Genomic DNA, 55,182 nt, shown 5'->3' on the forward strand with positions numbered 1-55,182 from the left:
AAAGTACCTAGGCGGTCACGACCAGTTTCTAACTCAAATGAGCCAGCACTTAGACTACGCACGGTCTTCTTCGTTTTACCGTTCTTACGGTTAATTTGCTCGTTAAGTTTATCCTGAGCAAGGTGGTGTTCAAGCTCACCGGACATCATAGATTCCAGAAAGTGCTTCACCATGGGAGCCAGAACCCCATCGGTGCCAGTCATTTTTTTTCCAGAATAAAGGCCGGCAATAGCCTCATTCTTAAAAAACTCAAAGTCAAATTCTTCTTGTGCCATAAGATATTATATTTAAAGATAATGTGTATGACACAGTTCACGATACACCCTCATATCATTCCGGAATCAGGTATTATTTATTAAGGTTTAGGCGCAAAACAAAGTCGCAGGGTATAGGATAGAAATCTCCCTGAAATTACTCTTTTTAAAACTAAATAAACAATTACCTCTACTAACTAGCAATGTCCTCATAATCTCAGTGTAGATCATTTTTATCTTTGCTTTTTCATATCTCAACACTGAGATTATGGAATGTTATCAAGTGAATATAGTTTAAGGTTGAAGAGGTAGTACTGTGTTTCTGTTTTGTTTACATTTGTAAAACAGGTATTATATGTAATTTTAATTAATATATTATAAATAATTATATATTATGTTTCATAAACCAAATTATAACAAATTTAAATTATGAAAAAAACTATGATTTCGTTGATGCTATTAGGCTCTATAGCAACAACACTAACTATTTCTTGTAGTAGAGATGAAGACAATAAGTCTTTGCTAGCTACTGCTTCTAATTCTGAGAATTCTCTTGTTCTTTCAAATTCGGAAGTGTTGTGCAGTTATATCTCTAAGCCTTATGTAGATTGGAGCTGGAGTTATTCCGCCATCCTAAAGTCTGAATTGGAAACTCCTGAGGATACGGAATTTATGAAAAATGAATTAAAGAAGAATGCAGCACTTTGGAAGCTTAACCCTCCAAAGTTAGGATTTGTATACGATCCCGAGAAACCTTCTTCTACTTATAATGCAACTTCTTATACGACAGGAAAAATTTACTATGGCTATGCCATTTATGAAGATGCTAAATCAAAAAGCCCAGATAATATAGTCAATGCAATGATACTCGCCCATGAATATGGACATCAATTGCAGTTTAAATACAATCTTCCCTCTGTAAAGGAATCCACCTATCGTTCATCAGAGTTGGAGGCAGATGGTTTTGCAGGTTATTATCTTAGAAAGCCTGAAGGATTTAATAAAAAAGAATTTTCTGAAATAGCAGCTGCGTATAATTTCGCTGCTGAGATAGGCGATTATGCTGAGAAGGATAGAAATCACCACGGAACACCTCCTCAAAGAAAAACGGCCGTACGTTTAGGCTTTTTATTGGGTGAATTTTCTCTTAGCGTAAATGAATTTGATTCCCAATTCTATTATTATTATTCAAGCGTTTTAGAGGGTGATGACCCTTCTGTTCAACCCAGATCCAGTAGATTTAGGGTAAATCCTGAAATCGATCAAAAAATCCAGGCGCATATGGGTGAATTGAAGAAGATCGCCAGCGGCGAAATGGCGGATAGTGAATTTAGAAACTTAGATTAAGTATAAAAATATTTATAATAACAAAGAAAGGCTGTTTATAAAATATAAACAGCCTTTCTTAATTTATATTCTATGATTTATTAGAGTTATAGCCTCTATAGAATTAGGACTGATTCCTTTGATGCAAGTCTCAAAAAGTTAATGTACATGGAAGGGGTATGCCGTTGTTTGGATCAAAAAAAAATATTTTTTTCTATAATGATCTTAAAATAAAAATAAATTTATAGATTAGAATAAAATAACGATAAATTACACACGATGAAAAAAACAACGATTACGTGGTTGCTGTTAGGATCTATAGTAACTACATTCACACTTTCGTGCCACAGAAGCGAGCAATATTTTTCTTCAAGGCCATCAGAACAGGTTTCAGGGGACCCATTGTTAATTTCGAATTTGGAGGTGTTGTGCAATTATAGGGGGACGCATCAAGGCTATGTAGATCAGAGTTGGGAAGATTCTGCCATCCTAAAGTCTGAATTGGCAACTCCTGAGGATACAGAATTTATGAAAAATGAATTAAAGAAAAATGCAGCGCTTTGGGGCATGGAAGTTCCAATCTTAGGTTTTGTAGAGGATCTGTCTGATCCTTCTTCCACGTATAATGCTATTTCTTATTCGAGTGGAAAAATTTACTATGGCTACTACATGTATGATAAAGCCAAAAGCAAAAGTCCCGATAATATTGTTAATGCTATGATTTTGGCTCATGAATATGGGCATCAATTGCAATATGAATACTATCTTCCATCAGTTTTTGAAGTTACCAACCGTGCAGCAGAGCTGGAAGCAGATGGTTTTGCAGGTTATTATCTTAGAAAACCTCAAGGATTTAATAAAAGAGAGTTTTCCGATATAGCGGCAGCTTATCATTTTGCGGCTAAGATAGGTGATTATGACATAGAAGATGAAGATCATCACGGGACCCCCCCCTCAAAGGAAAACGGCTGTTCGCTTAGGTTTTTTATTAGGTGAGTTTTCTCTTACAGCAAAAGAGTTTGATTCCCAGTTCTTTCACTATTATTCAAGCGTTTTAGAGGGTAAAGACCCTTCTGTTCAGCCGAAAGCAGGTAGATTTAGGGTAAATCCTGAAATCGATCGAAAAATCCAGGCGCATATGGGGGAGTTGAAGAAGATTTCCAGTGGCGAAATGTCGGATAGTGAATTTAAAAACTTAAATTAATATCAATATTTAATTAAAAGCAAAGACGATCTATTATAGATCGTCTCTTTATTATCTGTATAAAAACTAAAGTTTAATAATATGTGATTATTTTTAATCTTATATGCGTTTTTGTATTGATTTTATGATATATTTACACTGTAAATAAGTGTTTACTGGTGATAATAATTTAAACTATGAAAAAAAATACTAATATTGGGCTAATGTTAGTTTTGACGGTCAGTATGTTAATGGTTTCGTGTAAAAGAGATCAAGAAAGCTTTTTCCCTACGATGTCGACGTTGGAGTCAACCAGTCCTTCCTTGCGTGCAAATTACAGGAGCCTCTGTCATTATAATGAAGGTTATGTAGATCAGAGTTGGTCTCCTTTGGCTGTTTTAAAATCTGAATTGTCTACTTCGCAAGACACCGAATTTATGAAACAAGAATTAAAGAAAAATGCTGAGCTTTGGGACCTAGAAGTTCCGATCTTAGGTTTTATAGAAGATACAGCTAAGCCGTCTTCTACCTATAATGCAGCCTCTTATTCGGATGGTAAAATTTACTATGGCTATGCGATTTATGAAGCCGCTAAATCAAAAAGCCCAGATAATATAGTCAATGCAATGATCCTGGCCCATGAATATGGGCATCAATTGCAATTTAAATACGATCTCCGTCGGTAAGGGAATTTACCTACCGTTCAGAAGAGTTGGAGGCAGATGGTTTTGCAGGCTATTATCTGAGAAAGCCCCAAGGATTTAATAAAAAACAATTTTCCGAAATAGCCGCTGCTTATGAATTTGCAGCCAGTATTGGAGATTTTTTTGTGATCTTTCCAAATCACCATGGAACGCCTTGGCAAAGAAGAGCAGCTGTGCGTTTAGGTTTTTTATTGGGGGAATTTTCTTTTACAGCAAAAGAGTTTGATTCTCAATTCTTTCACTATTATTCAGATGTTTTAAGGGGTAAAGATGCCTCTGTTCAGCCTAGATCCTCTAATATTAGAATATAATCTGAAATCGAAAGAAAGATGCAAGTACATATGGCTGAATTGCAGAAAATTGCCGAAGGTAAAATGTCTATTGAAGAATTTAAAAACTTAGACTAAAAAGAGAGCTTAGATTAAAACAAAATATACAGTATCACAATTAAATGCTGTATATTTTGTTTTATAGCTTCTTACTTGCAGGTGTCAGCTCTAATCTGCTATAGCAGAACCGATTCTTTAAGATGTACAGGGGTATACAAATCTTAGGGGACAATAACCGTGAAGATATAGGCGGCTAAACTTACCAATAATACGATTCCATAATGTACGTTGGTTTTTCCCTGGTTGAGAGAAAGCATTACAATAAAAAAAGATAATGCTAATAAAACCATGAATTTTATATCAATACCCAAAACCAGATCAATATTGTAGATTAAACAAACAATAACTACAGAAGGAATGGTTAATCCTATACTGGCAAGCGCAGAGCCTAGGGCGAGATTAAGACTCGTTTGCAGCTGATTTTTCTGCGCAGCTTTAATAGCGGCTATACTTTCCGGTAAAAGGACTACAGCCGCAATAATTACACCTACTAAAGACTTAGGAGCTCCCACTTCTTTAACCATATTTTCAATACTTGGAGAAAGTGTTTTGGCTAATAAAACTACAATCCCCAGACACAGGACTAAAAAAGTAAGCGCCATAATCAGTTTTGAGGTCGTCACATCTTCATGGGCTTGGGTTTCCTCTTCGTCTGCTACAAAATAATCTTTATGCCTTACAGTTTGAACCATGATAAAGGATCCGTATAAAATCAACGATATAATGGCTACAAATATAAGCTGTGAGCTGTTGTAATATGGCCCTCGTACACTGGTGGTGTAATTGGGTAATACTAAAGTGAGGACCAATATCGAGATCAGCGTAATTAAAGCGGTATTAGCCGATTTTTTACCAAAATATTGCTCGTGGAATTTGGCACCCCCAAGCAGGAGGCAAAGTCCTATTATTCCATTTAGAATGAGCATAATAGCAGCAAATACGGTATCTCTAGGTAATGTTTCGGCTTCGGGTCCGCCAGCTACCATTAAAGAAATAATAAGGGCTACTTCTATAATGGTAATGGCTATGGCTAAAATAATAGTTCCAAAAGGCTCTCCAAGCCTATGGGCGATGGTTTCGGCATGAAGTACAGCGGCCAGCACACAACCCACCAGCAAAAAAGCAGAAAAAATAATCCATAGTATATTATCAACTTCTAGTAAGTAAACCCCCCATGCGAGGAGGGGCAAGAGAAAAGTCCAAACAGGCTGAAAAATCTTAATAGACATGTTCAATTTGTTAACATGCACAATATACAAAAAATCTATAAAAATTCAGGTGTTTTCTTAAAAAAAATATTATGATTAATTTTTTTGGTTTACTTGTCTTGATTACGGAGTCCGATGATAATGATTTTAATTTTCTATTTTACTATAGAAAGCTCCTGAATAATATTTTGCGCTCCTGCAAATTTATCAATTACCCATAGCACATAACGGATGTCCACATTAATGCTTCTTTGCAACTGAGGCTCGAAAACAATGTCACCGCTTAAAGCTTCACTATTTCCATCAAAGGCAATACCTATCAATCTGCCATGGCCATCAATAACCGGTGAGCCCGAGTTACCACCCGTAATATCGTTATTGGATAAAAAGTTGAGGTGTAGCTTTCCGTTTTTATCTTTATATATCCCATAATCCTTATCTTTATAGAGTTTCATGATAGATGCTGGTAAATCAAATTCGGCATCCCCTTTTTTATATTTTTTGATCATACCTTCCATGGTGGTATAGTAATTATTTTGTATACCACTATAGTCTCTGTCTGATCTTTTGGGTAAGCTTGTCACTTGTCCATAGGTTAATCTAATGGTTGAGTTGGCATCCGGATAGAATTTTTTATGGGGCAGGGCTTTTCTCAGTCCATCTAAAAACAAACGACTATGCTTTTTGAAGATTTCCTCGCCTTTAGCATATTTTTCTGCTAACTCTTGATTGTTTTTAATATAAGCCAAGGCCAATAGGTAAAGTTTATCTTGAGATAAACTCTTGGGATCGGGTTTTTCGAGGAAATTGAGGACAGAGGTCTCATTTGCAAAAATAGAAGACTGGATAAGCTCTGGAAGTTGTTGTAGGTTATCGGCCTTTATTGAAGCTACATCTTTGGCTACCTTAGACTGGTATAGAGTAATCATTCGGACGAGCATTTCGCTTTCGAGCTGAGGATTAAATCCAGCATAAAGCTGCTTAATAGCATGTTGTAGCTCAGGTTTCATCAGGGCTTTAGAGTGGTCATTTTGTGCCAGGTACACCTCTAAGATGTCTCCTATTTGGAATGCGTTTTTGATGTAGCGCGCATTTTTTTGCAATAATCTGCTGTAATTCTTTTCAATATTTCTGTCGGAACTTTCTGTATAATAAGCTTGTATTTTATTTAATAAATCGCCATATACTGAGTGGTTTTCTGTTTTTTCTGCCCACTTCTGGAATTGTTTTTCCAGTTCTTTTTTATCTCTAATCGTATTATTTTTATGAACCGCCTCAATGGTGCCTGCTCTATTTTTCCAATAATTAGCCACTTGAGCATAATTAGTGGCATAATTCAATTGGGTGGCATGATCCTTATCCATGTATTTTTTCATTACCTCCATTGCGGTTTTGGAGGCTTCTACCCATGCCGGATAATCTTTTTCCACCATTTGTTGAATACCGAAAGATGTTAGGTATCGATTGGTGGTACCGGGATAGCCTAAAACCATACTAAAATCGCCCTCTTTTGTTCCCTTTACAGAGATGGGAAGAAAATGTTTAGGCTTTAAAGGGATATTCTCTGTCGAAAAAGAAGCTGGAAAGCCCTCTTTATCGCTGTAAACACGAAATACACTAAAATCTCCCGTATGTCTTGGCCACTCCCAGTTATCGGTATTACCTCCAAATTTACCAATAGCATAAGGAGGGGCGCCTACCAGTCTTATATCTTTGAAGTCTTGATATACAAAGTAGTAGAATTCATTACCTTCAAAAAAATCTTTAACGACCACCGTATATTTTCCGTTTTCCGAATTCTCTTTCTGAATGGCTTTAATTTGTTCCTCTATAATTATTTTTCTCTGCTCTTCGGACAGGTCTTTGTTTAGCTTAGAAAGAATTCGGTCTGTCACATCACCCATTCTTACAAAGAATCGAACATATAAGCCTTTAGCATTAAACTCTTCCGATTTTTTCTTTGCCCAGAATCCATTCTTAAGATAATCTTTTTCAGGAGTAGAGGCCTCTGCTATGGCACGATATCCACAATGGTGATTGGTAAAGATAAGCCCTTGCGGAGAAACGATCTCGCCTGTACAAAATCCACCAAAATGTACCACTGCATCCTTTATACTGGAGTGATTAACCGAATAAATTTCTTCGGGGGTTAGATGGAGTCCTTCTTTTTGCATGTCTACTCCGTTCAATCTTTCAATGAGCATCATGAGCCACATTCCTTCGTCTGCTTTAATCTGTATAAGACTCGCTATAAAAGAGAGTACAAGTAGAAGTCTTTTCATTTTATATATAAATTTATATGGACTAAAATAATGATAATGATTGGGAAGAAAAAATAAAATTTTATTAGCAAATCGAGAAGAAGTGATTTTAAGGGTAACCAGCATCGAGAGAGTCTTTTTTATACTGAGCTTAGGATATAGAAGAGTATTGTGACTTTTCGTGTGATAGTATTCAAAAAATAATGGAATGAAATATGACAAATTGGCAGAAATAGTGTAACTTTGCACTTTAGTTTTGATCCCAAGTTTGAAAATTTTAAAACTTAAAAACGGTGCAGGAAAAATATATAGATGAAACCAAACAAGGAGAAGCCTTGGTTGTTGCGGAGAGGTCTGAAAATAATAAAAAATTATTTTTAGAGAGTTATGGCTGCCAGATGAATTTTTCCGATTCTGAAATCGTAGCTTCTATCCTGAGCGATCAGGGATATAATACCACTTTGAAAGCCGAAGAAGCTGACCTTATTTTACTTAACACCTGTTCTATTCGCGAAAAAGCAGAGCAAACAGTTCGGATGCGTCTCTCACAATTTAAAAAACAAAAAGAGTTTAATCCTAAACTAACCATTGGTGTTTTGGGTTGTATGGCCGAACGTTTGAAAACCAAGTTTTTGGAAGAAGAGCAATTGGTAGATCTCGTAGTAGGGCCAGATGCTTATAGAGATTTACCCAATCTCTTAAAAGAAATAGAGGGGGGGAGAGAGGCTATTAATGTTATTCTTTCCAAAGAAGAAACCTATGCGGATATCAACCCTGTTCGTTTGGGAGGCAATGGAGTGACAGCCTTTGTAACCATTACACGAGGCTGTGATAATATGTGTACTTTTTGTGTAGTTCCCTTTACAAGAGGTCGTGAGCGAAGCCGTGATCCCCATTCCATTATCAATGAATGTTTGAGTCTTTATGAAAAGGGCTATAAAGAAATCACCCTACTTGGACAGAATGTAGACAGCTATCTCTGGTATGGAGGAGGAGCTAAAAAAGATTTTGGCAAAGCTTCGGAGATGCAAAAAGCCACTGCAATTCATTTTTCACATCTTTTGGAGATGGTAGCCAAGGCTGTTCCCGGAATGAGGATTCGCTTTTCAACTTCCAATCCGCAGGATATGAGTTTAGAGGTTTTTCATGTGATGGCCAGGTATGATAATATTTGTAAATATGTGCATCTTCCCGTACAAAGTGGAAGTGATAACATGTTAAAAGCCATGAACCGCCAGCACAGCCGAGAAGCGTATCTTCAGTTGATAAAAGAAGCCAGACGCATTGTTCCAGAGATCGCTTTTTCGCAAGATATGATTGTTGGATTTTGTGGAGAAAGTGAAGAGGATCATCAGGCAACGCTTTCACTGATGCGCGAAGTGGAGTACGATTATGGATATATGTTTGCATATTCAGAAAGGCCCGGGACTTTAGCCCATAAAAAAATGCAAGACGATGTACCTGCCGATATAAAACAACGGCGTTTAGCCGAAGTGATAGCCTTGCAAGGAGTGCTCTCCACCAAAAGAATGAAATCTTATGTAGGGAAAACCCACGAAATATTGATAGAAGGAACCTCTAAAAAAAATGAACACCAGTGGAAAGGGCGTAATTCTCAAAATGCGGTTTGTGTTTTTGATAAACTGAAGGGACAAAAAGTAGGAGATAAAGTTTCTGTATATGTGTACGATAACACTCAGGGTACACTTTTAGGAAAAACGATAGAACATCAATAAAAAGTTAAAAACTCAATTTTAAATATGAGTGAACTTCAAAATATAAAAGCCCGTTTTGGGATTATTGGAAACTATTCTGCACTCAACAGAGCGCTTGAAAAATCCATACAAGTGGCTCCTACAGACATCTCGGTATTGGTAATGGGAGAAAGTGGTGTGGGAAAAGAATTTATCCCTAAAATTATACATAGCCTTTCCCACCGTAAGCATATGCCTTATATCGTAGTAAACTGCGGTGCTATTCCAGAAGGAACTATAGACTCTGAGCTCTTCGGGCACGAAAAAGGTGCGTTTACAGGAGCGACCTCTACTAGGAAAGGTTATTTTGAAGTAGCCGATGGGGGGAGTATTTTTCTCGATGAGGTAGGCGAGCTGCCATTACAAACACAGGTACGCTTACTTCGGGTGTTGGAGAGTGGTGAGTTTATGAAGGTGGGATCATCAGTTGTCCAGAAAACCAATGTGAGAATTGTCGCTGCCACCAATGTTAATATGTTGAAAGCTATTCAGGATGGGCGTTTTAGGGAAGATTTGTATTATCGCCTCAACACGGTACAGATTGATATGCCTCCTCTGAGGGAAAGAAAAGGGGATATTCATTTATTATTTAGGAAGTTTGCCATTGACTTTGCTGAAAAGTATAGAATGCCTGAAGTTTACTTAACTCAGGATGCGGTGCATTATATAGAGAAATATCCGTTTCCAGGCAATGTACGGCAATTGAGAAATCTCGTGGAACAAATTACGGTAGTGGAGCAGCGAAGAGAAATCACCTCTGAAATTCTAGGTCAATATATCTCGACGGTCTCTACTGCTCCGATGTTAATCAATTCTTCTCATAAAGGGCAAACGGATTTTAAGAACGAAAGGGAAATTATGTATAAAATTCTTTTCGATATGCGAAATGATATTAACGATTTGAAAAATTTAACCTCCGAGTTGATTAAGAATAAGGAAACTTCGGGTTTGAGCCATCAGGAAAAAATATTAATTAATAGAATTTATCCTCCCGCATCTCAATCCAGTACTTCCAATCAAAATTCTCTTTTATATTTTGACAATAAGACGGATACAGCCAACGAATCTACTATTTTATCCAATAATACGCCTCATAATAGCTATGAGGATGTAGAAGAAATAGAAGTAGAAGAAACCAAAGCCAAGTCTCTATCTTTACAGAATAACGAGAGAGATTTGATTATTAAAGCATTGGAAAAACATAAAGGAAGAAGAAATAAAGCTGCTGAGGAACTGGGTATTTCACAAAGAACCCTTTATCGGAAAATAAAACAATATAAACTCGAAGATTAAGCAAAAAAATATTATAGCTTACACGTGTATACAAGAGAATAGCAACAGGAGGGAGCTTTTTATTCGTTGAGGTTTTCTCAATCTAAAAAAGGAGAGAACTATTCTTGTGATATTAAGAAGATATATGATGTAAGCTGTAAATATTATAGTTAGATTTGAAGATTCAAAAATAAAATTTAGGACCATGTCTTTTAAAAATAGTTACAAAATATTATATTTCGGGGGTCTGATGTTGCTGTCTCAGCTTTTCATCTCGTGCTACTCCTTTACAGGGTCTTCTTTAAAACCAGATGTAAAAACCCTTAGCATCAAAACATTTCCGAATAATGCACCCTATAACAATCCTAATCTCAGTCAACAGTTTACGGTAGACCTTCAGAATAGGTTTTTGCAGCGGACGAATTTGAAAGGAACCACACAAACACCAGATATTCTGATCGAGGGAGAAATTTCCGATTATCAGATATCGCCCACAACGATTTCCTCTCCTACCATGTCTAATCAGACGGGTAATATTCTACAAGCCGCTGAGAATAAATTAACCATTACGGTAAAAGTGCATTATGAAAATGCAAAATACCCTCAGGAGGGATTTGATAGAACTTATTCAGACGAAGCTGTTTTCAAAAATGATTTAACAATACAGCAAATCGAAACTTCTCAGGTGAAGATTGCAACAGATAGAATTATCAATAGAATTTTTAATGATATTGTAGCCAATTGGTAAAGATGAACGATCGTATTTTACATATAATAGAGCAGCCTGAAAATTTAAAATACTCGGATATTAAAGTATTGAGAAAAGAAATCTCTAATTACCCATATATTCAGCCTATTAGAGCGTTGTACCTGATGGCCTTACACAGGTTTAAGCCACGGGAATATCAGAAAGAACTGGCATTGACTGCAGCCTATACGACTGATAAAAAGATTTTATATAATATGTTAAACCCTCCAGCGCTTGCCGATAATGTTGAGCAAAAAGAGGCACTTGAGACTAAAGGTTATACTGAGGACACTCGTTTTGAAGAAGATTCTTCTTCTGAAGCCTTTATAAGGCAAAGAGTAGATGAGGAGATTTTTGTGGCTCCTGGGGAGGGCGTTCCAGATGTGTCGAATGCAGCAGACGTTGTACAGGAACATCAGGTTGCAAATATTGAGCAAAAAGAAGCGCCTGAGAATGCAGATGCTACAGAGGACAGGTCTGGTGTTGAAGGAGGTTCTTCTTCCGAAGCGTTTATAGGAAAAATAGGGCAAAGATTAGATGAGGGGCTTTCTGTGACTCCTGGGGAGGGCGTTCCAGATGCCGTGAATGCATCGGAAGTTGTAAAGGATCAGGTCATCGATGAAAATTCAGCTCAGTCTATTGTGGAGGGTGGTATTCCTACAGTAGAAAGCAATGATGAAGAAAAGAATAGCCAGCAAGAAGAATACTTGACGCCAACTAACTTTTTGGAGGGAGATCACTTTATTCCGGATGCTAAGATTAACACTCCTGAAGCTCCCCTCACAGAACAAATTTCGGACTCGAGTTTTCCAAAATCACGCTCCTCTTCTCTTATAAATAAGAAGTCAGCTACGACTTCTTCAAATCAGACTTTAGAGGGCGACAAAATTGAAAAATATAGGGAGCAGCCGTTGAGAGGCTTTTCCGATGGAATATCTTTTCCCAATAAACCTGTAGAGGGTCCAAAAACCGAATATTTTGCGGAGGAAGGGGTTAAGGATACCCAAAAAGAGGCGGATATAATCCCAAATGATGAAGTTCTAGAATGGAAACCTATGAGTTTTGAGAACCGCCTTCCCGATGCTTTGATTGGTCAGGCTGCAGCTCTTATAAAAAAAGAAGAAAAGACTTCTGCAGAAGAAGTTTCTCAAAATCCGCCAGAGCTTGATAGTGCTCCTGTGCAGAATGAGGACAGCTCAGAAACTATTTCTGATATGCAGACAAAAGAAGAAGAAAGGCCTGTTATTCAATATTCCTTTTTCGGAAAAGATGTGAACAAGGTAGTGGAAAAAAATGAGGTTGTTGAAGAAAATACGATGGAACAAAAAAGTGAAGAGGTAAAAGAGAAAGATTCTCAAAAAGAAGATGTGGAGACAAGTAATGTTTCTCTATTTATTAATACATGGCAAAATTGGTTACATAAGGAGAAGCCTGCAAATCCTGTGGTTGAAAGGAAAAATCACATTATTGATAAATTTATCGAAACCAACCCCAGAATTAATGCCTTAAAAGAAGATTCTGATTATGTAGTGAGTGAGAAAGGTGATGATATATCGCATTTAATGACAGAAACTCTGGCTAATTTATACCTAGAGCAGCGTCTCTATAATAAAGCGATTAATGCTTTTGAGATTTTACAGCATAAGTACCCGGACAAGCATCATTTCTATCAGGAAAAAATTCAATACGTCAAGGATCTTAGATTTGGTAAAACTCAATCTGAAGATTGAAGGGATTTAATGAGGCTCAGTGTGGGTGATTTTTATTGCAGCACATTTGAGGCAGGTTTGTAATCTATTGAATGAGGAGTTTTTTCTATTTTCAATTTACAACTTGTTACAGAGCTTTTCGTAAAGTTCTTTTATCTCACCCGTATTTTTAGGTAGTTGAGGTGATGTCCAGAATAACATCAGATGGATGTTTTCTCCGAAACGCTGGTGTAAAAGAGGTTTATTTAAGCGATATACTTCCCGCAGTAATCGTTTTACACGGTTTCGGTGGACTGCTTTTTTAAAATATCTTTTGGAGGTGCTAACCCCTATCTTAGTATGACTTTCATGAGAAAGCCATATAATACGCAGGCTGCCTACGCTCATCCATTGTCCCTCTTTGAAGAGGCGGTCAATATCTTTCTTAGCTTTTAGCTTTTCTGTAGAAGGAAATTTGAACATTTTTTAGTCTTTAATTAAATATCTAATTACTTCTGAGGCGGCATAAAGACCAAATATAGCTGGCATATAGCTTATGGTCCCGTAAAAAGATTTTTTGAAATTACTTCCGTCTGTCATTTTGAGGCTACCCTCTCTCTGAAGTTCTGTTGAGAAAACACAGCGAATACCTTTTTGTATACCTTCTTTTTTAAGTCTCTTTCGAATTTGTTTTGCTAAATAGCAATTCCGTGTTTTGCTGATATCTCGTATTATTACCTTACTGGGATCCAGTTTCCCGCCGGCTCCCATACAGCTGATAATTTTTACTTTATTTTTCTTTGCGGCCTTAATTAGGGCAAGCTTTGGGCTTACACTGTCTATGCAGTCTACAATATAGTCATAATTTCCCGTTTGGATAATGTTTTCCATTTTTTCAGGAGTCACAAACTCTCTGATTTGTCTTAAATTGAGCTGAGGATTAATATCCTGTATTCTGGTACCCATAAGCTCTACCTTGTTTTGGTCTATTGAAGAGTGCAGTGCTGGGAGTTGTCGGTTGATATTGGTGATATCCACACTATCGCCGTCCACAATACTGAGGTTACCTACTCCTGCACGGGCTATAAACTCTGCTGCAAAAGATCCGACCCCTCCCATACCTACGATAAGTACGTTGGAATTTTGTAACTTCTTAAGTCCTGCTTTTTTTATCAGTAATTCGGTGCGTTCTAACCACATCTCTACCATCCGAAAATATTTTTTAAATTATTATCTATCATATATTCCAAATCTCCCACGGAAACTCCCCTTAACTGTGCGGCTTTTTCATAAAGAATCTGAATATCGAGATGGGCAGTATCCGTTTCCAGTACAAAAGATTCTTCGGGGAGGTTTTTGAAAATTGTTTGCAAAGATATACTATTCATAAGAGAAGCGCCAAAAGACAAATAAAAACCATGCGATAGTAGCAATTCCGCTATGCGATCTTTTTTATTAAATCCATGAATGATTTTGGGAATGCAGAGATCTTTGCAAATATTCATTACCTCATGATGGCGCCGAACGCAATGTATAATAATGGGTTTTTTTAACGCTTCCGCTTGTGTAATATGTGCTTCAAATACTTTTATTTGTTCTCCATTGGAGGTAGGAGCTAGAGCATCCAATCCACATTCTCCCAAGGCAATACAGGTATTTTGTTTTGATATTTCATACACTTGTTTCATCTGTTTTTTCCAGTTTTGCTTTATATCATGGGGATGTAATCCTATGGAGTAGGGTGAAGACGAAAAAAACTCACCTACTCCTCTGTTGTATATTCCTCTGTAAATAAAGCTTTTATGATGATGGTGAAAGTCGAATATCATGTTGAAAAATTAAAGGTTAAAAATACTTGAAAAAAATTAATTAAATGTTTGTTTAACTATACGGGAGTAACGTATATTTGCACCCGTAATATGAGAGAAGTAAAAAATCTTAATGAGAAGCAACTGCACATTCTGGAAGTTGCGGAAAGTCTTATAGCAGAGAAAGGTTTTAAAGGCACCTCGGTAAGAGAAATATGTGCACAGGCCAACATTAATGTGGCCATGATTTCATATTACTTTGGTTCTAAGGATAAAATGATGTTCCACCTTTACCAATACCGTGTTCAGAAAGCTAAAGAAAACTTTAGCAATTTTGCCCAAACGATTATCTCTGCAAACCCTGCAATGCAGATGAAAGAAATACTGAATTTTATTATTGGGCAGATTATTAAATTTAATTATTTCCATGGGTTTGTAACGAATGAGTGTTACACCCAGACAGCCAACAAGGGATTTCTACATGATTTTTATGCGTTTTGTGTAAATAAGTTTGAAGAGGTGATACAAAAAGGTATTGTAGTTGGAGAGTTTAGAAAAGTAGTGGAGCCGGAAAATATATTATCTACCATCTTAGGGACGATTATCTTTAGTATCAGGAATAGAGAATTTTATCAATTTTATTTACCTGAGCACGATGAAGAAACTTATTACCAAAAATTAGAAGAAAAACTAAAAAACCATTTATATAATACGGTATTTTCTTTATTAGGTTATGACAAAAATGAGGATTAAGATGCTTTCATTAGCATTGCTGGCAGGGGGATTTTTCGGATATGCGCAAACCCAGCGTAAGATGTCTTTATCAGAAGCTGTTTCGCTGAGTATAAAGCATAATTCTAAACTAAAAATTACAGAAGCGAAGCTTAATACCCTAAATTCCAAAGTCCGGGAGGCGAAAGGCAACAGATTGCCCAATCTAAAGTTGAGTGGAAGTATTATGAAGCCTTTTAATTCGATGGAATTAAAATCGGATTTACCTCTTTTTAAGATGGGAAATTCAGCTTCTGCTGTTCCGCAATATATTGCTGTACAGCAGATTAATATGGAGGTTCCTATCTTCTCAGGCTTTAAGATTAAAAGCGGAATAGAAATAGCCGAATATCAGAAGCTGCTTCAGCAATATCAGTTAGAAAATGATAAACAAGATGTAGCCTTAGCGGTAACACAAGTTTTCATAGATCTGTATAAGGCCAAACAAGCCATTAATGTGATTAACGAAAATCTATCTCGGGCACATCAAAGAAGTGTTGATTTTGAAAAGCTGGAACGGAATGGTGTGGTGGCACGAAATGATCTGATGAGGGTAAAGCTTCAGGAGAGTAACGTTAAACTTTCTTTAGCCGACGCTAAGAAGAATGTCAATGTGCTTAATTACAATCTTAGCATTCTTCTGGGAGAAGAAGAGATAAACATAGATCCGGATATGAGGATTGATGAAGCTTCTTCTTTAGTAAACGAAGAAAGTTTACAGGAAAAAGCCTTACAGCAAAGGCAGGAATATCATATGCTTGCTGAACAGGATAAAATAGGCAAAGCGAATATTGATATTGCACAATCAGCATACTATCCTACTGTGGCTTTTACTGCAGGCTATATGAATGCGTGGATATCAGATCTTTTGCAGGTAAATCATATGACCACCATGGGGCTATCCCTTTCTTATGACCTCGCAAGTTTATATAAAAATAAAGCAGCAACAGAAACCGCTCGTCTGCAATATATAGAGACGCAAGAGTATAGAAAAGAACTGGATGAGAATATAAAAACAGATATCCATAATGCTTATCAAGATTACCTGTTGCAGAATGAAAAAATTAAAGTTTATAAAGAGTCTGTTGATCAGGCTAATGAGAACTACAAAGTGGTCAAAAATAAGTTTGATAATGGATTGGCCACTACTACCGATCTACTTACAGCAGATGTAGAACAACTTCAGGCGCATATTAATTTGGTATATGGAAAAGCAGATGAGAAATGGGCTTATTTCAATTTATTGAGAAAAGCTGGGGAGATAAAATACTAACATTAACAGGAGAAATTAATAAAATACAACATGTCTGGACAAATTTCAAGTAAAAAGAAAATTAATTCAAAATTTATTGCTATTCTAGCCATTCTTATCATCGGTGGAGGGATTTTTGGTTTTTATAAATATCAGCACGCACAAAGCCATCAAACTACAGATGATGCTCAGATAGAGACCAATATAACGGCTATAACCCCTAGAGTTCAAGCCTTTGTAAAAGAGGTGAGAGTGCAGGATAACCAATATGTGAAGAAGGGCGATACTTTGTTGATCCTCGATAATACGGATATTAAAACAAAAGTTGAGGAAGCGATAGCGGGGGTATATCAAGCGAAAAGCAATATTTCGGCAGCATTGGCCCAAACCAAGGCTTCGACATCCACCTTACCCATTACCAATAGCCAGGTAGCGGTAATGAATGCCAATATTGATGCAGCAAAGGCCAAATTATGGCAAGCTGTGCAGGATTACAATCGTTATAGTAATCTTTATCAGGATCATAGTATTACTAAACAACAGTTTGAACAGGCCCGTACCTCAATGTTAGAGGCACAAGCAAGTGTGAAGGGATTAGAAAGTCAGAAATTAGCGACTCAAAATCAAAAACAAGCCACTCTTTCTCAAAGTCATGCGGTTAGTTCTCAGGTAGCAGTAGCAGAAGCAGATTTAAAAAAGAGTGAGGCGGCTTTAGCATTGGCTAAAATCAATCTTTCTTATACTGTTATTACCGCTCCTGTTTCAGGTTATGCTTCTAGAGTAAACCTTCAGCAAGGTCAATTGCTCAATCCGGGACAACAGCTTTTTAACATTGTGGATGAGCATATTTGGGTGGTGGCCAACTTTAAGGAAACACAACTCCAAAAAATCAAAAAGGGGCAGCCTGTAAAGATAACAGCCGATGCTTACCCTCAACATAAATTTGAGGCCAAAATACATTCCTTTTCACCCGCTACGGGGGCTCAATTTTCACTTTTGCCTCCCGATAATGCTTCTGGAAACTTTGTTAAAGTCGTCCAGAGATTACCGGTGTCCATTGAGTTTATAAACCCCAAGGATCCCATGTTGAAATCTCTTCGCCCAGGGATGAATTTGGAAGTAGATGTCATTACGAACTAAACTTATAAACGCTAAATAACAGAAAATACATTTCTGTTAGATAAATACTTTATTTATTGATGAAAAATTCCGATTCTCTTGTAGAATATGGTGCCAGGAGGGTAATTATTGTGGTGATGGCTATTTTATGTGCTCTTCTCGAAATAGTGGATACCACCATCGTAAACGTAGCCTTAGACTCAATGAAGGGAAGCTTAGGTGTAACATTAGAAGATGTTGCCTGGGTGGTTACGGCCTATGCCATTGCCAATGTGATAATGGTTCCTATGACTGCCTGGCTCTCCCAACAGTTTGGAAGAAGAAATTATTTTGTAGCTTCTATTATGGTCTTTACTGTCACCTCATTTCTTTGTGGAAATGCCACCAGTATGGAAGAATTAATTGTTTTCAGGTTTATACAAGGCTTAGGAGGGGGCGCGTTATTGGTTACTTCACAAACCATTATTACCGAGATTTTTCCTTTGGAAAAAAGAGGCATGGCTCAGGCTATTTACGGTATGGGGGTTATTGTAGGGCCTACTTTAGGACCGCCTCTCGGAGGTTATATTGTGGATAACTTTTCTTGGCCCTATATTTTTTATATTAACCTTCCGGTAGGAATAGTGGCGACTTTATTAGCAATAAACTTCGTGAAAAGTCCACGCTATAGCGAAAAGCGAAAAGTAAGTGAGGTCGACTGGTGGGGCATAATTTTACTGTCAACATGTGTAGGCTCTCTACAGTATGTATTGGAGCATGGGCAGCAGGATGATTGGTTTCATAATCAAGTTATTCTCTTTTTGAGTATAATTACGGTACTATCGGCTATTTTCTTTTTTTGGAGAGAATTAATTGCAAAATACCCCATTGTGAACATTAGGATATTAAAAAATACAAACTTGGCGGTAGGAACAGTGTTGACTTTCGTGCTGGGCTTTGGTCTATATGGATCCACTTTTATTATTCCGATCTACACACAATCAATTTTAGGATGGACAGCTACCGATGCTGGAATGCTGTTGGTGCCTTCCTCTGTTATGACAGGACTGATGATGCCTATTATTGGAAAACTCCTGCAAAGAGGAGTCCCTCAAAAATATCTTGTCAGTATGGGGTTTGCTATCTTTTTCATTTATAGCCTAAGCGTTTATTATATGATGACGCCCTATACTTCCAGTGCCAATTTCTTCTGGCCTTTAATTATTAGAGGAGTGGGATTGGGCTTGCTCTTTGTACCCATTACAACCCTATCTCTGTCGACTTTAAGAGGAAGTGAGATTGCAGAAGGTGCTGCTTTTACAGGTATGATGCGCCAGCTAGGAGGATCTTTTGGGATCGCGCTTATTACCACTTTTATTTATAGAGATTCCCAGAAACATAGGATAAATCTCATGTCGCATATGGATATCACCCGGGATGTTGTGGCCCAAAGACTGCAGGTCTACCAGCAGATGATGATAGCTAAAGGTGCTACTGCGCAGGAAGCTTTAGCTCGGGCCTACAAAATGTTAGAGGGACAGTTAATCAAGCAGGTCATGGTGCTTACTTATGCAGATGCTTTTCTCTATCTGGGTGTTTTATTTGTCGTGTGTATCCCATTTGTCTTATCTATAAAACAGGGAAAAGCTGCCATAAACCCTGCAGATGCTATGCATTGAGATGAAATATTTTTGTTAACAGTGTAAGCGTTTTTTTAGAAAATATGCTTACACTGTTAAACTATCATAAAAAGAGCGCTATTGTAAAAAAAACCTTATTTTTGCACATTAAATAGGTAAACTAAAAGAGGAATAACCTCTTGGTCCAAAGCCTGGAAATTTTTATGAAAAAGATACTAACTTATATTATCCTTAGCTTAGTGGTGGTGTCGTGTAACAAAGAGTTCGATACGGCACTCAAAAGCGCTAATAAAGATGTTATACTAAAAGCCGCCAACAATTTTTATGAAAAAAAGAAATGGAAACAGGCATTAGAGCTTTACGACAGATTACCTAATTTATTAGCCGGTACCAATGAGTTGGCCGATATGAGCTACAAACAAGCTTTTGCGAATTATTACGATCGCAGTTATAAATTAGCAGGTCACCAGTTTAAGAGCTTTACCAATCACAACCCGCGAGATCCACGCAGGGAAGAAGCTGCTTATATGGCTGCTCTTTGTTATTATCAAGACTCTAGAGATTATAATCTTGATCAGGAGAGTACGGCATCAGCCGTTAATGAGCTTCAGGACTTCCTCAATACTTACCCGAATTCTGAACGATCAAAAAATATTGCTAAGTTGGTAGATGAATTGTCCTATAAACTCGAATTTAAAGCTTATGAAAATGCACGGCAATACTATAATATGGCTCAATATAAGGCTGCCGATATCGCATTTGAAAACGTTTTGGAGGACTATCCTTCTACGAAGTTGCGTCCCCAGATCTACAACTATATCATGAAATCCAAAGAGCAGTTGGCTTATAAATCAACTTTTGATTTAAAGGCTGATAGGATAGAGAATGCTATTGCTTTTACCAGACAGGTGGAGCACGATTTTCCGAACTCTGCCAACAGTAAGGAAGCGACTAAGATTAGAGAAGGTTTAGAACATGAACGCGAACGTTTCTCAATCTTTAAGGCGGAGTACGATAAAAAGAAAGCAGAGCGAGAGGCCAAACTGAAGAAGATTTATGGAGATTCTAGAGAATTCTCAACAAAATCCGAAGAAGTTGCTGATAAAGTGGTAAAATCGAAAAAGAAGAAAGAGAAAAAAGCACAGGAAGGATCAGCATCCGTGGAGACATCGTCTTCTGGAGCCTCTTTTAGAATACCGAGAAACTACAACTAAAATTTTAAATTAAAGAAACCAGATATGAGCGTTAAAGATTCTAAAGCACCAGTAAACACCATCACTTACGATAGAAATAAAATTGAAGAAAAAGTAGGGAGTATCTATGAAGCTATCGTGATTATGGGAAAAAGAGCGGAGCAGATTAATGCTGAAATCAGAACTGAACTTCATCAGAAACTAGATGAATTCGCTGTTCATAATTCGACATTGGAAGAAGTTTTTGAAAATAGAGAACAAATAGAAATCTCCAAAAATTACGAAAGGTTACCTAAACCTACCTCCATCTCTATTCGTGAATGGATGGATGATGAAATTTATTTCCGTAGAACAGAGGACAACAGAAACTAAGCGTTTCTTATAACGCTTTTATGATAGCGACAAGGAGATGTTTTTATAAGACATCTTTTTGTTGTATTATTACTGTAAATTTTTCAATATGGCGAATCGCTTATTAGGGAAAAAGGTATTATTGGGGGTGACGGGAGGCATTGCTGCTTATAAAATACTCTCCCTGATTAGAAATTTAATCAAGAATGGGGCTGAAGTTCAGGTGATCATGACCCCCGATGCCCACCATTTTGTGACCCCGCTTAGTCTTTCTACCCTTTCAAAAAAGCCCGTATATGCAGATTTTTACAATCAAGAAGGCACATGGAATTCCCATGTGGAGCTAGGCCTTTGGGCAGATATTATGCTTATAGCACCTTGCACTGCTCATACGTTAGCCAAGATGGCTACAGGGCTGTGTGATAATCTTTTAATGGGCGTATACCTATCTGCAAAATGCCCTGTATGGGTGGCACCAGCGATGGATTTAGATATGTATGTTCACCCTACTACCAAAGAGAATTTGAATACATTGCAAAGCTTCGGAAATGTAATCATCCCCGTTGAGGAGGGAGATCTTGCCAGCGGACTTAGCGGACTGGGGAGAATGGCCGAACCTGAAACCCTATTCAGGCATCTTGAGAATTTTTTTCATAAGCCGTCCTCTTCATCTTCTTTACGGAAAAAGAAGGTTCTGATCACTGCCGGACCTACTTTTGAGGCTATAGATCCGGTTCGTTTTATTGGAAACCACGCTTCTGGTAAAATGGGATTTGCTTTGGCTGAGGAGGCTGCTCATAGAGGAGCAGAGGTAATTCTAATCTCCGGACCCAGCAGTATGCAGGCTTTACATCCCAATATTTCATTGCATGCGGTGACCTCTACGTTGGAAATGATGGAGGAAGTATTCCGATATTATGATCGGGTGGATATTGCTATTATGAGCGCTGCAGTATCGGACTATACGCCTAAATATTTTTCTGATCAGAAAATCAAAAAGCATCATGACGACTTTGTGATAGAGCTGGTGAAAAACCCGGATATTCTCAAAAAAATGGGGGAACATAAACAACATCAGTTCCTAGTAGGTTTCGCACTAGAAACTCAAAATGAGGAAGAATATGCAAAGGCTAAACTCGCAAATAAGAATTTGGATATGATTGTTTTAAATTCCTTACAGGATTCCGGGGCAGGATTTAAGAGCAACACCAATAAAATCACTATTTTTACAAAGGAGGGAGAGAGCAGGGTCTTTGATCTAAAAACCAAGAAGGAAGTAGCACAAGATATTCTCGATCTGGTAGAGCAAAAACTCGGTTAATCTCAGGAATATCCAGAAGGGAGAACTAAAAATATAAAACTCAACAATGCTATCTAAAATATTCATTCAGAATTTTGCATTAATTGATCAGTTGGAAGTAGATCTTAATAACGGCTTACAGGTGATTACTGGGGAAACCGGGGCGGGTAAATCCATTATCCTCGGTGCCTTGCGTTTACTGATGGGAGAAAGAGCAGACTTGAAATCCATAGCGGATGCTCAAAAGAAAAGTATTGTTGAAGGAACTTTTACCCTGGAAGAAAATAAATTTAGAAACTTTTTTGCAGAATACGACCTCGACTTTGAAGTTGAAACCATTATCCGGCGAGAACTTACACCCGCGGGGAAATCGCGGGCTTTTATTAACGATGTACCTGTTACTTTAGCTATTTTGCAAGAGCTGTCCCGAAAGCTCGTCGATATTCATTCTCAGTTTGAGACTTCTCATCTTTTTTCTGAATCTTATCAATTTGCTATTATTGATGGTTTAGAGAATAAGTCAGATCTGTTGTTAGAATATCAATCTGAATTCCAAAATCTTATACAAGAGAGAGCTCAGCTTAAACGACTGGAAAAGCGATTGGCAGAGGGGCATAAAGAGTCCGATTATTATCGATATCTTTTACAAGAGCTTGAGCAAGCTCAATTGGAACAGCTTAATTTAGAAGAGTTAAAAAGCGAGTTAAGCGCTCAGGAGAATGCAGAAACCATTATAGAACAATTATCCCAAACCTATCAACTTTTACAACAAGATGAAGCTGGTGTATTGGCAATGTTGAATGAAGTCAAACTTAAGCTTTCTCGCATATCCAATTATTCCGAACGTTTCGACCAGCTTTCCGAGCGTATACAGAGTGTATATTTTGAACTAAAAGATATTGGCGATTCCTGTGAAGGTGAGCTAGAAAAGGTACAGATCAATCCCGATGCCATATTGGAGCTCAATACCAAACTTAATCTGGTGAATACTTTATTGGTAAAACACCAGGTGCAAAGCGTGGAAGAGCTTATTGATATTCGTGAGGAATTGGCTCAGCAACAGGACTTAGCAGGCAATTTGGAGCTTCACATCCAAGACAAGCAGGAGTGGCTTCAGAAACAAGCTGAAAAACTGGAGAAATTAGCCACAGTCTTAACCCGGCAAAGAAAGGTAGGAGGGAAAACTTTTGTGGAGAAAAGCTGTCATATCTTGCAACGTTTAGGTTTGGAAAAAGCTAAAATACAGGTTGATTTACAACCGGATATCGACTTCAATGCATATGGCAAAGATAAAATTCAGTTTTTATTTCAGGCCAACTCAGGCTTTCCCCTAAAGCCTATTCAGAATGCCATTTCAGGTGGTGAAAGATCACGGGTGATGTTGGCAGTCAAAAAAATTATGGCTGAAAATGCAGAATTACCTACTCTGATACTGGATGAAATAGACACCGGTGTTTCCGGTCGTGTAGCAGAGGAGATGGGAAAATTAATGCATGAGATGGGAAAAGATATGCAGCTTATCGTGATCACCCATTTGGCTCAGGTAGCCGCAAAAGGAGATAACAATTATAAAGTCTTGAAATCAGAGGTCAAAGGAAAGACCCAATCCACCATTGTCCCCCTTAACCAGGAGAAAAAGTTACAGGAAATCGCACAGCTGCTCAGCGGGAGTAAAATTACCGATGCTGCTATACAGCAGGCAAAAGAGCTAATGAGATAAAGCTTGTCAATTATCATTTTGGTGTGTCTGTTGCTCTTTCCCAACCCCCTTATAATCACGAATACTATAATCGTTTAGTGTTCTCTCTACCTTTATTTCATAAGAGAAAAGCAAAAAGCAATTTTTTTTATCGTTATACATATTCATATGCACTGATGGTAAACAGAAATGGGCTGAGGGGAGTATAGTTTTAATGGTTATTAATCAATAATTTTATATTCTTTCATTAATCTGATGGCGTTCATGGTCTTTGTAACTCCATGTTTTAATTTAAAATCAGGCTCTAGTTTACCTTGGACTTCATTCAATTCAAAACACCGGTTGATGATATGATGGGGATAATCCTCCACCATATTGGTAAGCTCCAAATCATGTGTGGCAATAATGCAGGAAAAGGCCGTATTAAGTGAGATTATTTTTTCTAGAAATAATTGAGAACCCTCTAATTTATCTTTAGAATTAGTGCCTTTTAGGATTTCATCCAGAATAATATAAAGCGGTATATTATTTTCCAAATATTCAAGCAGATGCTTAAGTCTTTTTATTTCTGCATTGAAATAAGAAGTACCATCGGATAAAGAATCGCTCGAGCTCATACTGGTAAATACTTTCATGGGGCGGAAAATAAATTTTTTCGCTGGCAGAGGACACCCATTCATGGCCAGTATAAGATTGACTCCTATTGTTCTAAGAAAAGTACTTTTTCCGGTCATATTCGCTCCTGTGATAATGGCAATATTATTTGAATTCCCAATTGTGAAATTGTTGCTAATACTATTTTCCGAAGATATTAAAGGATGTGAGATCTTCTCTATTTCTAATAAGGGGGAGTTTTCTGAACAAATGGGATAGTTATAATTTTTATTTTTATAAGCAAAAATACCAAAACAAATTAGCGCTTCAAATTCCGAAAATGTATCAAACCAATCTGGGATATGGCTTTTTAGATCGCTCAGAAGCTTATCTATTTTTATGCTATGGTGTAAATTCCATAAAAAAATGGTGTTGAGGATTACCCCCAATAAAGGGGCATGTCCATTTTCAAGATTTTGAATGAGTTGTGCTATTTTCTTCAGAGATATAGAGGCGGAAGGTTTCCTAAGCTTTTCCTGATATGAGTGATTAATTTTAGCCTGAAAAACTTCTTTTTCAATAAAAGAGAAGAGGTCTTTAAATTCATGATATTGAGCAGCTCTTAAATGAATATTAGAATAAGTATTTTTAATTAGCTTTCCATATTTGAGCTTAACAATAAGCGAACTAACACTGATGAAAAGTACGGTGATTCCTAGTATTATCGGAGAAAATTTTGTAAAGATACAGGCTGTTAAAAGGCTGAGGTTAACAATAGAGATTAAGTATAATATTACTCGGGTAAAAGCTGATATTTTTAGAAAGCTGTTATTCGTTTGTTCAAAAACATCCTTATTGAAATTATCCAGATCAAGTAATTTTGCTTTTGCAAGGAAATAGATACACCAGTCCATTTTGGACGAAAGTTCTTTGATCGCCATTTGCCTTTCGTTAATTTGATCGCATTCTATCAGGTGATGGGATAAATAATAAGATAATCTCTGTTTCCCAAGAAATGTTTCGGTTCTATTGATTTTAGAGAATAAAGACTTTTCACCATAGATATCCAAATCTTTATTATAGGGGTGGTGATCAACGTGCTCCATATTGGGTTGTTGATCACAAAATTCTTTTTTTATGCCTAAACATACTTGAACAATATTCTGATAATAAAGAATTACCTCCTGAAATTTTTTTGAAATAAAAATTAACAATAAAAAAACAATACAAGAGATTAAGAATAAGATGAAATAGACATTTAAAGAGGTAGATAAAAATTTATATAGGCTAACAGCAGAGGCGATAAAACTAAAAATCCTTAAAAAACTGATAATATTTCTCTTTTTATTAGTGTTATCAATTAAATATTGGTGGTTTTGTATAATATTTTCTATTTCTTGCATATTATTCTTGTTTAAATTAACAAGCTTCTTTATATAATTTTATTAAAAGCATTTAGCGTTTAGCATCCCGATACGATCCAAATGTCATCTCAGTTAGTAGAGGGAACGGAGCACATAAATTCCACATAATGTCAAGCCACTACCAATAGTTTCTTTCATTTCCTGAGCGTTCAGCTCTAATAAATTCAAATGCTGTAAATTCATAATTTTGAGATTTTTTAACCGACGGATAAACTTAGCATTCATCAAATGTATTTTGTAAATATAACCGTTTAAAAAAGAGTTTCCCTATACAAATTACGACTAAAAATTTTTGCGGATGTAGCCTACTTGAAAAACGAAGTCTTGCGGATTTTTCTTCCTCCAAAACGCTAAAATCTGATTTAGTTTGTGGAGTAAAAATCCATATGATGCGAAAAAACACTCATTTAAATAAAACAAACCATTTAATCCCGAATGTCTTTTTCTGACATAGGTTAAATGATTTGTTCTTATAATTAAAAGAGAATGGCTAAGGTATTTTTTTTAATAGGCTTCTTTTTTAAGGAATTCTGATTCGTTAGTTCACATTAGGATTTCATACTTCCCACCATATCTTCTGGTTTTACCCATTCATCAAACTGTTCTGCGGTCATTAGACCTAGGTTAACGGCTTCTTCTTTTAAAGACGTTCCATTTTTGTGTGCTGTTTTAGCGATTTTAGCCGCATTTTCATAGCCAATATGGGGGTTTAGTGCAGTAACCAACATAAGAGACTGGTCCAATAGTTCTTTTATCCGTTTTTCATTAGGTTCTATTCCTACGGCACAATGGCTGTTAAAGGAGAGACAGGCATCTCCCAAGAGTTGTGCCGACTGTAGAAAGTTATAGGCCATTACGGGTTTAAAAACATTGAGCTCATAATGTCCTTGTGTTCCAGCAAAAGAAATGGTCGTGTCGTTACCCAGCACCTGAGCGCATACCATGGTTATGGCTTCATTCTGGGTAGGGTTTACTTTGCCAGGCATAATGGAAGATCCAGGTTCATTTTCCGGAATAAATATTTCTCCGATACCAGAACGGGGACCCGACGCCAGCATGCGGACATCTTGTGCAATTTTAAACAGGGAGACAGCCAGTTGTTTCAGAGCTCCGTGGGTTTCTACAATAGCATCATGGGCCGCTAAAGATTCAAATTTGTTTCTTGCCGTAATAAAGGGGTGTCCCGTAAATCTTGCAATATATTCTGCCACTTTTAGATCGTAGCCGTCCGGCGTATTCAGCCCTGTTCCTACAGCAGTTCCTCCTAAGGCGAGTTCTGACAGATGTGGAAGTGTATTTTTTATAGCTTTGAGAGCAAACTCCAACTGAGCGACATAACCCGAAAATTCTTGGCCTAAGGTAAGTGGAGTAGCGTCCATAAGATGTGTTCTTCCGATTTTTACAATACTTTTAAAAACTTCCGATTTTTTCTTTAAGGTATTTCTTAGCTTTTCAACAGCCGGTATAGTGTGTTCTGCTACTTTTTTATAGGCTGCAATATGCATAGCGGTGGGGAAAGTGTCATTCGAAGATTGAGACTTATTGACATCGTCATTAGGGTGTAGGGGCGATTTTTCACCTAAGAGACCTGTTTTGTCAAAAAGGGCTTTATTAGAAATTACCTCGTTGATGTTCATATTCGATTGGGTACCAGAACCTGTTTGCCATATTACTAGGGGAAAATGATCATTGAGTTTTCCTTCCAAAATTTCATCACAAACGCTGGAAATCATATCGCGTTTAGCAGATGTAAGCACTCTTAAATCTGTATTAGCGTAAGCAGCAGCTTTTTTAAGGTAAGCAAAAGCTTCTATAATTTCATAGGGCATAGATCCTTCCGGTCCTATTTTAAAGTTGTTTCGGGAGCGTTCGGTCTGTGGTCCCCAGAATTTATCCGCCGGGACCCTCACCTCTCCCATTGTATCATATTCTTTCCTATAATTCATTGTGATTTAAATTTTTTATAAAGTTAAGCAAATCGAAGTCTTAATCCAATTTATAATAATTATAAATATAGTTATGGGAGCTGATTTTGCTCATAGTAAGCCTTATAGAGGTTCTAGAATTGTTATTTTTACATCTATAAATAAATTAAGATATAACAATGGAATTTCATTATCAGGAGCCTTTTCCTATTTTAAAAGATGACACTCTCTATAAAAAAATTACTACAGATTATGTACAAATTGAAAAATTAGGAGATCGAGAAATACTGATTGTAGATCCTAAAGGATTAGAGATTTTAGCCGAAGAAGCACTTAAGGATGTTTCTTTTATGTTAAGATCTTCTCACCTACAGAAGTTAAAATTTATTCTTGAGGATCCTGAAGCTACAGATAACGATAGATTTGTAGCGTATAATTTACTACAAAATGCCTCTGTAGCGGTGAAGGGGGCTCTGCCTTCTTGCCAAGATACGGGTACGGCGATCTGTGTAGCACAGAAGGGAGAAAATGTATATACGGGTGCTAATGATGCAGAATGGATATCAAAAGGAATTTACAATACCTATAAAAAGCAGAATTTAAGATATTCTCAAGTGGTTCCGATCAGTATGTTTGAAGAAAAAAATTCCGGATGCAACTTACCGGCTCAGATTGATATTTATGCCAGCCAAGGAAATGTGTATAAATTTTTATTTTTAGCGAAAGGAGGGGGATCAGCGAATAAAACTTTTCTTTATCAAAAGACAAAATCATTGCTTAACGATAAAGCGCTTGAGGAATTTATCAAATCAAAGATAATGGATCTGGGAACGGCGGCTTGTCCTCCCTATCATTTAGCCCTGGTAATTGGTGGGACTTCTGCTGAAGCCAACCTTGCAGCCGTGAAAAAGGCCAGTGCCGGTTATTATGATTATCTTCCTACAGAGGGAAATATCGGAGGGAGAGCATTTCGCGATTTGGAATGGGAAAAACGAGTACAGAAAATATGTGAGGAAACCGTAATCGGAGCTCAATTTGGAGGAAAATATCTCACCCATGATGTGCGTGTGATACGCCTGCCCCGCCATGCCGCATCATGCCCTGTAGGAATGGGAGTATCTTGCTCTGCCGATAGAAATATCAAGGGTAAAATTACGAAAGATGGAATTTTTTTAGAGCGCTTGGAAGCAAATCCCGAGATCTTTTTACCTAAAACACCACCACAACTGGAATCGCCTGTAACGGTAGACCTAAACAGACCCATTAAAGAAATATTGGCGGAATTATCAAAATATCCGATTAAGACGAGGCTGATACTCAACGGAACTTTAATTGTAGCTAGGGACATTGCCCATGCGAAGATAAAAGAGTTGCTCGATAGCGGAAAGCCGATGCCAGATTATTTTAAAAATCATCCTATTTATTATGCGGGGCCAGCAAAGACACCTGAGGGTATGGCTTCAGGAAGCTTTGGGCCTACTACTGCGGGAAGAATGGATGTGTATGTAGATGAATTTCAGTCGCATGGAGGTAGTATGATTATGCTGGCGAAAGGCAATCGCAGCAAAGAGGTGAGCCAGGCCTGTGCAAAATATGGAGGTTTCTATCTCGGCTCTATAGGGGGACCGGCAGCCATTCTTGCAAAAGAGAATATTAAATCTGTGGAAGTCGTGGATTTTGAAGAACTCGGTATGGAGGCCGTAAGAAAAATTGAGGTTGTTAATTTTCCGGCTTTTATTATTACCGATGATAAGGGGAATGATTTCTTTGCCAATTTAGCCCATTAGGGTTTATTAAAAAAAATGAATATGAAATAAAAAATAGAAGAAAAATTCTTTTGTATACCAGTAAAAATATTTTACTTTTGCTCCATAAAATTTTAGAGGAATGATCTTATCATCTTTTTGGCCGTTTTATCAATTTCTTTGGACTATTTATTTCTTTGTCATGTTCTTGGCGGGATTTTGGTGTATCTTTATGTTCTCCTCTTATATTGTTCCATTGTGGTTAACCGAAGGCCTATTGGAGTATTTTGGGAAAAAAAATAAAAACTTTGACCCAGAAGAAGTAAGATATAAAAATCTGTATGAGCAGGAAGGAATAGAGCTTATCTATCGTAGACCTGCGGGGCAGGCGCCTGTAGGAGGAGGGGCTGCACACTAAGTTTAGAGCAAAATAATATAAATCTAATCCGTTTTTCTGTTTGGAAGAGCGGATTTTTCTGTTTGGATCTGTATTAGGGTTATCTTTAAGATTTTATCATCTTTTTAAATTCCGTATATTTGCCCCCTAAAATTCCATTATGTCAAAGAGTTTAGTCCCGAAGTTGGAAGCCATAAAACAGAGATATAACGAAGTTGCCGATTTGATTATTCAACCCGATGTTATTTCCGATCAGAAAAGATATTCTTCGCTCAATAAAGAATATAGCGATTTAGGAAAAATTGTAAAAGTATATGATCAGTATAAGTTGGCATTAGATACCATTAAGGAGTCCGAGGAGCTAATTGCTGATGGCTCTGATAAGGATCTGGTGGATTTGGCCAAGATGGAAAAACAGGAGGCACAGGGAAAAATTCCTGAACTTGAGGAAGAGCTAAAAGTCTTATTGATTCCTAAAGATCCCGCTGATGATAAAAATGTAATTGTGGAACTACGTGCCGGAACAGGAGGAGATGAGGCCGCTATTTTTGTGGAAGATATCTACAGAATGTACTCTATGTATTTCAAAATCAAAGGCTGGAGGCATGAGGTAACCGATGCTAATGAGGCTTCTAAAGGCTATAAGGAGCTTATTATGAAGGTAGAAGGAGAAGGCGTCTATGGTATTATGAAGTTCGAATCTGGTGTTCACCGTGTGCAGCGGGTTCCAGAGACGGAATCCCAAGGTCGTGTTCATACCTCTGCGATTACTGTGGCTGTTCTTCCGGAAGCCGAAGAGGTTGATGTAGAAATTAATCCTGCGGATATCGAAATGCAAACTTCACGTTCAGGAGGAGCAGGAGGACAAAATGTGAATAAAGTAGAAACCAAAGTACAGCTTACCCATAAACCCTCAGGTATTGTAGTCGTGTGTCAGCAAGCGCGTTCTCAGTTGGCTAACCGTGAGTTGGCTATGGAAATGCTCCGTGCTAAATTGTACGATATAAAGTTGCAAGAAGTTCAGGGTGATATTGCTGCACAGCGTAAGACCATGGTTTCTACGGGGGATCGTTCGGCTAAGATTAAAACCTATAATTATCCACAGGGAAGAGTAACCGACCACCGTATCAATAAATCCATTTATAATCTTGATGCTTATATGAACGGTGATATTGGTGAGATGATAGATGCCGTGATCATGGCAGAAAATGCTGAGAAAATGAAGGGAGAAGAAGAGCATTTTTAAACGGGAACCAAAATAAATAATAAGGGGGTGAAAATTCGTCCCCTTTTACTTTGGAATGTTCGTTATGATAGTGAGGGATAAAGACTACACTTACTTTTATAGTCCTTTATCGATATAACCATCATAGCTTATAGGTTGGCGATCGGTAAAATTGATAGATAAACGGGCTTTTCCATTATTAAAGATGTCTAAATACATCGTCTGAATGTTTTGTACATCATGGATTTGTAGCGTCACGTAATAACGGTTTTTATTTTTCTTTTTGAGAATGCTTATGTTCTTAGATTTGAATTTCACACTGTTTTTAGAAGGATCGATCGTCGGAGAGAATACCCTTCCAAAGTAAGGTAGATCAACCTTTATTAAGGTGTGTTCTAAGCTAAATCCATAGACGTAGTCAAGATTTAATATTCCCCATCCTGAACCTGTAGGGCGTAGAGATCCTAATATATTCATTGTCGCCTGATCCATGGGATAAGCCTTTGTCGCTACAAAGGTATAATTATCCTGCTCCACTAAATCAATTACCTTGCTTGCTTCCGCATAGTTAACGGTAGAGGAACAACCTATTATACAGGGTATAAATAGCCCCATGAGCAGACCTATACATAATTTTTTCATTTTTAAAACTTTATTTTAAAATCTAGATTAATTGTTTTTTTGCTCCACTAAGTTATACAATTATCAAATGATTTTATTTCTTTTGGAATAGAATTTGATTTTTATACAGATTAATAAATTTACTTCTATGAGAATATTAAGCATGATCGGTTTAGTTATTATAATGATAGCTTTCATAGGGTGTGTCACCAACCCTATCACCGGTAGACAATCCATACAAATGATCAATAGTAGTCAGATCAATGCCATGGCTTTGCAACAATATAGGACCACCCTATCCAAGCACAAAGTCATTGCAGGTGGTGAAGCGAATCGGGTGAGGGGTGTAGGAGAAAGAATCGCTAATGCTGCCAGAAATTATTATAGAAACATAGGAAGGGAAAGAGATTTAGCGAATTATAATTGGGAGTTTAATCTTATACAAGATCAACAGCTCAATGCGTGGTGTATGCCTGGAGGTAAGGTTGCGGTATATACAGGAATTTTGCCGATAACCCAAGATGATACAGGTTTGGCGGTTGTAATGGGACATGAAATTTCCCATGCCTTAGCCGGACACGGTAACGAAAGAATTTCTCAGGCTACATTGGCACAGTATGGTGGACAATTGGTGGGGGTTTCCATCAGTAATGCGCAAATTGCGGGAATATTTAATCAGTTATATCCTCTTAGTGCTCAGGTAGGTCTTTTGGCCTATGGCAGGAAACAAGAATCAGAAGCCGATCAGATGGGGCTTTATTTAATGGCTATGGCGGGTTATGACCCACGCCAGGCCCCTGCTTTCTGGGATAGAATGCAAAAAGCCTCTGGCCCTACGGGAACACCGGCTTTCCTATCTACCCACCCCAGCCCAGCGAACCGAAAGACCGCTTTGGAGGCCATGATGCCTAAAGCTTTGGTTTATTATAGAAGTGCGCTTGGGAAATAATGATTTTAATTGCAAAAAATACTATATTTGATATAATAGTATTTTTAATTTTCACAATATGAAAAATTTGACATTTGTAGGGGTTATATTTTTAGCTATAGGGGTCGTGTTATTCTACCTTAATGATATGGCATTAGATCTTCAGGTGGTATATGGAGCCCTAGGAGGTATAGGCGTTGGGCTTATTTTTGGTGGTATTGTAGGGTATATAAGCAAAGCAGCAGCCGTAAAAAAAGAGCATAAAATGCGGGAGTTTAAACAACTACAAAAAGAAAAAGAAGATTGGGAAAAACAAGCACAATCTATTCAGAATACAGGATCAGAGGAAGAACAAAGCCGGAATATTTAACATTCCGGCTTTTGTTTATTAGCAAGTTCTAATTTACTTCTTAAAAATCGTAACCTAGACCCAAGATAAAGAAGCTCGGGCGGTTGTCGTAATTAATTTTGGAATTATTGCCGGCAACATTGTTGACGAATTTACGCTGGTCTTTAGACAGGGCACCTTCATATCGGGCGTTAATGATTAATTTTGAGATCTTTAGATTCGCACCAAATTGGTATCCAACTGAGAAATTCTTAGAACCTTCTTCTTTAAAGTTTTTAAAAGTTTCATTATTGGATAGGTTGGTCGAAAATACGGGACCTATAAAAGCGCTAAGAGGCCCTATAAGGTCATAACCTACCAATACAGGGATATCCAGTCTATTGCTTTTAGCAGCAAGTTCAACTTGGTTACCATTAGCTTCCACATAGGTGCTTTTACTCTTAAAATTGGTGTAATAAACTTCTGGCATTAAAAATAAGGAAATTACGGGCAATTTAATCTTGGCTGATAATCCAACATTGAAACCGGCATTATCTTTAGGGCTTCTAATAGCTCCCTGAGCAGCGCTACTAATATCTTTCCACTTGGAGGATGAAGTATTCACTAAGGTATTGGCTCTTACTCCGAAACTAACCTGAGCCTGTGCAACAATCGCTGCACTAAGCATTAAAAAGACGAATAACTTTTTCATAATTTAAAATTTTGTTTTTATTTAGAATTCTGTTTTTTTTCTAATAAGGTTTTTCTTAATTCCTTAAATAAGGCTGAAGAATAAACGAAATCGATTAAATGTTGATTGTCGGCTGTAAGAATATTATGCATAGAGCCTTCCCACTCTTCCAGTCCGTTTCTCAGGTATACAATTTTTTCACCTATTGTCATCACTGAGTTCATATCATGGGTATTGATGATGGTTGTGGTCTTATATTCTTCGGTAATTTCTTTTAACAACTCATCAATGACTATTGAAGTATTGGGATCCAGTCCGGAGTTGGGTTCATCGCAGAACAAATACTTGGGATTATTCACAATAGCACGTGCAATAGCTACCCTTTTTTGCATGCCTCCGGATATTTCTGAAGGGGATTTTGTATTAGCATTTTCTAGCTTTACTCTTCCTATCACATCGGTTACCCTTTTTTTCTTCTCCTGATAAGTGAGATTGGTGAACATATCCAAAGGGAACATAATATTTTCTTCCACCGTCATAGAGTCAAAAAGAGCACTTCCTTGAAAAACCGTTCCTATTTCAGATCGAATACTCTGTTTTTCCTCTCGGCTTATTTGAACAAAATTTCTTCCATCGAAATCTATATCTCCGGAGCTAGGGTTGAAGACGCCGAGTAAACATTTGAGAAAAACCGTTTTCCCAGAGCCACTTTGGCCTATAACCAAATTAATTTTACCATCTTCAAAGCGAGTAGAGATGCCTTTTAGCACTTCAATATCATCAAAGCTTTTTCTTAATGCTTTTACTTCTATCATTAGCTTAGGAATAATTGAGTGAGTATTAAATTAGCGATAATAATAGCTACAATAGTCCATACAACGGCCTGTGTACTGGCTCTGCCCACTTCCAGTGAACCTCCTTTTACGTTATAACCGAAAAATGCAGGAACCGTAGCGATCAAAAATGCAAACACGCCCGTTTTAAAAAAGGCATACCAGATAAAGTAAGCGGGCATATACATTTGTATTCCCACAATATAATCGGCTTTTGTCCAGTTACCGGTAAGTTCTCCGGCGCCATACCCACCTAGGATTCCAAAAACAATGCTAATAGCGATCAGAAGGGGATTAAACAGGACACTGGCTACAATTTTGGGCAGAATTAAAAAATTGGGTGAATTTACGCCCATAATTTCTAGAGCATCGATTTGTTCGGTTACGCGCATGGTCCCGATACTTGATGCAATATAGGAACCTACTTTTCCAGCAAGAATCACACTGATAATAGTAGGTGAGAATTCTAATATTAGAACGACTTTAGTAGCATAGCTAATAAAGGAATGAGGAATAGGAAAAGCAGAAGCATTGAAATTATTGTACATCTGTATGGCGACTACAGCACCTACGAATATCGAGGTAAATAGAACCAATCCAAAGGAATTAACCCCAAGATCATTAATTTCTCTCATTAAAAGCTTCATAAAAACTCTCATTTTTTGAGGTTTCTGGAAGGTTTTGCCTAATAGTATGAAATACTCGCCTATCGCGCCCAAAAGTTTTAACATATTGCGAAATTAAGATTTTTATTTAAATGCCATGACTGAATAATTAAATATTGTTTTCTTTTTTATAGGGCTTTATGATCTCAAACACCGCTTAAAAGATGCTTTATTGATCTGGTAATAAGTAAAATAGACTTATAAATAAAAACATAAAAATATAAAAATATTTTTATACCCAAGACAATCAGCTTAATACCAAGTCATCCTAACTAGAGGGAATATAGGTCCAAGAATTCTGAAATTCTTAGGTAATTCCCTAAAGGGCGAAAACAGATTCACTCTTCCAACTAAGGAGAAGCTATTTAAGGGATATTTAAATATTTATGAGTTTGTATAGAGGCTTGCCACTCGGGATGCTCTAGTATATAGGCCGTAATTTTAGGGTACATTTCTTCTTTTTTGCTCCATTCGCTTTGTAGATAGCATTTACAGCTATCCGACACTTTAGCAGCTTGTTCTTCTGCAAATTTGAAATCGTGGTTATTGAATATAACAACCTTTAGTTCATGGGCTTTTTGGTAGATGGCTTCTAGGGGAAGACCCGTTTTTTTAGGGGAGAGCGTAATCCAGTCCAGGTATCCGCTTAAAGGGTAGGCACCTGAAGTTTCAATATGAATCGTGCAGCCCTGTTCTTTTAGTTTAGCGGTTAGAATTTCTAAGTTCCACATCAAGGGTTCTCCACCCGTTAAAATAATAGTTTTACATTCTTTTGAAGCGGTTATTGCCAGCTCCTCTACTTCCATAAGAGGATGTAAATCGGCATCCCAACTCTCCTTTACATCGCACCAGTGGCAGCCAACGTCGCAGCCTCCTAACCGGATGAAATATGCCGCTTTTCCACTATGGGCACCTTCTCCCTGCAGCGTATAAAAGTGCTCCATTACAGGGAGTATTTTACCTTCTTTTAATAAGATATCTTGCTCTTTATTCATTTTCATTAATCATTATACACAGATGTTTTATAGGCGATAAGAGTGTTTTTCATAAGCATCGCTCTAGTCATGGGGCCCACTCCGCCCGGTACGGGTGTAATCCAACTGGCCTTTTTCTGGCAGCTATCAAAATCCACATCACCTGCCAGGTGGTAGCCTTTTTCGGAGTTATCCTCTACTCGGGTGATTCCTACATCAATAATCACAGCATTTTCTTTTATCATGTCCGCTTTCAGAAAATAAGGATCTCCCAATGCGGTAATGACAATATCTGCTTTCTTTATATGCGCTTCAATATCCTTGGTGTAAGAGTGGGTAAGGGTTACTGTAGCATTTCCTGGGAAATCTTTTCGACCCATTAAAATACTCATAGGCCGCCCTACAATGCGACTTCTGCCAATAATCACACAGTGCTTACCCTGGGTTTCTATCTGGTATTTTTCCAGTAGGGTTAAGATCCCAAAAGGCGTTGCGGGTAAAAAACTGTCCATTTCCAATGCCATCTTACCAAAGTTCTCTGGGTGAAAGCCATCCACATCTTTTCGGGGATCGATGGCCATAATAATTTTTTCCTGATCAATTTGTGCAGGTAGTGGCAGCTGGACGATAAAACCATCTATTTTTTTAGACTTATTTAACTCCTGGATTTTTTCCAATAGTTCAGATTCGGAAACCGTAGCCGGAAATTTGACCAATGAGGAAGTGAAACCTACTTCTTCACAATCTTTTACTTTACTATTTACATAAGCTTTGCTCGCAGCATTATTCCCCACCAATATTGCAGCTAAATGGGGAGGGCGTCTCTTGTTTGCAATAATTTTTTGTACTTCCGCTCTTATTTCCTGTTTTATTTCTTTGGATACGATTAAACCATTAAGGATGTTTGCCATTTTTCTTTTTTTTACTTTTTATAGATTTATCCTATTTATACTTTTTATAAAAATTAATTAATCCATTTGTAGAGCCATCATGGGATGTGATCTCATTTGGTTTTTGTAGTTCCGGAAGAATTTTGTTGGCCAATGCCTTTCCTAATTCTACCCCCCATTGGTCGAAGCTAAAAATATTCCAGATCACTCCCTGAGCAAATATTTTGTGTTCGTAGAAAGCAATTAATTGTCCCAAGCTAAAGGGGGTAAGTGCTTCAAAAATAAAAGAATTGGTAGGTTTGTTGCCCAGGAAGGTTTTAAAGTTGGTCAGAAAACTGACTTCTGTTTCATTTTTTTTGGTTTTCTTTAATTCCAGAACAACCTCTTCTTTAGTTTTACCGAAAGCTAAAGCTTCCGTTTGGGCAAAAAAGTTAGCCATAAGCTTCTCTTGATGGTCGCTGAGAGGATTGTTAGATTTAGCATAAGCGATAAAATCTGCGGGGATAAGTTCCGTACCTTGGTGTAATAATTGATAAAAAGCGTGTTGCCCATTGGTGCCGGGTTCTCCCCATATAACAGGGCCTGTTTTGTAAGCTATAAAAGCACTGCTTCTATCTACAGATTTGCCGTTACTTTCCATATCTCCCTGTTGTAGATAGGCAGGGAACCGGTCTAAGTATTGGCTATAGGGTAGTATGGCATAGGAGCTGGCATCAAAAAAGTTGCGGTACCAAATCCCTAACAAAGCCATTATTACAGGTATGTTATTCTGAAATTCTGTATTTCGAAAGTGTTGATCGCTATTTTGTGCTCCGCGCAGGAGTTGTTCGAAATTATCATATCCTACAGCGAGGATGATACTTAAACCTATAGCGCTCCACAGTGAATATCTTCCGCCTACCCAATCCCAGAATTGGAAAATATTTTCTTCGGCAATACCAAAATTTTTCACCACTTCAACATTGGTAGAAATAGCAACAAAGTGTTTTGCAACATCTTGTTCCCTTCCTGCTTGCAGGAACCACGATTTTGCCGATAGCGCATTGGTCATGGTCTCTTGGGTAGTGAAGGTTTTGGAAGCAATGATAAATAAAGTAGTTTCGGGATTGAGGTTTTTAAGTACCTCCGCAAGATGGTTTCCATCTACATTGGAAACGAAATGGGTGTTTAATCGTGTTTTATAATGTTGCAGTGCATTGCACACCATCACAGGTCCTAAATCGGAGCCGCCTATCCCAATATTCACGATATCGCTAAAGGGTTTACCAGAAAAACCCTTATGCTGGCCTGAAATAACTTTCTCTGAGAAAGTTTTCATCTGTGCCAGTACCCTCAGAATATCCTCGTTGATATCTTCACCTTTGATGGTAATTTTCTCCTCTCCAAAATTCCTTAGTGCTGTATGGAGAACTGCGCGATTTTCAGTCTGGTTAATAAAATCACCAGTAAACATTTTTTCAATAGCATCTTTGAGCTGACATTCTTCGGCTAGTTTCAAAAGTAGCTTGAGAACTGTTGAATCAATAAGGTTTTTAGAGTAATCGAACAGCAAGTTTTCTTTTTGAATTGAAAACTCCGAAAACCTATTTTTATTTTCTTGAAATAAATATTTTAGATCAAAATTATGGGTAGCAAAATAATCTTTTAATAAGGCCCAGGTTTTGGTTTCTGTCGGATTAATGGTGTTTAAAGACATTGATTTAATCTTTTTTTAAGATGCAAATTTAAGCAATCGTATTGGATTTCTTGGACTTTGCTAACCGAATAATCCATAAAAAAGAGACGGTGATAGAACGTCTCTTTTTATTTGATTTTTAATTCAATATTCGAAATTTTAGCGATCAGTATTGCTTAGAATTCGAGTTTAGGGTAATCCTAAGTTACAGAAAATCCTTAATTATAGCTATAGTCTCAGAAAGTTTCAAGAGAGTTCCACTAGATCTAGCTTTATTGTGGATAAGTTAGAAATAAAAATTATGCGATTTTTTTCATAATCTGTTCATGGAGATGTAATATCTACTTAAGTATAAAAAATTCCCTCTGATAATAGTCAATGAACCGGGTTCTTTTGACTAAATACTCTGCGCTTTTTAAAATTTTATTCTGCTGAAGGTATGCTTATTTTTTTCGGAGTGAGCCTGTTTTTATACTGATACAGCACATGGTCACTATTTAGAGCTGCAAAGTGGAGTTTCTTTATAAAATGGACTTACTGTATTCTTTATCTTTATTAAGGCTAGCCGATGAGTTTTTTGTATTTATAAATATTATCCAAGATAGCCCAAAGGTTAAGAAGACTTAGCACTCCGGTAATGATTAAGCCTAATGGATCATTCAGATTATAAAGCAGTATACCTATCATAATCGGAAAAATCATAATAGCTCCGATTGCCCTTGTTTTAGGAGGGATAATTAACATTCCCCCTAAAACTTCTACAACGGCAACTATATACATAAGGCCGGTAATAGAAGATAGGCTGGTGAATGCTTTTTGCTGATAGGGAGAGGGTTTTGGAGCGGGCATATAATTAAGAAATTTGTCGAGACCTGCATTGATAAGGATGAGCCCAAATAATAAGAAAATGATAAATTTTATAACTCTCATGGTTTAATGATTTAATAGTTGTAAACGAAATTAAAAAAAATAAGCTTTACACATTATTGTAAAGCTTATTTTTTTAATATATATTACAAATAATATATTTAAAGTGCTATTTCTATCACTTCATTCATTTTGTTTACATAATGTATATTGAGATTTTTCAGATATTCTTTTTTAATCTCTTCAACGTCTTTTTGATTGGCTGCGCATAGAATAACGTCTTTTATTCCGGCTCTTGTTGCAGCGAGTAACTTTTCTTTTATACCACCTACAGGCAATACTTTCCCCCTCAGAGTGATCTCTCCGGTCATGGCCAGATTGGGTTTTACTTTTTGATTGGTAAAGCTAGAAACCATTGAGGTGAGCATTGCAATACCTGCCGAAGGCCCATCTTTAGGAGTGGCGCCTTCCGGTACGTGTATGTGTATGTTTTTGTCGTTCAATTCATCTTCTCTAATACCAAGGGTTTCATACTTGGCTTTGATATATTCTAAAGCTATAGTCGCCGATTCTTTCATAACGTTTCCTAAGTTTCCAGTCATGGTGAGGGTGGTGCCCTTTCCCTTAGATAAGATGCTTTCAATAAATAAAATATCTCCCCCTACGCTGGTCCAAGCTAGGCCTGTTACCACCCCGGGTACATCTGTAGTTTCAGACAGGCTTTTAGGACGGGGAACCCCCAGTATTTCATCTATTTTTTCGGTGGTGATTTTGGTGTCATAGGTGTTTTCCATAGCTTTTTGTAAGGCTACCCACCGTATAATTGATGCGATGTTTTTCTCCAGCCTTCTTACACCACTTTCGGAGGTGTGGGCTTCTATAATATGTGCGATTTCTTTGCTCCCTAACTTAATTGCATCAGAGCTCAATCCATTTTCTTTTAGTTGCTTACTGATGAGGTGTCTTTTGGCAATTTCAGTCTTTTCTTCAAGCGTATAGCCAGACAGGTCTATAATTTCCATTCTGTCTAGTAAGGGACGTTGAATCGCACTTATATTATTGGCAGTTGCAATAAACATGACTTTAGATAAGTCATAGCCATATTCCAGAAAATTATCGTAGAAGGCATTATTCTGTTCTGGATCTAAAACTTCTAAAAGAGCAGAAGAGGGGTCTCCGTGTATGCCGGAGCCTATCTTATCGATCTCATCTAGTACCACCACTGGATTTGAAGTTTCAGCTTTCTTTATAGCTTGAAGAATTCTTCCCGCCATAGCGCCTATGTAAGTTTTACGGTGTCCGCGAATTTCGCTTTCATCATGTAGTCCGCCCAAAGAAATGCGAATATACTTTCGTCCCAGAGCATCTGCTATTGACTTTCCTAAAGAGGTTTTACCCACACCAGGAGGACCAGATAGACAGAGAATAGGAGATTTCATGTCATTTTTCAGTTTGAGCACTGCCATATGCTCTAAAATTCTTTTCTTAATATCTTCCAGACCAAAATGGGCCTTGTCTAAAATGCGTTGTGCTTTTTTAAGATCAAAACTATCTTTGGAGTAGTTACCCCAGGGAAGATCGGTAAAGAAATCCAGATAATTACGCTGGACATTGTAATCAGGAGAGTTGGGATTTTGGCGAAGAAGCCTTGAAAGTTCTTTTTGGAAGTGCTGTTCAACATCTTGGTTCCAGTTTTTCTTCTTTGCTTTTTCACGCAGTTCTTCAGCATCGCCTTCTGTACCTCCGCCTAATTCCTCTTGTATGGTCTTTATTTGTTGGTTTAGAAAGTATTCTCGTTGCTGTTTATCCAGGTCGCGGCTGGTTTTCTGATGTATCTGATTTTTTAGCTCTATTTTTTGAAGGTCTTCAAAAAGAAGCTCATAGCATTTGGAGGCTCTCTGATAGAGATCTTTAATCTCCAGTAGCTGTTGCTTTATCTCCGGAGTAAAGCTCGCATTTGAACAGACAAAGTTGAGCAAGTCTATTTCTCCCGATATATTTTTTACGGCAAAATTTGCGGCATTAGGTATATTCGGATCAATCTCAATAATGCGTAAGGCAATATCTTTAATATTTTCTATTAAAGCGGAGAATTCTTGTTTTTCTTTTTTAGATTCAGTATCCTTTAGTCGGGAGATTTCAGAAGTGAAATAAGGCTCTTTAGAGAGCGTTTTTTTTATTTTACACCGCTCTACTCCTCTAATGATTGCGGTAATATTTCCTTCAGGAAGATTAATTATTTTTAGGATCTTACCTAGGGTGCCAATACTATTTAATGAAGCAAGACTGGGTTCCTCTTCTGAAGCATTCTTTTGACTGGTTACTGCGATAAGTTTTCCTTGTTGGTGAGCTTCTTGCAGTAGTTTGATAGATTTTTCTCTTCCCGCGGTAATAGGCATAATTACCTTTGGGAACAACACTATATTACGTACTGCAAGCAGAGGGAATATTTTTTGTTTTTTTTCAGTCTCTTTTTCATGGTTATTTTGTATATCTTCTTCGATAATGTTGAAGCCCTCCTCTAAGAAATCTTCGATCTCTAATATTTCTTTGTCACTCATAACTTGTGTCAGTTTGTCATAATAAAAATAAGCTCTATTGGAAAATGATCCGGGAGTAGCCCTATTCTCCAATTAGATACTATGGCGCAATAGCCATGCCATAGTATAATAATGTGCTTTTTAGGACAAATTTTCTTTCTTTGTTATTTATGCATGATGAATTTCCTTTTTACAAGTACTTCAACCTTATCTCTAATATTTGAAGGTGGGAATTAGATGTTGTTTTTAGAGCTGTAGAGCTGTAGTTTTTGGAAAGACTTTAGAAGAGGCATTCTCAGTTTCTTTATCAGGATTCAATAGCCTTTTTTTGATGATACTGCTCATGTCTTCTGGAAGCTGGCTCCCGATGAGTATCTTTTTCCCATTCATGAGGGTGATTTTGATCGCTTGACTACCTTTCATAGTATAAACGACTTCATCTTCTGCTTCTCGGTAACCCCATCCCCAATAATCCGTGAGTGGAGAATATTGCTTTACCGATATTTCTTCCATGTCTATCCAAGGATAAGAGCGATGGGAACAGAAAGGGAAATATCTTATGTGTAGTCCGTCTTCTTTGATGAGCGCTCTCAGTGTTATCTGGTGGCAGAAATATAAAAAGCAGATATAAAAGACTGTGACCACGCTTAATGCAATAGAAGCAGTAGGGGTATTATCTAGGCTTTTATCTAGTATAAAGTATTGATATAGTGTATATAGCATTAGGGTTAAGGGACTCCATAGCAGAACATAACACCAAGTAGATAATTTTTGTTTTTCTTCATATAAGATATTATTATTCATTGTTATTTGGTTTTTTAATATATTTTGGTTATAAAAATACATTTTTTTTGGAATATAAAGTAGCATTGTAAAAATAATATATTTGATTTAGCTAGAAGTTTCTTCTTTGTATTAGGAACAGGCATACGAATGATATGTGGCATATTTTTTATTTCAAATCTGGAGGGGTACTAAAAAAAATTCTTTATTCCACTAAAAATGTTTATTTTCGCACCTTAATGTTAGAGTTCAACCCGAATAGATTTAAACGAAATATATTGATTAATGGCAGTTTTAGGTGAAATTAGAAAGAGACCTTGGATTTTAATAGGTTTTTTAGCCATTGCGCTTTTGGCTTTTTTGGTGAATCCCGATAGCTTGGATAAAGTGTTTGGAAAAGATCCTAATATTTTAGGAGTAATAAATGGAGAAAAAATTACCCGCGAGGAATTAGATAGCCAGCTTTTCCTCTTACAGCAACAGGGACAAGGACAACCTAAAGAAGTGTTAGAAGAGCAGGCATGGAAAATGCTGGTACAATCTAAATTAATAGAGCAGCAATTCAATAAACTGGGATTAGAATTAAGCGATGAGATGTTCTGGAATCAGATCCAGTACGATCCTATGTTCGCACAAAATCCTCAACTGTTCGATGCGAAAGGCAATTTTAAACTCCAGGAGTTAAAAAGGGAGATAGAATCGATAAAAGCCCAGAGCCCAGAACAATATTCTAACTGGTTACAAATAAAGCGAGGGATTCAATATCGAATCATGGCAAGACAATTTTTTGCCAATATTACCTCAGGTGTGACCGCTAATAACAAAGAAGCTGCTGAAATTTTAAAGCAACAACAACAACAGGCGAATATTGATTATGTAAAAGTAGACTATACCGGCTTCCAAAGAGCTAACCCTGTAAAGGTCACCACTCAGGATCTTGCAAACTATATTAAACAACATCCTCTACAATTTAAAACAGAGGCCTCTAGAAATATAGGAATGGTGGCATTCCTTGCAAAACCTAGCGCACAGGATGAATCAGCTGCGTTAGCAGAAATTAATAAGTTATATACGCAGGGTATAGATATGGGGGATGGAATTGAAAGTTTTCAAAATACCAAGAATGACTCTATGTTTGTAAAGGTAAACTCTGAATATCCTTTCAATCCTCAGTATTTACCACTGAGCCAACAGCCTGATCAGATCAAGGGTTTTTTGAATACGGCAGGAATAGGACAATCCTTTGGTCCTTATAAGGTAGAAGATCGCTATTTTTTTGTTTCCAAACTGATAGGGAAGCAACGAGGAGATTCTGTGAAATCAAGGCATATTCTTATTGCGTTTAAAGGGAGTCCTGCGGATCAAGCAGGAGCAGAGAAGAGAACAAAAGAAGAAGCCAAGAAATTGGCAGATAGTATCGGGGGCATTATAAAAGCCAATCCTGCAAAATTTGTAGATTTCTTAAAGTTCTCAGCTGATTCAGGTTCTGCCGCACAAGGTGGAGAGTTAGGCTGGACTACACCGGAAACACCCTTTGTTCCAGAATTTAAGGCTTATTTAGAGCATAATCCAAAAGGAGCTGTAGGAGTAGTTGCTACACAGTTTGGGTATCATATTATTAATATTGAAGATAAGAAACCTGGGCCTATAGGGTATAAAGTGGCCAATCTTGTAAAAGAGATTAAGCCTTCTGAAAAAACCACCAATACGGTCTATACACAAGCTAATAAATTTATCCAGGAGGTACAAGGAAAGAGTTTTAATGAATTTAGTAGTATAGCTAAGAAAAACAACTATATATTTGTTAACCCTAAAATGGCAAAACGTTTTCAGGGACAGATTCAAGGGATTAATACCGATAAAGATGCAGAGGTGCTGGCTTGGGCTTTTGATAAAAAGACGAAAATTGGAGATACCAATATCTTTACGAGCAGTAATGGAGATTATATTGTCGCTTATCTAAAAACTAAGCAGGAAGCAGGGCTTGTTGATCCTGAATCGGTTCGCTCAGAAATAGAACCTCTTGTTAAAAACCAACTCTTGGCGCAGAAGATTATTTCCAAGATCAATGCTCAAAAAGTTACTTCATTAGATCAGTTGGCTAAGCTTTTCGGTGTCGTAAAAGAGAGTCAGCAGGTAGGCATTTTTAATACCATGATTTCAGGAGGAATGGAACCTAAGGTAGCTGGGGCAGCATTTGGTGTAAAGCCCAATCAATTATCCAGACCCATAGAAGGTAGAACCGGAGTATATATGTTGGTGACGAAGTCTATCAGTCAAAATAATAAACAAGGTGGAGATGTTAAATCTGTGGTTCAGACGCTAATGCAGCAGAATGCACAGCAATATAGCCAAGCCTTATTGCGCAGTCTTGAGGATCAGGCAAATATTAAGGACTATAGGATAGAAATTTATAATAAAACAGCCCATAGAAACTAAGGCTAGAATACAGATTAAATATACTAAAAGCAACCCCTAGGGGTTGCTTTTAGTATTTATTGAATAATTTTTTGTACCTCAAAAAACCTTATATTTGCCTATTAAAATATATATTAGTGAAAATTTCCAAAGAAGTTAAAGCAGGGTTAATTGCGATTTTAGCCATTGTTGGTTTTATTATGATCTTTCAGTTTATGAAGGGGAAAAGTATTTTTTCAACAGATGATAACTATTATGTAAAATATGAGAATGTAGAAGGTTTGGCCAAGTCCAGTCCGGTGTCAATCAATGGATTAAAAGTGGGTCAGGTGGAAGAAATAAAACCCATAGCCCGCAATGGAGGGAGTATTTATTTTGTTGTTAAAATTAGTGTTAATAAGGATTTTCTTTTTTCAAAAAACTCAAAGGTTGAGATTTTTGAGCCAGGTTTTATGACAGGAAAGGAAGCTCGGATTAACTTAGCAAAAGATCAGCTGTATGCCAAAAGTGGTGATACCCTAAAAGGAGCCTATCAGCATTCTATTATGAAAAGCTTAACCTCCCAAATAGGGCCTGTTAAAGATAAACTGGAAGCGGTATTACTCGGTTTAGATTCTGCTGTGGTTAATACTAATAAAATTATAGATATAGAAAACAGAAGAGAAATAAAACTTCTTTTAAAGAATCTTAATACTACGGTAGAAGCGTTTAAACTAACCTCTCAAAATGCTAGCAAGCTTTTGGCAGGAAGTGAAGGCAAATTGAATAATGTTCTGGACAACGCTAATAAAACCATGATTACAGCTAATCAAGCTGTGGGTAAATATGGTAAAGTTGCAGAGAGCATCAATACCCAACAGCTTGATGAGGTGATTACAAAATTCAGCGAAACCTCGGTTAAGCTGGATAAAATTATTACAGGGGTAGAAGCTGGTCAAGGTTCTTTAGGAAAACTAGCCAAGGATGAAGAGCTATACAATAATTTGAATAAATCGGCAGCATCTTTAAATGCTCTTATAGAAGACCTGAAAGTAAACCCTAAACGTTATATTAATATTTCGGTATTTGGGAAATCTTCTAAATAATTATTAAATTTAGAGTAGATATGCACTATATAGATAATATTTTATTTCTGACCCTTATGCTGGTTGGTTTTGGGCTTTTTTTTAGAAGTCTCAAGGAGCTTGCTCGCAATGTCAACTTAGGCAGGGATATAGACCGCTCGGATCGCAAAAAAGAGCGTTGGCTGCTCATGGGGCGAGTGGCTCTGGGTCAGGGTAAAATGACGAAGAGACCGATATCGGGAATCTTGCATATCTTGGTGTATTTAGGATTTATTATCGTAAACTTAGAACTGGTTGAAATTTTTATAGATGGTCTTTTTGGGACGCATCGGTTTTTAGCAGGCGTATTGAGTATGCCTATCTATAATCTATTTGTAGCGGTTTTAGAAGTCATGGCATTTTTAGTCGCAGTTTCGATTGTTATTTTCTTTATTAGGAGAAATATAGTTCATGTGAGGCGATTAAATATGAAAGAACTCTTGGGCTGGCCCAAGAATGATGCCAACTGGATCCTGGTTATAGAATTCTCTTTGATGTTCGCTTTCTTTATTATGAATGCTTCTGATCTGGTAATGATGAGCCGAAAGGGAGAGGTGCATGGTTTCTATCCCATAAGCCAGATGTTTTTTAGTTTATTGGGGAGATTAGAGGGAAGTACGCTGCATATTCTGGAGAAGGGAGCTTGGTGGTTCCATATCATAGGTGTCTTCTTTTTTATGAATTACCTTTACTATTCTAAACATCTCCACATTATATTCGCTTTTCCCAATACGTGGTTCGCCAATCTTCAAAAGAAAGGACGGTTTAATAATCTGGATTCGGTTACCCAAGAAATTAAGTTGATGATGGACCCTCAAGCAGATCCTTATACTGTTACTTCTGCAGAAGGTGACTCCCAGGTCGCACCAGATAAGTTTGGAGCGAGTGATGTTTTTGATTTGAATAAGATACAATTACTCAATGCTTATTCATGTACGGAATGTGGGCGATGTACAGCAGTATGTCCGGCTAATATCACTGGGAAAAAACTCTCACCACGTCTCATTATGATGGCTACGAGAGATCGCCTAGAAGAGGTGGGGAGGAATATCAATAAGAACGGAAAATTTGTTGAAGATGGTAAAAAGCTTTTGGACGATTATATTTCGCGTGAGGAATTATGGGCTTGTACTACTTGTAATGCTTGTGTAGAGGCGTGTCCTGTAATGATTGATCCGCTCTCTATTATTTTTGAAATGCGTAGGTATCTGGTGATGGAACAATCAGCTGCTCCACAACCCCTTAATATGATGATGACGAATATTGAGAACAATGCTGCCCCCTGGCAATATAATCAGGCGGACCGCTTAAATTGGGCTTATGAAAATTGATATCATGTATTATTATAAATAAAATAATATGATCCGACTCAAAAATCGGTAATTGTAACGACATATGGATTTCACGATAAAAACAATGGCCGATTTTATGGCTGAAGGCAAATCTCCGGAAGTACTGTTCTGGGTCGGGTGTGCTGGAAGTTTTGACGATCGCGCTAAGAAAATTACAAAGGCCTTTGCTAAGCTTCTCAATAAAATAGGTGTGGAATTTGCCGTTCTAGGTCAGGAAGAAAGCTGTACCGGAGATCCTGCAAAACGTGCTGGAAATGAATTTGTATTCCAAATGATGGCTTTAACCAATATTGAGATACTCAATACCTATGAAGTAAAAAAGATTGTCACCGCTTGTCCTCATTGTTTTAATACTCTTAAAAATGAGTATCCCGCTTTAGGCGGAAATTATCAAGTGCTACACCACACTCAGTTTCTAAAACAATTGATGTCTGAAGGGAGGTTAAAAATAGAGGGAGGAAGTTTTAAAGGCAAAAAAATTACCTTCCACGATCCTTGTTATCTAGGACGTGCCAATGATGAATATGAAGCGCCAAGAAAATTATTGGAAAAACTCGACGCCGAGCTTATTGAAATGAAGCGTTGCCGGGCCAATGGACTTTGCTGTGGAGCTGGAGGAGCACAAATGTTTAAAGAACCCGAAAAAGGCAATAAAGACATTAATATAGAAAGAACAGAGGAAGCTTTGGACTTAAAGCCTCACATTGTTGCTACAGGGTGTCCTTTTTGTAATACCATGATTACAGATGGGGTGAAACATTTTGAGAAACATGAAGAAGTGCAGGTGAAAGATATTGTGGAGCTCATTGCTGAAGCTCAAGAATTATAGACGATAATTTAAAAATACCATGAAAATAGAATCTTCAGAAGTGATAGAAACCAATGACTATCGTGTTATCACTTATCCCGCGAGTAGAAGTTTTACGGCTAAAGAAGCCAAGGATATTACCGAGCGCCTTTATGATTTCTTAGGCGGGTGGCAGGCTCATGGAAAAGACCTTTCGGCTTCCTTTAAGATAGAAAGGAATCAATTTATTATCATTTGTGTGGATGAGGAGAAAGAAATGGCATCTGGATGTAGTATTGATGCATTAGGAAAGCTGATACATGCCATTGATGATGAGTATCAATTGGGGCTATTTGACCGAATGAAGGCTTGTTATTTAGAAGAGGGAGAAGTAAAAACCTTACAATTGAAAGATTTTCGGTCCAAGCTAAAAAGTGGTGAGATTAGCCGTGATATAGAAGTTTTCGATTTTTCCAAAAACACCTATTTAGATTTTTTGAGTAACTTTTTACGCCCTTTTTCAGAGAGTTGGGCTCGAGATATTGCTTAACAATTATTCGCTTCATATGTGTAAATATGGTATATCTATTGGGTTGCTATTTATAGGATTGGCTACAGTTTCTTGTCGCCAGGAAGAGGGAGGTCTCCAGAGAATGGAGCAGGTAATTCATTTCTATATTCAAAATCCTCAGGGAGGGGATCTTTTGAATCCGAATGATTCCTTAGGTTATGCGAATAGAGTGAATTTTGTAGATCTCAATGCGGATAGGCTAGATGTACAGATAGGAGAGGTGACCCCACAAATAGATGAGGGAGGGAAAAACTATCTCGAATACACCGCCGGAGCTACGAGAGTTTTGGTAGATTCTGTGAAAGATCAGAAAAAATATATTTCAGACTTTGTAATCAAGTACCAAAATAGAGAGGGAGATACAAAATCCATGAGCAATGACACCCTACATGTCGCCTATTTATGGAGTCCTTCTATTTTTAGGATCTCAGAGATCTTACTCAACCGCAAAAAAATCACTGAACCCACAGTGGGCTCCCCTTCAAAAGTGGTTATCACCAAATAGAATATGCGCCACTTAAATCTTTAGAATTTTATCATTTACAACATGGTTTTTTTAACTTTGCAAAATAATTGAGAGTATGTTACAAGTTAGTTTTTTGCGTGATCAGAAAGCACGCGTTTTAGAAGGTTTGCAAAAGAGAAATTTCAAAAATATAGCGTTGGTAGATCAGGCTATATCCGAGGATGATCAGCGGAAAAAGATCCAATTTGAACTAGATGAGCAACTTTCCGAAATGAATAAAATCGCGAAAGAAATAGGTAGCTTGCTAAAAGAAGGAAAAAAGACAGAAGCAGAAGAGGCGAAGCAAAAAACAGCAGATATCAAAGAGAGAAGTAAGACGCTTCAACAGGAGCTTACTAAAATAGAAAAGTCCCTTCAGCATATTCTTTATCAAATTCCCAATATCCCGCACGATCTGGTAAAAGCGGGAACATCAGAGGTTGATAATGAGGTGGTATTTCAGAGTTGTGAGGTAGTAGGATTAGGAGTAGGAGCGATTCCTCATTGGGAACTGGCTACCAAATATAATATCATTAATTTTGAGCTCGGGGTTAAAATTACTGGAGCAGGTTTCCCTGTGTATTGGGGTAAAGGGGCCCGCTTACAACGAGGCTTAGTGCAGTATTTCCTAGATAAAAATACAGCAGCAGGCTATATAGAAGTAAATCCGCCACATGTGGTTAATGAAGCTTCAGGCTATGGTACAGGGCAATTGCCGGATAAGGAAGGGCAAATGTATTATATCAATCAAGAACAGCTATACCTTATTCCTACTGCAGAAGTACCTGTGACCAATCTGTACCGCGATGAGCTTTTGGATGAAAAACAGTTGCCGATAAAACATACTGCTTTCTCACAATGTTATAGAAGAGAGGCCGGATCTTACGGTGCCCATGTGCGGGGATTAAACAGGCTGCACCAGTTTGAAAAAGTTGAATTGGTGAGGATAGAGAAACCCGAAAACTCTTATGCAGCATTAGATGAAATGGTAGAGCATGTAAAAGAGATTCTCAACGATCTTAATCTTCCTTTCCGTATTTTGAGATTATGTGGTGGCGATACTGGATTTGCTTCCGCTATGACCTATGATTTTGAGGTGTGGAGTGCTGCACAGGAAAAGTGGCTGGAAGTGAGTTCCGTTTCCAATGTGGAGACTTTTCAATCTAGCCGACTTAAGTGTCGTTATAAAGCAGGAGGGAAAACACAACTTGTTCATACTTTAAATGGTTCTGCTATGGCATTACCGAGAATTATGGCGGCTATCTTAGAGAATAATCAAACCGCCGAAGGTATTAGCATTCCTGATAAATTACGTCCTTATACGGGTTTTGATAAAATATAAAAAACTTGATTCAAAATAAAAAAGCACTCAATTAATTTGGGTGCTTTGTTTTTTTAATGTTTATGAGAGGAGGTCCCCATGCTATGGCAACTCTCACTGTCTTTAGAGATTCCCATACCCTCTGCAGAGGGAGAGACATAAGGAATACCGATTTCCATACCGCGTAGGATAAAAAGACCTCCGAGTACGATCATCACAATAGGGATGATTCGCATTACTTTTGATCGGAACGCTTGATTCATAAGGTTTCCCATTAATACAATGGCAAACATAAAGGGTAGGGTACCAAGACCAAATAGTCCCATAAAAGCGGCACTTTGAGCTATACCGCCAGCAGCTAAAGACGCCGTTAGCGCCATATATACCATACCACAGGGTAGCAAACCATTTAGCAGTCCTGTGAAAAAACGCGAACGATAATCCGCTTTCCGGATAAATAAGCCGAGTTTTAGCTTTACTTGTAGCAAAGCCTGGTTAATAAAAGGGATTTTAGCAGAAAAATCTTTTCCACCGAAAGAGAATAAGGCCATTACAATAAGTAGTATTCCCACGGCGATACTCAAAATACGCTGAAATCCTGCCATTTCGAAACCTTCACCTATAATACCTAATAATCCACCCAGCATAGTATAGGTAAAAATACGTCCAAATTGATAAGTGAGGTTTTGTAAATAAAAGTTCGTTTGCTGTTTCTTAGTCAACCCCATAGATAGGGCAATCGGGCCACACATGCCCACACAATGAAATCCGGAAGCAAATCCTAATCCTATGGCTGATATGATTAATGTGGAGTCCATATAAGGTTATAATCAATCTGATATTCTGTTCCTTTATTCTCTTTCCAGCTTACTTTTAAAGTATATGATCCTTCTTTAAGAATACCTGCTCGAGCAGGTATAAAGAAAGCATTATCTTGATCCAATACCACCTCTTTCTGAATGTCGAGATTGGAATCATCCGTTCTAAATAAATAAAATTTGAATTTTGAGTTGCTATTATCAAACTGTTTAGGGAATGCAATTTTAATGCCTTCAGCACTCTGGCTATAAGAAGGTTTTTGCTCTAAATTTTCTGCAGCCTTTTTAGCGTTGATGACATTTTGATAATTCAACTCGTCTTCATAATAATTCTCAGATACCATTTCGGAGGTCTGATATCCGCGGGTATAAAAGAATATCATTCCCAATATAAAAACTATAAACCCAGCTAGAGCGAGGACCATACCGTGTCCCCATGTAAATTTTGATTTCATAATTACAGTGCCATTTTAAAGGGGCCTTCAAAAAAGGTTTTATAGGAGTCAATCAGTTCTCCTTTCAAATCATAAACTCCAATCACAATATTTTGTTTAGAAAAATTAATTTCTTCTGTAGGAAAAGATATATTCATTGTCCCTTTGGTGGAGGCATCCCGCTTCATAATAATTTTATTCATCGCTCCGATAATTTCAATTTCCCCTTTTTCAGGGCTGATCACTTTTATGGTTACTATTTTATCTTCATTACTCTTGTTTAACAAGGTATAATTGTAAGAATTTACAATACGGTTATCTTTCAGGTAGTAAGTCGTGCCGGCGGGTTTTATAAACTTACCTTCCACATCAGATCGATTCAGGAGGAGTGAGAGGGAACCAACGACCAGTAGAAGTAGTACCATGGCATAGGCTTTCATCCTGAGGGTAATCCTAAATTTTTCACCTTTTTCTATCTCATCTTCGGAGGCGTAGCGGACCAATCCTCTAGGAAGACCTATTTTATCCATCACATCATCGCAGGCATCAATACAAGCCGTACAGTTGATGCATTCCAACTGCTGTCCATTTCGGATATCTATACCCGTTGGGCAAACGACTACACATTGACCACAATCAATACAATCCCCTTTTCCCGCTGCCTTTCGGTCTTCATTTTTCCTCCATTTAGAGCGATTTTCACCACGCTTAAAGTCGTAAAATACATTAATGGTTTGCTTATCTATAAGTACTCCTTGTAGTCTACCGTATGGACATACCAAGGTACATACTTGTTCTCGGAACCAGGCGAATACAAAATAGAAAGCCGCAGTGAAAAGAATCATGACTAAAAAGTTATCATAATTTTTAATAGGACCTTCCTTAACGATCTGTACCACTCTTTCGTAACCTACGATATATGAAAACATGAGATGCGAAACAACAAGCGAAATCAGAATAAAAAGAGTCCATTTGAGGGCTCTCTTCCATATTTTTTCGGTGGTCCACGGTTGGGAGTCCAAACGAATCTGCTTATTTCTGTCGCCTTCTATCATATATTCTATTTTACGAAAAACACCTTCCATAAATATAGTCTGAGGGCATATCCATCCACAGAAAATCCTTCCGAACACCACTGTAAATAGGGTAATGAAGATAAGGCCGGTGATCACTCCTATGGTAAGAATAAAGAAATCTTGAGGGTAAAAGGGCTGACCAAATATAAAAAACTCGCGGTCTAGAATATTAAATTTTAATAGAGGATTACCATTAATCTTTATGAAAGGCAAAACAAAAAATATGATTAATAAGACATTTCCTACTAGATTTCGGTAGTTGGTATATCTACCTTTCGGTTTTCTAGGGAATACCCATTTACGGTTGCCTGTATTGTCCATAGTGCCTACGGAATCGCGAAATGTTTCCGCTTCTACCACATAGGCGTTTTCAAAATCTGTTTTTTGTTTTTTTACTGACATGCTGGTTGATCCTTGTTAAAAAACATAAAAGTAATAGCCTCTGGCTATTACTTTCTTGGTGTTCCTTTTACCCATGGTGCAACTTCTCCTTGGGGAGCAGCTCCTCCCTGATCTTTGGTTATAGGAGGAATTTCTTGGTTGATATGGTATATGTAGGCTGCAATTTTTTCGGCATCTCTACCTGTAATAACGCCTTCTTTAATGAAAGCTCTCATGGCAGGATTATTTGGAGATCCATTTTCTAGCATCCAGAATACATTATGAAAAACATCCGCTTCTTTTTGATTAATCCAATAATCATCGGTTAAGTTAGGACCTATTCCTCCTTTACCTCCCTGGGAGTGGCAGGAAGCACAATTAGAGTTAAACATCTGTTCTCCTTCTGCGATATTAGCAGGATCATACTTCGCAGTTTCTACCGTAATTTTAGGTGCAGTTTTTTCATATTCTGCTATGGATGCTAATTGCTCTTTGTATTCTTTTTCATACTCTGTTAAGGGATGAGCATAATCCGTAAAGGCATAAGCTGTAATATAGACAACACAGAATATACATCCAAAGTAAAAGAGACCTAACCACCATTTCGGTAATGAATTATCCAACTCGGTGATTCCATCAAACCCATGGTCGATAATCATATCTTGTTCTTCAGCATTCGATTGCTTTTTAAAGCCCGAGTCCAATAATCTTTTATAGAAGGGCGTTTGCTTGGCCTCAATATATTTTTTTTTCTCTTCTTCTGTTAGTTTTTGAAATCGATTATTTTCAATAAGGTCACTAATTCCATCGGCTATAAATACCATAATTCCAGATATAATCATGGTTGCCCAGAAATAGGGTGAGCTTAGGAAAGAAGCGCTTTGCACGAACATATAGTAAACAATCATTAATAATGCCACAACAATGATAATGTTTACCAATACGGGTGTTTTAGGTTTCATATTGTATTTTTCTTAATGTATATTTTTATTGATTTTTCTCACCATCCTCTAATGGTGCATTTTCCCTCTCCCTATAATATTTTTTAGGTTTTTTAAAGACCACAAAAATCAATCCGATAAAAAACATCATAAATAAGATCAATGCAAGGATCTGGTAGAGACCTCCATTCTCTCCATTGCTTAAAATGTCTTTAAAGTTTTGAGGGATCATTATTTATATCTTTTAATTATTGCTCGCTGTTTGAACATCGGTTGTTTTAATATCGGTACCCAATCTCTGCAGATAAGCGATAAGGGCTATAATTTCTCGATTTTCTAGTGGGATAAATTTATTTCCTTTCAGAGCTTGCTCTTTTTCTACCTGTTCTTTAATATCCGCAGCTTCTGCGTAAATTTTGGTGGTAATGCTTTTGGCCTGGTTATTGGCCCATGCAGTTGCCGAGTCGATCT

The 55,182-nt window shown here is 37.4% G+C and carries 53 protein-coding genes and 1 pseudogene; 29 read left to right on the forward strand and 25 right to left on the reverse strand.

Translation table 11 applies throughout. From position 1 onward, the window contains the following. Positions 1 to 275, reverse strand: a pseudogene (locus GNY06_RS12715) (IS256 family transposase); the annotation flags it as partial. A gap of 408 nt (positions 276 to 683) precedes the next feature. Between GNY06_RS12715 and GNY06_RS12720 the strand changes: the two are divergent. The 5 genes from GNY06_RS12720 (at position 684) to GNY06_RS14440 (ending at position 3,778) form a co-directional block, all read left to right on the forward strand. Further along, positions 684 to 1,601 (forward strand): neutral zinc metallopeptidase, encoded by a 918-nt coding sequence (locus GNY06_RS12720; RefSeq protein WP_166520430.1) that lies wholly within the window; start codon positions 684 to 686, stop codon positions 1,599 to 1,601. 258 nt (positions 1,602 to 1,859) lie between these two features. Continuing rightward, a complete protein-coding gene (locus GNY06_RS12725; RefSeq protein ID WP_244614440.1) occupies positions 1,860 to 2,576 on the forward strand; it encodes a neutral zinc metallopeptidase in 717 nt (238 codons plus the stop codon). Beyond that, positions 2,509 to 2,784, forward strand: coding sequence for a hypothetical protein (locus GNY06_RS14430; RefSeq protein WP_244614441.1), 276 nt, complete (start codon positions 2,509 to 2,511; stop codon positions 2,782 to 2,784). Before GNY06_RS12725 ends, GNY06_RS14430 begins: the two co-directional genes overlap by 68 nt. A 176-nt stretch (positions 2,785 to 2,960) precedes the next feature. Further along, entirely contained in the window at positions 2,961 to 3,449 is a 489-nt protein-coding gene (locus tag GNY06_RS14435; RefSeq protein ID WP_244614442.1) for a hypothetical protein, read from the forward strand. A gap of 26 nt (positions 3,450 to 3,475) precedes the next feature. Beyond that, complete coding sequence (locus GNY06_RS14440; RefSeq protein WP_244614443.1) at positions 3,476 to 3,778, forward strand: hypothetical protein; 303 nt, start codon at positions 3,476 to 3,478, stop codon at positions 3,776 to 3,778. 239 nt (positions 3,779 to 4,017) lie between these two features. Here the strand turns inward: GNY06_RS14440 and GNY06_RS12735 are convergent, their stop codons facing one another. Beyond that, complete coding sequence (locus GNY06_RS12735; protein ID WP_166520431.1) at positions 4,018 to 5,085, reverse strand: calcium:proton antiporter; 1,068 nt, start codon at positions 5,083 to 5,085, stop codon at positions 4,018 to 4,020. A 134-nt stretch (positions 5,086 to 5,219) separates the two neighbouring features. Then, on the reverse strand, positions 5,220 to 7,346 hold the full coding sequence (locus tag GNY06_RS12740; RefSeq protein ID WP_166520432.1) for a S46 family peptidase: 2,127 nt from the start codon (positions 7,344 to 7,346) through the stop codon (positions 5,220 to 5,222). 272 nt (positions 7,347 to 7,618) lie between these two features. Between GNY06_RS12740 and miaB the strand changes: the two genes are divergently transcribed. The 4 genes from miaB to GNY06_RS12760 all read left to right on the forward strand — a co-directional run bounded on the left by miaB (position 7,619) and on the right by GNY06_RS12760 (position 12,829). Beyond that, complete coding sequence (gene miaB / locus GNY06_RS12745; RefSeq protein WP_166520433.1) at positions 7,619 to 9,061, forward strand: tRNA (N6-isopentenyl adenosine(37)-C2)-methylthiotransferase MiaB; 1,443 nt, start codon at positions 7,619 to 7,621, stop codon at positions 9,059 to 9,061. Positions 9,062 to 9,085: 24 nt separating this feature from the next. Then, the gene (locus GNY06_RS12750; RefSeq protein WP_166520434.1) at positions 9,086 to 10,372 is read left to right on the forward strand and encodes a sigma-54 interaction domain-containing protein; all 1,287 of its coding nucleotides are present in this window, start codon (positions 9,086 to 9,088) and stop codon (positions 10,370 to 10,372) included. Between the two features lie 184 nt (positions 10,373 to 10,556). Next, positions 10,557 to 11,099, forward strand: a complete 543-nt coding sequence (gene lptE, locus GNY06_RS12755; protein WP_166520435.1) for an LPS assembly lipoprotein LptE — start codon at positions 10,557 to 10,559, stop codon at positions 11,097 to 11,099. A 2-nt stretch (positions 11,100 to 11,101) separates the two neighbouring features. Further along, positions 11,102 to 12,829 carry a hypothetical protein gene (locus GNY06_RS12760; protein WP_166520436.1) on the forward strand — a complete coding sequence of 576 codons (1,728 nt, stop codon included), beginning with the start codon at positions 11,102 to 11,104 and terminating at the stop codon, positions 12,827 to 12,829. Between the two features lie 96 nt (positions 12,830 to 12,925). Here GNY06_RS12760 and rnpA read toward each other — a convergent pair whose 3' ends face one another. From rnpA to GNY06_RS12775, 3 genes are read right to left on the reverse strand one after another with little or no spacing between them, the layout of a single operon-like run. Continuing rightward, on the reverse strand, positions 12,926 to 13,270 hold the full coding sequence (gene rnpA, locus GNY06_RS12765; protein ID WP_166520437.1) for a ribonuclease P protein component: 345 nt from the start codon (positions 13,268 to 13,270) through the stop codon (positions 12,926 to 12,928). 3 nt (positions 13,271 to 13,273) lie between these two features. Then, positions 13,274 to 13,996: a tRNA threonylcarbamoyladenosine dehydratase gene (locus tag GNY06_RS12770; protein WP_166520438.1), complete on the reverse strand. Its 723-nt coding sequence runs from the start codon at positions 13,994 to 13,996 to the stop codon at positions 13,274 to 13,276. Next, positions 13,990 to 14,616 carry a TatD family hydrolase gene (locus GNY06_RS12775; protein WP_166520439.1) on the reverse strand — a complete coding sequence of 209 codons (627 nt, stop codon included), beginning with the start codon at positions 14,614 to 14,616 and terminating at the stop codon, positions 13,990 to 13,992. The genes GNY06_RS12770 and GNY06_RS12775 overlap by 7 nt, the downstream gene beginning before the upstream one ends. Positions 14,617 to 14,706: 90 nt before the next feature. On the opposite strand from GNY06_RS12775, the gene GNY06_RS12780 reads away from it, so the two are divergent. From GNY06_RS12780 to recN, 8 genes are all read left to right on the forward strand, one after another. Beyond that, the gene (locus GNY06_RS12780) at positions 14,707 to 15,348 is read left to right on the forward strand and encodes a TetR/AcrR family transcriptional regulator (RefSeq protein ID WP_166520440.1); all 642 of its coding nucleotides are present in this window, start codon (positions 14,707 to 14,709) and stop codon (positions 15,346 to 15,348) included. Position 15,349: 1 nt separating this feature from the next. Then, positions 15,350 to 16,639 (forward strand): TolC family protein, encoded by a 1,290-nt coding sequence (locus tag GNY06_RS12785; protein ID WP_244614444.1) that lies wholly within the window; start codon positions 15,350 to 15,352, stop codon positions 16,637 to 16,639. Positions 16,640 to 16,669: 30 nt separating this feature from the next. Then, positions 16,670 to 17,758 (forward strand): HlyD family secretion protein, encoded by a 1,089-nt coding sequence (locus GNY06_RS12790; protein ID WP_166520442.1) that lies wholly within the window; start codon positions 16,670 to 16,672, stop codon positions 17,756 to 17,758. Between the two features lie 59 nt (positions 17,759 to 17,817). Continuing rightward, complete coding sequence (locus GNY06_RS12795) at positions 17,818 to 19,395, forward strand: DHA2 family efflux MFS transporter permease subunit (RefSeq protein WP_166520443.1); 1,578 nt, start codon at positions 17,818 to 17,820, stop codon at positions 19,393 to 19,395. Positions 19,396 to 19,559: 164 nt separating this feature from the next. Further along, a complete protein-coding gene (locus tag GNY06_RS12800; RefSeq protein WP_166520444.1) occupies positions 19,560 to 20,570 on the forward strand; it encodes an outer membrane protein assembly factor BamD in 1,011 nt (336 codons plus the stop codon). Between the two features lie 24 nt (positions 20,571 to 20,594). Then, a complete protein-coding gene (locus GNY06_RS12805) occupies positions 20,595 to 20,921 on the forward strand; it encodes a DNA-directed RNA polymerase subunit omega (RefSeq protein WP_166520445.1) in 327 nt (108 codons plus the stop codon). An 88-nt stretch (positions 20,922 to 21,009) separates the two neighbouring features. After that, on the forward strand, positions 21,010 to 22,221 hold the full coding sequence (coaBC, locus tag GNY06_RS12810) for a bifunctional phosphopantothenoylcysteine decarboxylase/phosphopantothenate--cysteine ligase CoaBC (protein ID WP_166520446.1): 1,212 nt from the start codon (positions 21,010 to 21,012) through the stop codon (positions 22,219 to 22,221). 46 nt (positions 22,222 to 22,267) lie between these two features. Then, entirely contained in the window at positions 22,268 to 23,920 is a 1,653-nt protein-coding gene (gene recN, locus GNY06_RS12815; RefSeq protein ID WP_166520447.1) for a DNA repair protein RecN, read from the forward strand. Positions 23,921 to 24,120: 200 nt separating this feature from the next. Here the strand turns inward: recN and GNY06_RS12820 are convergent, their stop codons facing one another. From GNY06_RS12820 to fumC, 3 genes are all read right to left on the reverse strand, one after another. After that, a complete protein-coding gene (locus tag GNY06_RS12820) occupies positions 24,121 to 25,896 on the reverse strand; it encodes a MutS-related protein (RefSeq protein ID WP_166520448.1) in 1,776 nt (591 codons plus the stop codon). 93 nt (positions 25,897 to 25,989) lie between these two features. Then, positions 25,990 to 26,142, reverse strand: a complete 153-nt coding sequence (locus GNY06_RS12825; RefSeq protein ID WP_166520449.1) for a hypothetical protein — start codon at positions 26,140 to 26,142, stop codon at positions 25,990 to 25,992. Positions 26,143 to 26,465: 323 nt separating this feature from the next. Then, positions 26,466 to 27,863 carry a class II fumarate hydratase gene (gene fumC / locus GNY06_RS12830; protein WP_166520450.1) on the reverse strand — a complete coding sequence of 466 codons (1,398 nt, stop codon included), beginning with the start codon at positions 27,861 to 27,863 and terminating at the stop codon, positions 26,466 to 26,468. Positions 27,864 to 28,021: 158 nt separating this feature from the next. On the opposite strand from fumC, the gene GNY06_RS12835 reads away from it, so the two are divergent. The 3 genes from GNY06_RS12835 (at position 28,022) to prfA (ending at position 31,230) form a co-directional block, all read left to right on the forward strand. Then, the gene (locus GNY06_RS12835; RefSeq protein WP_166520451.1) at positions 28,022 to 29,629 is read left to right on the forward strand and encodes a fumarate hydratase; all 1,608 of its coding nucleotides are present in this window, start codon (positions 28,022 to 28,024) and stop codon (positions 29,627 to 29,629) included. A gap of 100 nt (positions 29,630 to 29,729) precedes the next feature. Next, a complete protein-coding gene (locus GNY06_RS12840) occupies positions 29,730 to 30,005 on the forward strand; it encodes a hypothetical protein (RefSeq protein WP_166520452.1) in 276 nt (91 codons plus the stop codon). 139 nt (positions 30,006 to 30,144) lie between these two features. Then, a complete protein-coding gene (prfA, locus tag GNY06_RS12845; RefSeq protein WP_166520453.1) occupies positions 30,145 to 31,230 on the forward strand; it encodes a peptide chain release factor 1 in 1,086 nt (361 codons plus the stop codon). Between the two features lie 96 nt (positions 31,231 to 31,326). Here prfA and GNY06_RS12850 read toward each other — a convergent pair whose 3' ends face one another. After that, the gene (locus GNY06_RS12850; protein ID WP_166520454.1) at positions 31,327 to 31,851 is read right to left on the reverse strand and encodes a DUF4251 domain-containing protein; all 525 of its coding nucleotides are present in this window, start codon (positions 31,849 to 31,851) and stop codon (positions 31,327 to 31,329) included. A 127-nt stretch (positions 31,852 to 31,978) separates the two neighbouring features. On the opposite strand from GNY06_RS12850, the gene GNY06_RS12855 reads away from it, so the two are divergent. Together GNY06_RS12855 and GNY06_RS12860 are read left to right on the forward strand one after the other, a co-directional pair. After that, positions 31,979 to 32,779 carry a M48 family metallopeptidase gene (locus GNY06_RS12855; RefSeq protein ID WP_166520455.1) on the forward strand — a complete coding sequence of 267 codons (801 nt, stop codon included), beginning with the start codon at positions 31,979 to 31,981 and terminating at the stop codon, positions 32,777 to 32,779. Between the two features lie 58 nt (positions 32,780 to 32,837). Then, positions 32,838 to 33,128, forward strand: coding sequence for an MFS transporter (locus GNY06_RS12860; protein ID WP_166520456.1), 291 nt, complete (start codon positions 32,838 to 32,840; stop codon positions 33,126 to 33,128). Positions 33,129 to 33,168: 40 nt separating this feature from the next. On the opposite strand, the gene GNY06_RS12865 is transcribed toward GNY06_RS12860, so the two are convergent. The 9 genes from GNY06_RS12865 to GNY06_RS12905 all read right to left on the reverse strand — a co-directional run bounded on the left by GNY06_RS12865 (position 33,169) and on the right by GNY06_RS12905 (position 43,025). Further along, positions 33,169 to 33,798, reverse strand: a complete 630-nt coding sequence (locus GNY06_RS12865; protein WP_166520457.1) for an outer membrane beta-barrel protein — start codon at positions 33,796 to 33,798, stop codon at positions 33,169 to 33,171. 17 nt (positions 33,799 to 33,815) lie between these two features. Beyond that, positions 33,816 to 34,592 carry an ABC transporter ATP-binding protein gene (locus GNY06_RS12870; RefSeq protein WP_166520458.1) on the reverse strand — a complete coding sequence of 259 codons (777 nt, stop codon included), beginning with the start codon at positions 34,590 to 34,592 and terminating at the stop codon, positions 33,816 to 33,818. Then, positions 34,592 to 35,341, reverse strand: coding sequence for an MlaE family ABC transporter permease (locus tag GNY06_RS12875; RefSeq protein ID WP_166520459.1), 750 nt, complete (start codon positions 35,339 to 35,341; stop codon positions 34,592 to 34,594). Before GNY06_RS12875 ends, GNY06_RS12870 begins: the two co-directional genes overlap by 1 nt. A 299-nt stretch (positions 35,342 to 35,640) precedes the next feature. Continuing rightward, the gene (locus tag GNY06_RS12880) at positions 35,641 to 36,270 is read right to left on the reverse strand and encodes a 7-carboxy-7-deazaguanine synthase QueE (RefSeq protein ID WP_166520460.1); all 630 of its coding nucleotides are present in this window, start codon (positions 36,268 to 36,270) and stop codon (positions 35,641 to 35,643) included. Between the two features lie 5 nt (positions 36,271 to 36,275). Beyond that, on the reverse strand, positions 36,276 to 37,160 hold the full coding sequence (locus tag GNY06_RS12885; RefSeq protein WP_166520461.1) for a bifunctional 5,10-methylenetetrahydrofolate dehydrogenase/5,10-methenyltetrahydrofolate cyclohydrolase: 885 nt from the start codon (positions 37,158 to 37,160) through the stop codon (positions 36,276 to 36,278). A 31-nt stretch (positions 37,161 to 37,191) separates the two neighbouring features. Further along, on the reverse strand, positions 37,192 to 38,835 hold the full coding sequence (pgi, locus tag GNY06_RS12890; RefSeq protein ID WP_166520462.1) for a glucose-6-phosphate isomerase: 1,644 nt from the start codon (positions 38,833 to 38,835) through the stop codon (positions 37,192 to 37,194). A gap of 540 nt (positions 38,836 to 39,375) precedes the next feature. Beyond that, a complete protein-coding gene (locus tag GNY06_RS12895) occupies positions 39,376 to 39,744 on the reverse strand; it encodes a DoxX family membrane protein (protein ID WP_166520463.1) in 369 nt (122 codons plus the stop codon). A gap of 98 nt (positions 39,745 to 39,842) precedes the next feature. Further along, on the reverse strand, positions 39,843 to 42,242 hold the full coding sequence (gene lon, locus GNY06_RS12900) for an endopeptidase La (RefSeq protein ID WP_166520464.1): 2,400 nt from the start codon (positions 42,240 to 42,242) through the stop codon (positions 39,843 to 39,845). Positions 42,243 to 42,467: 225 nt separating this feature from the next. Further along, a complete protein-coding gene (locus GNY06_RS12905; RefSeq protein ID WP_166520465.1) occupies positions 42,468 to 43,025 on the reverse strand; it encodes a hypothetical protein in 558 nt (185 codons plus the stop codon). 264 nt (positions 43,026 to 43,289) lie between these two features. Between GNY06_RS12905 and GNY06_RS12910 the strand changes: the two genes are divergently transcribed. From GNY06_RS12910 to serS, 7 genes are all read left to right on the forward strand, one after another. Beyond that, positions 43,290 to 45,443 carry a peptidylprolyl isomerase gene (locus GNY06_RS12910; protein WP_166520466.1) on the forward strand — a complete coding sequence of 718 codons (2,154 nt, stop codon included), beginning with the start codon at positions 43,290 to 43,292 and terminating at the stop codon, positions 45,441 to 45,443. A gap of 116 nt (positions 45,444 to 45,559) precedes the next feature. Further along, positions 45,560 to 46,507: an MlaD family protein gene (locus tag GNY06_RS12915; RefSeq protein WP_166520467.1), complete on the forward strand. Its 948-nt coding sequence runs from the start codon at positions 45,560 to 45,562 to the stop codon at positions 46,505 to 46,507. A gap of 20 nt (positions 46,508 to 46,527) precedes the next feature. Further along, positions 46,528 to 47,856 carry a (Fe-S)-binding protein gene (locus GNY06_RS12920; protein ID WP_166520468.1) on the forward strand — a complete coding sequence of 443 codons (1,329 nt, stop codon included), beginning with the start codon at positions 46,528 to 46,530 and terminating at the stop codon, positions 47,854 to 47,856. Between the two features lie 64 nt (positions 47,857 to 47,920). After that, positions 47,921 to 48,706, forward strand: a complete 786-nt coding sequence (locus GNY06_RS12925) for a (Fe-S)-binding protein (protein ID WP_166520469.1) — start codon at positions 47,921 to 47,923, stop codon at positions 48,704 to 48,706. A 19-nt stretch (positions 48,707 to 48,725) separates the two neighbouring features. Then, on the forward strand, positions 48,726 to 49,214 hold the full coding sequence (locus GNY06_RS12930) for a hypothetical protein (protein WP_166520470.1): 489 nt from the start codon (positions 48,726 to 48,728) through the stop codon (positions 49,212 to 49,214). Between the two features lie 16 nt (positions 49,215 to 49,230). Further along, a complete protein-coding gene (locus GNY06_RS12935; RefSeq protein ID WP_166520471.1) occupies positions 49,231 to 49,740 on the forward strand; it encodes a hypothetical protein in 510 nt (169 codons plus the stop codon). A gap of 76 nt (positions 49,741 to 49,816) precedes the next feature. Further along, on the forward strand, positions 49,817 to 51,082 hold the full coding sequence (gene serS / locus GNY06_RS12940) for a serine--tRNA ligase (RefSeq protein ID WP_166520472.1): 1,266 nt from the start codon (positions 49,817 to 49,819) through the stop codon (positions 51,080 to 51,082). Between the two features lie 53 nt (positions 51,083 to 51,135). On the opposite strand, the gene GNY06_RS12945 is transcribed toward serS, so the two are convergent. From GNY06_RS12945 to GNY06_RS12970, 6 genes are all read right to left on the reverse strand, one after another. Then, positions 51,136 to 51,879, reverse strand: coding sequence for a sulfite exporter TauE/SafE family protein (locus GNY06_RS12945; protein WP_166520473.1), 744 nt, complete (start codon positions 51,877 to 51,879; stop codon positions 51,136 to 51,138). Beyond that, positions 51,864 to 52,334, reverse strand: a complete 471-nt coding sequence (locus GNY06_RS12950; RefSeq protein WP_166520474.1) for a FixH family protein — start codon at positions 52,332 to 52,334, stop codon at positions 51,864 to 51,866. Before GNY06_RS12950 ends, GNY06_RS12945 begins: the two co-directional genes overlap by 16 nt. Before the next feature lie 2 nt (positions 52,335 to 52,336). Continuing rightward, positions 52,337 to 53,791: a cytochrome c oxidase accessory protein CcoG gene (gene ccoG, locus GNY06_RS12955; protein ID WP_166520475.1), complete on the reverse strand. Its 1,455-nt coding sequence runs from the start codon at positions 53,789 to 53,791 to the stop codon at positions 52,337 to 52,339. 47 nt (positions 53,792 to 53,838) lie between these two features. After that, complete coding sequence (locus tag GNY06_RS12960) at positions 53,839 to 54,732, reverse strand: c-type cytochrome (RefSeq protein ID WP_166520476.1); 894 nt, start codon at positions 54,730 to 54,732, stop codon at positions 53,839 to 53,841. A gap of 25 nt (positions 54,733 to 54,757) precedes the next feature. Continuing rightward, the gene (locus GNY06_RS12965) at positions 54,758 to 54,943 is read right to left on the reverse strand and encodes a CcoQ/FixQ family Cbb3-type cytochrome c oxidase assembly chaperone (RefSeq protein ID WP_166520477.1); all 186 of its coding nucleotides are present in this window, start codon (positions 54,941 to 54,943) and stop codon (positions 54,758 to 54,760) included. A gap of 12 nt (positions 54,944 to 54,955) precedes the next feature. Then, positions 54,956 to 55,182, reverse strand: a 227-nt coding sequence (locus tag GNY06_RS12970) for a cbb3-type cytochrome c oxidase subunit II (protein ID WP_166520478.1), incomplete at its 5' end; no start/stop codon positions are given.

This window comes from Elizabethkingia argenteiflava, from assembly GCF_009904105.1.
In the GTDB taxonomy this organism is placed as follows: domain Bacteria; phylum Bacteroidota; class Bacteroidia; order Flavobacteriales; family Weeksellaceae; genus Elizabethkingia; species Elizabethkingia argenteiflava.

Coding starts and splice junctions, on each gene's coding strand:
- GNY06_RS12760 (WP_166520436.1), top strand. CDS start 11,102: ATGAACGATCGTATTTTACATATAATAGAGCAGCCTGAAAATTTAAAA.
- pgi (WP_166520462.1), bottom strand. CDS start 38,835: ATGTCTTTAAACACCATTAATCCGACAGAAACCAAAACCTGGGCCTTA.
- GNY06_RS12775 (WP_166520439.1), bottom strand. CDS start 14,616: ATGATATTCGACTTTCACCATCATCATAAAAGCTTTATTTACAGAGGA.
- GNY06_RS12865 (WP_166520457.1), bottom strand. CDS start 33,798: ATGAAAAAGTTATTCGTCTTTTTAATGCTTAGTGCAGCGATTGTTGCA.
- GNY06_RS12780 (WP_166520440.1), top strand. CDS start 14,707: ATGAGAGAAGTAAAAAATCTTAATGAGAAGCAACTGCACATTCTGGAA.
- GNY06_RS12820 (WP_166520448.1), bottom strand. CDS start 25,896: ATGCAAGAAATAGAAAATATTATACAAAACCACCAATATTTAATTGAT.
- GNY06_RS12950 (WP_166520474.1), bottom strand. CDS start 52,334: ATGAAATCAAAATTTACATGGGGACACGGTATGGTCCTCGCTCTAGCT.
- GNY06_RS12965 (WP_166520477.1), bottom strand. CDS start 54,943: ATGATCCCTCAAAACTTTAAAGACATTTTAAGCAATGGAGAGAATGGA.
- GNY06_RS12835 (WP_166520451.1), top strand. CDS start 28,022: ATGGAATTTCATTATCAGGAGCCTTTTCCTATTTTAAAAGATGACACT.
- GNY06_RS12905 (WP_166520465.1), bottom strand. CDS start 43,025: ATGAATAATAATATCTTATATGAAGAAAAACAAAAATTATCTACTTGG.
- GNY06_RS12785 (WP_244614444.1), top strand. CDS start 15,350: ATGCTTTCATTAGCATTGCTGGCAGGGGGATTTTTCGGATATGCGCAA.
- GNY06_RS12945 (WP_166520473.1), bottom strand. CDS start 51,879: ATGGACTCCACATTAATCATATCAGCCATAGGATTAGGATTTGCTTCC.
- GNY06_RS14435 (WP_244614442.1), top strand. CDS start 2,961: ATGAAAAAAAATACTAATATTGGGCTAATGTTAGTTTTGACGGTCAGT.
- GNY06_RS12795 (WP_166520443.1), top strand. CDS start 17,818: ATGAAAAATTCCGATTCTCTTGTAGAATATGGTGCCAGGAGGGTAATT.
- GNY06_RS12870 (WP_166520458.1), bottom strand. CDS start 34,592: ATGATAGAAGTAAAAGCATTAAGAAAAAGCTTTGATGATATTGAAGTG.
- GNY06_RS12725 (WP_244614440.1), top strand. CDS start 1,860: ATGAAAAAAACAACGATTACGTGGTTGCTGTTAGGATCTATAGTAACT.
- GNY06_RS12880 (WP_166520460.1), bottom strand. CDS start 36,270: ATGAATAAAGAGCAAGATATCTTATTAAAAGAAGGTAAAATACTCCCT.
- fumC (WP_166520450.1), bottom strand. CDS start 27,863: ATGAATTATAGGAAAGAATATGATACAATGGGAGAGGTGAGGGTCCCG.
- GNY06_RS12840 (WP_166520452.1), top strand. CDS start 29,730: ATGATCTTATCATCTTTTTGGCCGTTTTATCAATTTCTTTGGACTATT.
- GNY06_RS12750 (WP_166520434.1), top strand. CDS start 9,086: ATGAGTGAACTTCAAAATATAAAAGCCCGTTTTGGGATTATTGGAAAC.
- recN (WP_166520447.1), top strand. CDS start 22,268: ATGCTATCTAAAATATTCATTCAGAATTTTGCATTAATTGATCAGTTG.
- GNY06_RS12850 (WP_166520454.1), bottom strand. CDS start 31,851: ATGAAAAAATTATGTATAGGTCTGCTCATGGGGCTATTTATACCCTGT.
- prfA (WP_166520453.1), top strand. CDS start 30,145: ATGTCAAAGAGTTTAGTCCCGAAGTTGGAAGCCATAAAACAGAGATAT.
- GNY06_RS12855 (WP_166520455.1), top strand. CDS start 31,979: ATGAGAATATTAAGCATGATCGGTTTAGTTATTATAATGATAGCTTTC.
- GNY06_RS12860 (WP_166520456.1), top strand. CDS start 32,838: ATGAAAAATTTGACATTTGTAGGGGTTATATTTTTAGCTATAGGGGTC.
- lon (WP_166520464.1), bottom strand. CDS start 42,242: ATGAGTGACAAAGAAATATTAGAGATCGAAGATTTCTTAGAGGAGGGC.
- serS (WP_166520472.1), top strand. CDS start 49,817: ATGTTACAAGTTAGTTTTTTGCGTGATCAGAAAGCACGCGTTTTAGAA.
- GNY06_RS12960 (WP_166520476.1), bottom strand. CDS start 54,732: ATGAAACCTAAAACACCCGTATTGGTAAACATTATCATTGTTGTGGCA.
- GNY06_RS12885 (WP_166520461.1), bottom strand. CDS start 37,160: ATGGCAAACATCCTTAATGGTTTAATCGTATCCAAAGAAATAAAACAG.
- GNY06_RS12895 (WP_166520463.1), bottom strand. CDS start 39,744: ATGAGAGTTATAAAATTTATCATTTTCTTATTATTTGGGCTCATCCTT.
- GNY06_RS12720 (WP_166520430.1), top strand. CDS start 684: ATGAAAAAAACTATGATTTCGTTGATGCTATTAGGCTCTATAGCAACA.
- ccoG (WP_166520475.1), bottom strand. CDS start 53,791: ATGTCAGTAAAAAAACAAAAAACAGATTTTGAAAACGCCTATGTGGTA.
- rnpA (WP_166520437.1), bottom strand. CDS start 13,270: ATGTTCAAATTTCCTTCTACAGAAAAGCTAAAAGCTAAGAAAGATATT.
- GNY06_RS12920 (WP_166520468.1), top strand. CDS start 46,528: ATGCACTATATAGATAATATTTTATTTCTGACCCTTATGCTGGTTGGT.
- GNY06_RS12875 (WP_166520459.1), bottom strand. CDS start 35,341: ATGTTAAAACTTTTGGGCGCGATAGGCGAGTATTTCATACTATTAGGC.
- GNY06_RS12825 (WP_166520449.1), bottom strand. CDS start 26,142: ATGAATGCTAAGTTTATCCGTCGGTTAAAAAATCTCAAAATTATGAAT.
- GNY06_RS12740 (WP_166520432.1), bottom strand. CDS start 7,346: ATGAAAAGACTTCTACTTGTACTCTCTTTTATAGCGAGTCTTATACAG.
- GNY06_RS12790 (WP_166520442.1), top strand. CDS start 16,670: ATGTCTGGACAAATTTCAAGTAAAAAGAAAATTAATTCAAAATTTATT.
- GNY06_RS14430 (WP_244614441.1), top strand. CDS start 2,509: ATGAAGATCATCACGGGACCCCCCCCTCAAAGGAAAACGGCTGTTCGC.
- GNY06_RS12925 (WP_166520469.1), top strand. CDS start 47,921: ATGGATTTCACGATAAAAACAATGGCCGATTTTATGGCTGAAGGCAAA.
- GNY06_RS12770 (WP_166520438.1), bottom strand. CDS start 13,996: ATGGTAGAGATGTGGTTAGAACGCACCGAATTACTGATAAAAAAAGCA.
- GNY06_RS12930 (WP_166520470.1), top strand. CDS start 48,726: ATGAAAATAGAATCTTCAGAAGTGATAGAAACCAATGACTATCGTGTT.
- coaBC (WP_166520446.1), top strand. CDS start 21,010: ATGGCGAATCGCTTATTAGGGAAAAAGGTATTATTGGGGGTGACGGGA.
- GNY06_RS12735 (WP_166520431.1), bottom strand. CDS start 5,085: ATGTCTATTAAGATTTTTCAGCCTGTTTGGACTTTTCTCTTGCCCCTC.
- GNY06_RS12805 (WP_166520445.1), top strand. CDS start 20,595: ATGAGCGTTAAAGATTCTAAAGCACCAGTAAACACCATCACTTACGAT.
- GNY06_RS12910 (WP_166520466.1), top strand. CDS start 43,290: ATGGCAGTTTTAGGTGAAATTAGAAAGAGACCTTGGATTTTAATAGGT.
- lptE (WP_166520435.1), top strand. CDS start 10,557: ATGTCTTTTAAAAATAGTTACAAAATATTATATTTCGGGGGTCTGATG.
- GNY06_RS12800 (WP_166520444.1), top strand. CDS start 19,560: ATGAAAAAGATACTAACTTATATTATCCTTAGCTTAGTGGTGGTGTCG.
- GNY06_RS12935 (WP_166520471.1), top strand. CDS start 49,231: ATGTGTAAATATGGTATATCTATTGGGTTGCTATTTATAGGATTGGCT.